Source organism: Vannielia litorea (genome assembly GCF_018424695.1).
Taxonomy (GTDB): Bacteria; Pseudomonadota; Alphaproteobacteria; order Rhodobacterales; family Rhodobacteraceae; genus Vannielia; species Vannielia litorea_A.
The window spans coordinates 1-57671 of sequence record NZ_QTNQ01000011.1 but is presented as its reverse complement, the minus strand read 5'-3'; the positions used below and the strand labels follow the sequence as shown (position 1 = coordinate 57671).

The following is a 57671-nucleotide window of genomic DNA, read 5'->3' as shown; positions in this document are numbered from 1 at the left end:
AAGGAAGGCGGCGGCGCGGGCAATTGCCGGTGATCGGCCGGCCACGTGCTGCAAGCTCGCCAGCGCGCAAAAGAAGGCGATGATGAAGCTCGATCTGTCCAGAGCGGGCCAGAGCACAGCGCCGGGGTCGGGCTGGGTCAGCAGGCACCACACCACGAGCCCCATCGACAGGGCCAGGAACACGTGGCGCGATCCGCGCACCTGCGGGGCCAGCAGCGCGAGCACCAGCACCGCCAGCCCGCCTGCCAGCGCGTGGGTGCCGGTTTCCAGCCCGATGCCAAGCACGAGGTTCGCAGCGATGGTCGCCACGAGCAGCCCGCCGATAATCCGCGCGGCGGGCGGAACGGGCTGTGGCTCTTTCGGTGGGGATGGCGGTGTGGCGGGGCTGTCCGTCATGCTCTTTTCTGTCTCATGGCGGCAGGTCTCGTCGCGAGCCAGATGCTAGCTTGCCCGGCGCGGGGCGCAAGGGCAGGGCGCGCGGGCGATTAAGGATTTGCCGGAAAACAGCCATGCAGCATTTGCATATGCATCGGTTGTGCATCGGATGTGCATGGATTGTGCCCCTGTGCTTTTCGCGGTTAACGCCCCCGAGCCCTTCGCGGCTTGCATGTTTCAGCCGTCTTGCTATGACGCTGCGACCGGAGAAAGTGATGTCTGCACCCATTCCCCAGCCCGGAATTTCAGAGATTGCCCTCTACCAGAGCGGCAAGAGCACCTTCCAAGGTGTTGAAAACCCTCTGAAACTGTCCGCAAACGAAAACCCGTTCGGCTGTTCGCCGCGGGTGGCGGAGGCTATCGCCGCCGAGCTTGCAGGCCTGCACCGCTATCCCGGCACCGATCACAAGATCCTGCGGGATGCGATCGCCAGAACACACGATCTGCCCGCCGACCAGCTGATTTGCGGCGTTGGGAGTGATGAAATCCTGCACCTCGTGGCCCAGGCCTATGCCGGGCCGGGCGATGAGGTCGTCTACACCGAGCACGGATTTTCCGTCTATCCCATCGTCGCCCGCGCCGCCGGCGCCACCCCTGTCGTGGCCCCTGAGCGCGACCGGGTGGCCGATGTCGATGCAATCCTAAGTGCTAGCAACAAAAAGACAAAAATCGTCTATCTCGCAAACCCCAACAACCCCACGGGCACCATGATCGGCGGCAACGAAGTGGCCCGTCTGGCCGATGGATTGCCCGAGGGATGCCTGCTTGTGCTCGACGGGGCATATGCCGAGTTCGTCGAGGGCTTCGACGGCGGGGCGTCGCTGGCCGCATCCCGCGATAACGTGCTGATGACACGCACCTTTTCCAAACTCTACGGCCTCGGCGGGCTGCGCGTCGGCTGGGGGTTCGGCGCCAAAGAGATCATCGATACGCTCACCCGTATCCGCGGCCCGTTTAACCTGAGCAACCTGCAAATCTCCGGTGCCGTCGCCGCCCTGCAAGATACGGAATTTTCAGAGAAATCCCGCTCCGAGAACACCCGCAACCGCGCATTTCTCGCCAGCGGTCTCGCCGCCATCGGCATCCCGTCCGATACCTCCTCGGCCAATTTCATCCTCGCCCGCTTCAAAAGCGCCGAAGAGGCCGATGCCGCGTTTAATCATCTGGGAAAGCAAGGGCTTATCGTGCGCCAGGTTGGCGGATACGGCCTGCCGGAGTGCCTGCGCATCACCGTTGGCACCGAAGACAATTGCCGCGCGGTCATCGCCGCCCTCACCAGCTTCAAGGCCGCCGCATGATCTACCAGCGTATCGCCCTCATCGGCCTTGGCCTCATCGCCGGCTCCATGGCCCACGCTACCCGCCGCGCCGATCTGGCTGGCGAGATCGTCGGCACCGCCCGCTCTTCGGAAACCCTTGAAATCGCACGGGAAATCAACCTCTGCGACCGGATTGTGGACACCGCTGCAGAAGCCGTCAAAGACGCGGATCTCGTCGTGCTCTGCGTGCCGGTCGGAGCCATGGAAGCCGTCACGAAAGAGATCGCCCCGCATCTCGAACCGGGCTGCACCGTCACGGATGTGGGCTCGGTGAAGAAGGCGGTGATCGACGCCGTTGCGCCCCATCTTCCGGATCATGTCCACTTTATCCCGGGCCACCCTCTCGCTGGCACCGAGCATTCCGGCCCCCGCTCGGGCTTCGCGGAGCTCTTCGACAAGCGCTTCACCATCCTGGTTCCGCCGCCGGGAGGCGATGCGCAAGCCGCGGAAAAGCTGAGGAAATACTGGGAGGGCCTCGGGGCCTATGTCGATGAGATGGACCCGGAGCACCACGATTTGGTGCTGGCTGTCACCTCCCATTGCCCCCACCTCATCGCCTACACGATGGTCGGCGTGGCCGATGACTTGCGGAGGGTGACCGACAGCGAAGTGATCAAGTATTCCGCCGCCGGTTTCCGCGATTTCACCCGCATCGCCGCCTCCGATCCGACGATGTGGCGCGATGTCTTCCTGAACAACAAGGACGCCACGCTGGAGATCCTTGGTCGCTTCACCGAAGAACTCTTCGCCCTGCAGCGGGCGATCCGCACTGGTGACGGCGAGCAGCTGTTCGACTACTTCACCCGCACCCGGGCCATCCGCCGCGGGATCATTCAGGCCGGGCAGGATACCGACGCGCCTGACTTCGGGCGGGGGGCCAAGCGATGATCCGTCTTGCGGCCGTTCTGCTGGCAATCGCCACGCCCGCGCTGGCGAATGCGCCGGAAAGCTCGTTGCGGCCGTTGCAACGGCCCGGGGCAGAGGCGGCGGAAGCTGCTGACCCGGATACAAAAACCGTTGTTTCCACGCGTGGTGTAGCGCCCCAGCCGGAGGGCGCGGATACCGGGCACCTGTTTGGCCCGAAGGTGGCCGAGAAGCGCCCGTTGCCCCGTCCGGAAGAGTGGGAGGCCCCGGTGATGGGCACGCCTGCGCTCGCCGGTCACCGGCCCCGTCAGCGCCCTGCGGCTGCGACCGACCAGATGGGGCCGGTGCGTGTTGTCCTCGGTGTTCGCGCCCGCGATGCCTTGCACGCAAAGCCCCGCCCCACGCATATTGACCGGCTTGTTAAGGAACAGGCAACGCTCACCGAGGTAAAGTTCGCTCGCAAGGGCTCGGTCTGCGGGATCAACTCGATCAAGGGGCAGGCAATCAGCAGCTTCGGGCGGCCCGGCAACGGCTGTGGCGTGGCCAACCCAGTGCAGGTGACCTCGGTGCAGGGCATTTCGCTGTCGTCCACGGCCACGATGGACTGCGGCACCGCAAAGGCGCTGGATCGTTGGGTCAAGAAGGGGCTCAAGCCTGCCATCGGCCGGCAGGGCGGCGGTGTAAAACAGATCAAGGTGGTCGCCCACTACGCCTGCCGCAACCGTAACAACGCCAAGTCCGGGCGGCTATCGGAGCATGCCAAGGGCCGGGCGGTGGATATCGCCGGCGTTACGCTGCGAGACGGCACCTATGTTTCGGTGCTCAAGGGCTGGGGCTCGAAGACCTGGTCAAAGGCGCTGCGTGTCATGCACAAGGCCGCCTGTGGGCCCTTCGGCACCGTGCTGGGGCCAAATGCCAACCGCTACCACCGGGACCATTTCCACTTTGATACGGCGCGGTACCGTTCGGGCTCTTACTGCCGCTAACGTACTGCCCTTATTCGAGAATTTCGTCTCGCTTCACGCCCCAAAGAGCCGTCTTTCGGATCCAGCCGCGCTCGCCCCCGGCAGTCACCCAGCACCACTCCAGGCCACATTCACCCAGCCGGGCCACCACGCCCGCTTCAGCCCGCGCGTTGATCGGCGCGCCGTCATCGGGCTTCATCCGGAGCGCGGCCATGTCTTCTTCCACCAGCGCCGTCCGAACGCCGGAAAGCAGCGAGTAGTGCACCCAGCCGCCGGCACCTTCCCGGTCACGAACCCGGCGCCAGTGGCCGAACTCGGCGGTGATTTCCAGCGGCATGTTGCGCCGGGTGTAGACCCAATCGATCCGGTGGCTGAGAGAGGGGCCGCGCCGCACGTTGCCCTCGTCGGCCTTCAGCGAGACAAAGCGGGGCAGGGGCAGGTTGGTCACCGGGCCGCGCTCATCCGCCGCATGGGCGACACTGGCCATCATGCTGCCAACCAAAGCCCCGCAAATGCTGAGAAAAATGCCCCGAGTCCCTCGGGAAGCGCCGCTTTGCCGCCCCATGGATTTCACCACTATCTGCCTCATCCGGCGCTTGTATCCCGCGCCTTTTCTTGCGCACACTCTATCGCAAGGATGGTCCTTGAGAAGCGGGAGGATGAGAGCGATGGGCGCAGAGCGGCTGAGTGTTGTCGTAACGCGACGGTTGCCCGAGGTGGTGGAAACCCGGATGACCGAACTCTTTGACGTAACGCTCCGCGAAAGCGATACGCCGATGTCCCGCGAAGAGCTGGTGGCCGCAATGCAGGACACCGATGTGCTGGTGCCCACCATCACCGACACGATCGACGGCGGTCTGATCGGACAGGCCGGCGACAGGCTGAAGCTGATCGCCAATTATGGCGCGGGGTTTGACCATATCGACGTGGCGACCGCGCGCCAGCGCGGCATCCTCGTGAGCAATACGCCCGGCGTGGTCACGGAAGACACCGCCGATATGGCGATGGCGCTCATCATTGGAGTCACACGGAAAATTCCGCAGGGTGCCGCGGTGATGAGCTCCGGAAAATGGGAGGGCTGGTCGCCCACCGGCCATCTGGGCGGGCGGATCGCGGGGCGGCGTCTCGGCATTCTCGGCATGGGCCGGATCGGCCAGGCGGTGGCGCGCCGGGCTGCGGCCTTCGGCATGCAAGTGCACTACCACAACCGTCGCCGCTTGCGCCCCGAGGTGGAGAGCGAGCTGCAGGCCACCTATTGGGAAAGCCTCGACCAGATGCTCACCCGGATGGATGTGATCTCGGTCAACTGCCCGCACACCCCCTCCACCTTCCACCTGCTGTCCGCGCGGCGCCTGAAGCTGCTCAAGCCCTCCGCGGTGATCGTAAACACCTCACGTGGCGAGGTGATAGACGAGAATGCGCTCACCCGGATGCTGCGGGCAGGCGAGATTGCGGGCGCCGGGCTCGACGTGTTCGACAAGACCCAGAAGCTCAACCCCCGGCTCTACGAGCTGCCCAACGTGCTGCTGACCCCGCATATGGGCTCGGCGACCGAGGAGGGCCGGGTGGAGATGGGCGAGAAGGTGCTCATCAACATCAAGACCTTTGCCGATGGACACCGCCCGCCCGACCAGGTGGTTCCGGCGATGCTGTAACCTGAAGAATTTTCAAGAAAATTCTTCCCGTCGGCAAAAATCTTCCTGAAGATTTTTGAGTCTGCGAACTCCCGGTGGAAAAATCTTGGCCAAGATTTTTCCGGCCTATCTGTAAACGTGATCCTCGCCGGGGAAGGCGCGGGCTTTCACCTCTTCGGCATAATCGGCCACAGCCTTCTCGATGGCCTCGTGCAGGGCGCCGTATTTCTTCACGAACTTCGGCACCCAGGGGTTCAGCCCCAGCATGTCTTCCAGCACGAGGATCTGCCCGTCGCAGGCCGCAGAGGCGCCGATGCCGATGGTGGGGATATCGATGGCGCCGGTGATTTCCCGTGCCAGCGGTTCCACCACACCCTCCACGACGAGCGCGAAGGCGCCAGCCTCGGCCACCGCGACCGCATCCTTGATGTGCTGCGGCCATGTGTCTTCCTCGCGTCCCTGGGTCTTGAAGCCGCCCATCACGTGGCTCGATTGCGGTGTAAGCCCGATATGCGCCATCACCGGAATGCCGCGCTCGGTCAGAAAGCGGATCGTCTCGGCCATGCGCTTGCCGCCCTCCAGCTTCACCGCGCCGCAGCCGGTTTCCTTCATGATCTTCGCGGCATTGCGGAACGCCACCGAGGAGCTCTCCTCGTAGCTGCCGAAGGGCATATCAACCACCACCAGTGCCCGCTTCGTGCCACGCACCACCGCGCGGCCATGCATGATCATCAGGTCCAGCGGCACGCCCACAGTGCTCTCCATCCCGTGCATCACCATGCCAAGGCTGTCGCCCACGAGGATAAAGTCGGCATGGGCATCGACGATGGCTGCGGTGTGGGCGTGGTAGCTGGTGAGCGAGACAATCGGCTCCCCGCCCTTGCGGGCCGCGATCTGTGGAACGGTCATGCGGCGGATCGGGGCCTGGGTGCTCATGCGGGTGCTCCTTTGGGCGTGATTTCTCGCTGGTCGATCAACAGGATACCGCCGAACTCGGCGGAGATCATCACGGCAAGCGTGGTTCGGGGTTGGCCGGAGACCGGGGCAAGGCTGCGGGCCTCGGTAATGTCGAGCCCGCGCAGCGCGGCCCGTGGCTCGGTGGCGATGACCGATCGGATCACCTCCGAGATCTCCTCTACCGTCCCGTCCACGTCCTCCGCCGCGTCGAGCGCCCGGCTCAGCACCACGGCCGCGGCGCGATCTTCGGGCGTAAGGCGGGCGTTGCGGGACGACATGGCCAGCCCATCCGCCTCGCGCACCGTGGGCACGGGCAGGATCTCCAGCGGAAAGTGCAGGTCGCGCACCATCGTTCGGATGATCTGGAGCTGCTGATAGTCCTTCTCGCCGAAACAGGCGAAATCGGGTTGGACGATGTTGAAGAGCTTTGCGACCACGGTGCAGACGCCCCTGTAGTGCCCGGGGCGCACCGCGCCGTGGAGCATGTTCGCCAGTTGCTCGGTTTCCACCACGGTTTCGGCCCCGTCCGGGTAGATGTCGGCCACCTGCGGCATCAGTACCGCGTTAACCCCGGCATCCCGCAACATCTGCAAATCGCGCTCGGTGTTGCGCGGGTAGGTCTCAAGGTCTTTCGGATCGCCGAACTGCGTGGGGTTCACGAAGATCGAAACCACCACCGCCTCGGCCCGCGCCTGTGCCTCTTCGACAAGCCGCATATGGCCCGCGTGCAGGTATCCCATGGTCGGCACGAAGCCCACCTTGTGTCCCCCTGCACGCACTCCCCTGACAACCCGGCGCAAGTCCGGAATGGTGGTGCATACGTCCATGGCGCGCTGGTTAGAGGATGCGGGGCCAAAAGGCAAAAGCCCAAAGGTCGCAATGGCCTGCGAATGTCGCTTTTGGCTCCAACGTGTCGAAACCCCGTGGCACGGGCGGCGCGATTTGGTGACAGTGGCGCCAAGCAACCTGAGCCCGGAGCGCGTGCCCCCAATGAAGACCCATGTGAAAGCCCTAGTCGTCGGCGGTGGTGCCGTCGGAACCTCGATCGCCTATCACCTTGCCAAGGCCGGCTGGGACGATGTCATGCTCATCGAGCGGGACGAGTTGACCTCGGGCTCGACCTGGCACGCCGCCGGGCTTCTGCCGCTGTTCAACATGTCCTATGCCACCACCCATATCCACAAGTATTCCGTCGATTTCTACAAGACGCTCGAGGAAGAAACCGGCCTGAACGCAGGCTTCGCGGTCGTCGGTAACCTGCGCATGGCCCAAACGCAGGAGCGCATGGACGAATACATGCTCTATGCCTCCACCGCCGAAACCTGTGACGTGAAATATGAGTGGCTGACCCCGGATCAGATCAAGGAGCGCTGGCCGCTGATCGAAACCGGCGACCTCAAGGGCGCGATCTACCACACTGAAGACGGCTACATTAACCCCGCCGACGTGACCCAGGCGATGGCCAAGGGTGCACGTCAACACGGTGTCGAGATCGTGCGCAAGCTGCAGGCTGATGCTTTCCATTGGACGGGCACCCATTGGGAAGTCACCTGCACCAAGATGGTGGAAAAGGGCGGCAACCTGATCGAAAGCGACGAGCAAGTTGTAATCACTGCCGAGCACGTCGTCACCGCGTCGGGCAACCACGCGCAGCGCACGGCCAAGCTGCTCGGCATCAAGATGCCCGCCATCCCGGTGGAGCACACCTTCATCGTGATGGACAAGGACCCAGAGTTGGTCAAATGGCGCGAGGCGGGCAACGCCGAGCACCCGGTGGTGCGCGATGCCGACAATGAATCCTACGCCCGCGAAGAGCGGGGCGGCTGGATCCTGGGCATTTACGAGCATGGCGCGCCGGCCCGCTTCGAATATGGCGTGCCCGACAGTTTCCGCGCCGATCTCTTCCCGCTCGATCTGGACCGGATCGCCGATCAATACATGGCCATGGCCGAACGTGTGCCCTCCTGTGCCGAGTCTGGACTGAAAGACGATTTCAACGGCCCGATCTGCTACACCCCCGATGGCAACCCGCTGGTCGGCCCGGCCCCGGGCCTGCGCAACATGTGGCTGGCCGAGGGCTTCTCCTTCGGGATCACCGCCGCGGGCGGCACCGGCTATTACCTTGCCCAGATGATGGTGGACGGTGAGGCCGAGATCGACATGGCGAGCCTTGACCCCAAGCGCTACGGCAACTGGATGACGACCGAATACGCCGCGCGCAAGAACGAGGAATGCTACGAGCACGTCTACATCCTGCACCACCCGGATGAAGAGCGCGAAGCCTGCCGCCCGCTGCGCACCGCCCCCTGCTACGACAGGATGAAAGCGCGCGGCGCACAGTTTGGCTGCGTAAACGGTTTCGAGCGGCCCAACTACTTCGGCCCGCTCGATGCGCCCGAGAACTTCGACCATGAGGCCCGCAGCTTCCGTCGCGGCGGCTGGTGGGAGTACGCCAAGGCCGAGGCAGAGGCAATCCGGGGCGGCGTTGGCCTGATCGACGCGACGGCCTTCGCCAAGCACCGCATCTCCGGCCCCGGCGCAACGGCGTTCCTTGACTGGTTCACCACAAACAAGCTGCCCAAGGTCGGCCGGATCAACCTGACCTACGCCCTGACAGCAACCGGCACCACGCGGACCGAATACACCATCGTCCGCCTCGCCGAGGATGCCTACTACCTCGTCTCCGCCGGTGCCCTGCATGCCTATGACGAGGATTTCCTGGTCAAGGCGATCGAGGACAAGGAGCCCGAATTCGGCCGGATCAACTTCCAGGATGTGACCACGCAATGGGGCGTCTTCGCCATCGCCGGGCCGAAGAGCCGCGACGTGCTGAACGAGATCGTCAAGGATGCCGACCCCTCCACGGTGCTTTCCAACAAGCGCTTCCCCTGGCTGACGATGCGCAACATCGAGCTCGGGATGTGCCCCACGATGGCGATCCGCGTGGCCTATACTGGCGAGCTGGGCTGGGAGCTGCACCACCCGATTGAGATGCAGAACTACCTCTTCGACCAGCTCGAAAAGGCCGGGGAGAAGCACGGCATGAAACTGGTCGGCACCCGGGCGCAAAACTGGCTGCGGCAGGAAAAGTCCTACCGCGCCTTCGGCACCGAACTGGGCCGCGATGCAACGCCGCTCGAGGCCGGGCTCGACCGTTTTGTGGACCTTTCCAAGGACTTCCACGGCAAGGCCGCGATGGAGAACACCGGTATCCGCGCGATGTGCGTCACGCTTCTGGTGGATGGCCCTGCCGATGCCGACCCGTGGGGCCGCGAGGCGCTCTATGACGGCGACACAAAAGTGGGCCGCCTCACCTCGGGCGGCTACTCGGTGGCCTTCGGCAAGAGCATCGGCATGGGCTATGTAAGCCCCGATCTGGCCAAGCCCGGCACCAAGCTGAAGGTGAAAATGCAGGACAAGCTCTGGGACGTGGAGGTGACCGAAGACAGCCCCTACGACCCGAGCAACGCCGTTATCCGTGTAGACGGATAAGGGGCTGACACAGCAGCGGCGGGCATGGCATCAAACCGCCATGACCCGTCACGCTCTCCTCGCTCTGCTTCTGGCCCCGCTTCTCGCCTTCGCGCTTCCGGCCCGTGCGGCGTCCTTCGCGACGCCCTCGGGCAACATCCTGTGCTATGCGCCCGGCAGCCTTGGCCCGAGCGAGGCAGGGCTGGTGTGCCTGATCTTCGAAGCCAATTGGTCGCCGCCCCTGCACGAGCCCTGCGATCTGGATCGCACGGCAGCCATCGTGTTGGAGCCCTCCGGCACGCCGTTTGGCATCACCGCCTGCCAAGGCGATGTATTCTGGCCCTATCCCACGCCCCAGCTTTCCTATGGCTCCGAATGGGTGCTGGAGGGCTTTCGCTGTGAAGTGGCAACCACGGGCGTGCGTTGCACCAACGCGCAAGGCCACGGCTTCGAAATGGCCCGGCGCGGGCGGCGGCTGTTCTGAGTGCGCCCTAGCCGACCCAGCGGAACGCACGCTCAATCTCAGCGGCCACGTTGTCTTCGATGCACTTGCCGTGGGCAATGACAATGCGTTCGGGCGCCCAGTCCCGAAACCGCTGCACCGCCGTCCGCGCCTCTGCCCGGCGGCCCCAGAAGGTCATCTGCACATCGCGTGGCGTGCTGCCCCTTGGCGCAAGTACGCCGCCAGCCCGCATCAGCAGGCGCATCCAGCGGCTGTGCACGCGCTCGGGCTCCACGTTCTCGATCATGTCGGCGAGGATCAGCGTGCCACTCGGGCGGTGGAAGAAATCGACCTCGACCATGACCTTGGAGCCGCGGAATATCACCTGGTCGATCACCTCGGCCCATGCCTCTGGCGGCGCATTGCCCAGATCGTCGGTGAAACGCACTTCCACGCGCTGGCGCTTGGCCCTCTCCCCAACACCGGGCGAGGCCCAGACTCGCGCCTCGGGAAACAGCGCGGACCACGCCGGGATATGGGCGTAGTGGATGAAGTTGGGTGAGACGATGTGCGCAACCGTCCCCAGCGCGCTCACGGCCTCCACCAGCCCGGGCTCTGGCTCGACCGGCGACCAGAGCCACAGGCCGCCGCCCGGCAGGCGCACCACGACCATGCGGGTGGTGAAGGGCAGCGAGGCCGGCCCATAGCTCATGTCGATCACCCCGCCATCGACGAGCCATATCTCGGAGCCGAGGGGCTTCAGCCGATACAGGGGCGCATAGGGCTTCAGCTTGTCCGCCATGTCGCCTCGGCCTCAGTAGTCCCGCTCAAAGAAGATCCCGATGCCGGCGTTGCCATCAGAAGATGTGGAGCCTTTGACGTTCACGTTGGGGCCGATCTGGAGGTTCAGGTTCAGCTCCGTGGTTCCGTCACTTTCCACCACCACGTCAGAATAGACATTATCGCTGATATACTTGCCGGCCCGCACGGCTGTGCCGCCTTCTTCGCTCTGGGTCACGTCGAGATCATCGAGGCCAAACTGGTCGCGCAGCCGCCCCATGATGCCCGCGCCGCCACGGCCCGCCAAAGTGGCAACCGCGCTCGCCAGCTCCAGTGCCTGCAGCGGCGACAGGGTTGTAAGGTCGCGCCCGAAGATGAGCTGTGCCAGGATCTCGTCCTGCGGCAGGGCCGGGGCGGAGGTGAAGGTGATCTGCGGGTCCGAGGGGGAGCCTTCGAGGATCACCGATATCGTGTATCCGTTCTTTTCGGTCGTGGCGACGAACCGCAGGTTGGCGTTGAACGAGCCGCTCAGCCGCGCCGTGCCCTCGGTGAGCTGGAAGCGCTGGCTCAGGATGTCGAGCCGCCCCCGCACCAGTTCGAAGGCCCCGATGGGGATGATGTTTGTCGTCGTGCCGGTGATCCGCAGCGAGCCGCCCAGTTCGGCATCCAGTCCACGGCCCCGGACGAACACCTGGTTGGGGGCCGATAGCGTGATATCCAGTGCCATTCCCGCGTTGCCGCTGCTGCCGCCCGCACCCGTGCCTGCGGTGCCGTCGTTCAGCCCGGCGCGGTCCTGCGTTGCGCGCACGCTGCCGGGCGCGCCGATGTGGGTGATGTTTGGGATGTCGTTGACTCCGCTGATCCCGCTCGAGGGGATGCGGATCTCGGTGCGGCCCAGCTCGAGACGTCCGGAAATCGACGCGCCGCCCGCGAGCGGCCCTGCAAGGGTGATCGCTCCGTTGACGGTGGTGTCGTAGAGTTGCGGGTCGCGCAGGGCAAAGCTCCGGAAGGTCACGGTGAGGTCAGCGCTTTGCGGCGCCGAAAGGCCGACATTGCCGAGCACGGCCAGCCCGCCACCTTGCCCGCCATTCGCCGCCACCTCCACCCGAGCCGAGCCACCCGAGAGGATCACATTGGCGTTGATATCCTCCAGCGAGATGCCCAGCTCCGGCGCCACGGCGCGGGCGCCCGAAGCCCGGACGGTGCCGCTGAGGCTTTCCAGCCCGAGCGGGCCGTTGAGCCGCAGGTCCAGCGTGGCCGGGCCGTTGAGCCGCCGTGGCGCTATGAAGGCATTGGCCAACCCGAGTGGCGCCTGCCCGGTGATCGAGAGATTGCCGGTGTTGCCGGTGATGGTGCCGTTCACCGCAGCCGTCGTGCCACCTGGTCCGGAGGCGTTGATATCAAGCCCGATGGTGCCGCCATCAATGGTGACCGTGCCATTCGCGCTGGCAGGCCCGGAGAAGTCAGGCGCGATCAGGCCGAGGTTTGCCAGCCGCGCGTCCAGCGTGATCCGGCTGGGCGTACCGCTTGCGGTGATGTCGAGGTTCGGCCCGTCAAAGCTGGCCGCCTCGATGTTGATCGGCTCCTCGGTGCTGCCCCGGCTGACCTGAGCGGCATAGCTCGAGCTTCCGGCGGTCAGCGCATCCGCTGTGGCATTGCTGATGCCAAGGCCCTGGGCGGTGCCATCCAGCGCAAGGTCGAGCGCGCCACTGGCCGGGTTGAAGAGGCCCGTTGCCGTTGCCTGCGTGCTGCCGGTGAGCGGCACGCCCGCAAGGCTGGAAAAGCGGGAAAGTGTGGGGGCGTTCAGCGCGAGGTCATAGGTGATGGCCGCGCCGCCGAGCGGCTGCGCGAGCGTCGCGCGCCCGGTCACCTCTGTGTCGTCGAGCGCGAGGGCGAGGTTTGTCACCCGCAGAGGCTCCTCCGCCGCATAGGCAAGGTCGGCGCCGATGCGGCCCGCCCCACCCAGCACCGGATCAACCCGGTCATTGCCGATGCCAAGGCCCTGTGTCGTGCCATCGAGGCGCAGATCTGCGCTGCCGGCCTCGGGCCGAAAGGTGCCATTGGCCCTGAGCGTGGCGGCCCCGGTGAGCGGCAGGCCTGCGAGGTCGGCGAAGCGCGCGAGAGCAGGGGTGTCCAGGGTGGCCTCAAAGGTGATCGGGCCAGTGCCGGTGGGGGCGTTGAGCGTGGCAGAGCCATTCAGCGTGGTTTCACCGGAAACGAAGCGGAGATCATCAAGGATCAGCGGGCCGCTGGCTGTGTAGTCGAAGTTGGTCTCCAGCTTGGCTTCGTCACCGATAGCCCGCGCCATAGCGGCGTCGGTGGCTGTGATCCCTCTTCCGGACAGCGCGAGTTGCCCGTCGGCGCGGGCAAGCCCGCCGGCCTCCGTCTGTGCGAGGGTGCCCGCACCCTCAAGCGTGAACGCCTCCGCGCCATAGCCCTCAGTCTCGAAGTCGCGGAACACCGCGTTCAGCTGCCAGCGCCCGTCTTCGGCCCCATAGCCAAGGTCGAGCGTGCCACCAGAAAGGCTGAGGCCTCCGCCCACCGGCAGGCGCACGTCCTCCGCGTCGCCCGTGAGCAGGGCGGCAACGGAGGCCGATTGCAACTCGGTGCCTGCCAGGGCCACCCGTCCGCTGAGCCGCGCTGCGCCACGGGCCGTGTCGTCGGGAAAGATCGGCGAGAGCGAGGGCAGGGCAGCAGAAAACTCCAGTGCCGAAGCTTGGCTGGCAACGGTGCCCTCGGCGCTGATCTGCGCCACCTCCGTGCGGGCTTCGGCACGGCGTAGGGTGATGCCGGTCTCGTCACGCCGCACGCTCACATCAATCCGCCCGTCGCCCGCAAGCATTCGGTCCACCACGTCCTGCCCGATTGCGAGATTCGTGGTGGTGCCGTTCAGGCCAAGATCGAAGGCACCCGACAGCAAAGCCATGTTGCCCGAAATCCCGAGCGCCGCCGCGCCGCTGAGGTCGGCGCCCGCGAGGGGGCCGAAGCGGGCGAGATCTTCTGCCTCCAACCGCACATCAAGGCCAGTGACAAGGTTTGTGTCCACACCATCCACGGTGACATCGCCGGTCAGGCCAAAGTCTGCACCGGAAATGTCGAGCCCGGAGATACGCAGGGGCTGGCCCTCGTCATAGGCCAGCGTGAACTGTCCGCTGATTGCCTCTCCAATGGCGCGGGCGAGCGCCTCGCCTTCGGGGGCGAGCCCGCGTGCATCGAGCGTGACATTGGCCGCCACGGCGCCAATTTCCTCGGCCTCGCCTGAGGTGATGTTGCCCTCCGCGCCGATCTCCACGGCCTCCGCCACAAAGCCCGTGGTGCGCAGGCCGACGGCCTCGGCTGCCGCGGTAAAGCCACGGCCATTTGCCTCGTCATAGTCCAGTTGCACCGTGGCGCGCGCCACCGAGGTATCGCCGCCGCCGAAGGGCAGAACCACCGGTGCTCCGCCCGGGTCTTGCAGAGCCATCTGCAGATCCATCCGCCGTGGCCAGCCGGAAGGCGCGAACAGGAAGTCGCCCTCTACCGTCGCAGTGCGGGCTCCCAGGGAGAGGCCGGACAGGCGCAACTCACCCTCGGCATCCCGGGCCACCGTGGCCTGCAGGGTGACATCGGGGCCGAAGAAATCGCGCAGATCGGGGGCGAAGAGCGGCGTCACGTCGCCCGACAGGTCCACTGTAACGGTGAAGGGCGCGCCCGCCTCTTCGCTGGCTGTGAGCTCGATGGTGCCGCCGAGCCGTTCTTCCTCGTCCGAGGCCACGGCGAGCCGGAGTGTCAGATCGCTCGCCGGACCCTCGCCCTGCAAGGTCACATCGAGAGCCGGCGCGCCGGGGATGTTCAATTTGCCGGCCGCGATCCCCTGTGGCCCCTCGCGCATGGCAAGGTTCACGGCCGCCTCTTCGGCCTCCGGGTCATAACGGGCAATGAGGGTGATCTCGCCCTCTTTTCCATCCAGCCGGTCAAGCTGCACGTCCACGTCAATCGCTTCACCATCCAGTTGCGCCGCCCCGGCCAGCCGCATCACGGCGTCCTGCCCCAGAAGGGCCGCGCCGATTTCGGCCCGCTCCACAGCGAGCTTGGAGATATCGACGGAGACGGGCAGTTCGGGGATGGAGAAGGGTGTAGCCTCGGGCGAGGGCGTGTCATCGGTGAGCGGCCCGCGTGGCATAACGATACGCTCGGCGGAGAACTCCGCAACTTCGAGCCGCCCGCGTAGCAGTGCTGCTCTGTTCCAGTCCAGCACCACGCCCTCAACGGTGAGCCACGTGCCCTGGTCATCGGCAATGGTGATCTGCTCGATGGTGGCGCGCGACGAAAGTGCGCCTTGGAACCCGTCGATCACCACCTGTCGGCCCGCGCTCGAGAGCACGTCTTGCAGCAGGTTGGTCAGGTAGCCCTTGTCGGCCTCTTCTGAGGCAGTTTCCTGCGCGGTGGCGGCAAGCGGGGTGAGAAGGAGGAGAAGGGTAAGGACAAACTTGCGCATTTCAGAAGGCCTGCCCGATGCCGATGTAAAGCTCCACCCCATCGCCGGTATCACCACCCACCGGGGTGGCCACGTCTAGGCGGATCGGGCCGAGGCCGGTCTGGTAGCGAATGCCAAGGCCGGCGCCCGCGTGGCTCTCGCCCTCTTCCCCCGGCCAGCTTTCGGCGCTGATGAGGCCGAAGTCATAGAAGCCAACCACTTGGATTTTCTCGCTTACCGCCCCGCGCACCTCGACGGAGGCACCAAGAAAGCTGCGCCCGCCTATCTCTTCGCCGCCCGGAAGGGTCACGCCCAGCGACTGATAGGGCTGCCCCCGCACCGTGCCGCCACCGCCGGAGTAGAACAGGAAGTCTGGCACGGTATTCGTCACGTCGGTGCCCATGACCGAGCCAAGTTGAAGCCGTCCGGCCAGCGTGATGCGTTCCTCGGCGCCAAAGCTGCGATAGCCCCGTGCATCGGCATAGAGCCGCGCGCCGTTGCCCGAGCCGGACAGCCCGACGAAAGGGGTGAAATCGACGTTGAAGAAGTAGCCGTTCTTCGGATCCAGATCGTTGTCACGCCGGTCCAGAGTGCCGCTGAAGGGCAGGGTGAGCAGGGTGAAGTCCCGGATGCCGATATCGTCTTCGGTGTGGGAGTAAAGCAGCCCGAGCCCGGCCTGAAACTTGTACTCCTCGTTCACGATCCGGGTCACACCCGCCTCGATCTCGAAGCTCTGCGAAAGATAGAGCGGCTCGTCCTCGTGCTCCAGCGCGGCGCGGATGTAGAGATCCGTATCCGCGTTGAAGGTGCCGGGTCGGCCAAAGAGCACCGAGAGGCGGTAATCCACTCCGTTGTCGCCACCGAGCCCGATATTGCTGATCTCGCCGTCAAAACGCAGTCGCTCGGCGCCGCCCAGAAGGTTGCGGTGGAGCCAGAAGGCCGACAGCGTGGCACCCTCCAGTGTGGTCACCTCGGCGCCAAATCCGAGCCGGCGGCGCTTGGCCTCCACGAGGCTGGCCTCGATATCAAGCGTGCCATCCGGGTTGGCCCGCTCCGCCTCGCTGAGGGTCACAGAGCGGAAGGCACCGCTGCGCTGAAGCCGTGTCGAGGCCTTGGCAACCTCGTCGGGATGGAAGGTTTCGCCGCGTGGCAGGCCCGCGATCTCGACGATCCGGTCGGTGCGCACCCGCTCATTGCCCGACACGACGAGGTTTCCGAAGCGCAGCTTGCGCCCCGGGTTGAGGCCCACCGACACGTCGAGCCGCCGCGCCGGGTGTGTAGCGGTAATGCGCTGGCTCGTGGCTTCGGTCTTGGCGAAGCCGAGCTCGCGCCAACGGTCGATGGCCGCCACACCCGCCTCCTCGATCACCGGCACCCGCGCTGGCTCACCGGTCCGGAAGCCCGGCGGCAGTGCGGTGCGCGGGGCGAGCGGCGCAACCTCGGCACGGCCAAAGCGGAACAGCGGGCCCGGATTCACGATCACGTTGATCTGGTCAACCCGGGGCGGTACGGCGAAGGGCGACATCTGCGCAGCCTCCCGCCCGTCGAGCCGGATCGAGACGGTTGGGCCGTAGTAGCCTTCGCCGTAGAGCGCGGCCACGATATGGCGGTAATCCGCCTGAGCGGCAGCCACGAGACCCTGCGGATCGGTCTCGCCTTCAAGAAGCAGTGAACGGGTCGAGAGGACGGCGATGATCTCGTCGCGCAAATCACCATCGCCACCGCTTACCGAAAGCCCGATACGAGTGTCGGCCCCGACTGAAAAGCTGCTGAAAAGAAAGATGAAAGCCGCAGAGAACGCATCGCGGATACGGGGATAGATCACTGGTTTGCGCGCTCCTTTAACCTTTCTCCGAGTCTATGCGAAACCTGCCTGACTGCAACAGCATGCGACATGAGACCTATCGCTGAGAAGCCGGGCCGAGGCGCTCCAGAATTGGGCCAACATCCCCCTCGGGCACAGCCCCCGCAACCCGACCGCGCGGGCCGCTTAGCCGGGTTGTGGCGAAGGCTTCCGCCACGGGCGTGGGCGCATGCCGCAACAGGATCGAGGCTGCCAGAAGAAGTGCCGTCCGTTCGGCAAACCACCGCGCCTCGGCCTCGGGTGGAAGGGCGGGCCAGCGGGCGAAATGTTCGGCAAGAGCGCCGTCATAGGCAGCACAGCCGCCGCGGGCGGCGGTCATCTCGGAGCGCAGCACCTCTCCGGCCAGCGGCTCGCGGGCCAGCGTGCGCAGGATGTCGAGGCAGATCACATTGCCAGACCCTTCCCAGATGCCGTTCAGCGGAGCTTCCCGGTAAAGGAGCGGCAGCCCCGTGTCCTCGACGTAGCCCATGCCGCCCAGCATCTCCATCGCCTCCACGCAGACCACGGGGCAGAGCTTGTTGGCGATGAACTTGGCCAGCGCCACGCCAATGCGGGCAAAGGCGCGGCTCTCCGGATCGTCCCGGTCAAAGCGTTCGGCCACATGCAGGCCCAAGGCCGTGCAGCCCTGCCAATCGAGCGCAAGGTCTGCCAGCACCGCGCGCATCAGCGGCGCGTCGATCAGCCTGCGCTGAAAGGCGGTCCGATGCGCCACCCAGTGATGCGCCTCCGCCAGTGCCGCCCGCATGAGGCCCGCCGGGGCCATTGCCGTGTCGAGCCGGGTGTGATGGACCATCTCGATGATCGTCCGCACCCCGGCACCCTCTTCGCCCAGCATCAGCGCAAAGGCACCCTCGTATTCGATCTCCGACGAGGCATTGGAGCGGTTGCCCAGCTTGTCCTTCAGTCGCATCAGCCGGATCCCGTTGCGCTCTCCCTCAAGCCAGCGCGGCGCGAGAAAGCAGGTGAGTCCGCCGGGCGCCTGCGCCAGCGTCAGGAACCCGTCCGACATCGGCGCCGAGCAAAACCACTTGTGCCCGTAAAGCCGCCAGCCCGCGCCATCCTGCACTGCCCGGGTGGCATTGGCGCGCACGTCTGAGCCGCCCTGCTTCTCGGTCATCGCCATTCCGAGGGTTGCGCTGCGCTTCCCGGCAACCGGCGCGATCGACGGGTCATATTCCCGCGATACCAGCTTCGGCCTCCAGAGCTCTGCCACCTCGGGGGCGGCGGCCAGCGCGGGCGTGGCGGCATAGGTCATCGTCAGCGGGCAACAGTGCCCCGGCTCCACCTGGCTCGCGAGGTAGACCATTGCCGCGTGGGTCGCATGCCCGCCCGGAGCGGCTTCCCAGGCGACTGCGGCATAGCCCGCACCCGTGCTGACCCGCATCACCTGATGGTAAGCCGGATGAAAGCGCACCTCGTCGAGCCGCCGCCCTCCCGCATCGAAGAGCACCAGCTCCGGCGGGTGCCGGTTGGCCTCGCGTCCGGCTTCCCGCATCTCTGTCCGGCCCATCTCAGCGCCATAGCCCGCCAAGCGTTCAGCCTGCCCTCCCGCCGCTGCAACCGCCTCGCGCAGAACCGGGTCCGCGGCCCAAAGGTCCGCGTCGCCCCGGGCTGGGGGCTGGTTGGTGACCTCATGTGTCGGCAGATCGGAGCGGGGCGGCAACATGGGGCCAGTCTACGCCCCGCCGCGCGGCCCGGCTAGCGCTGTGCTGTCTGCCACTCCGGATGCACCCAGGGCTGCATGTTGACCGGGGGCAGGGGCGTGCGACCGAGGATATGATCGGCGGCTTTTTCGCCCACCATGATCGAGGGCGCGTTGAGGTTGCCGTTGGTGATGCGCGGAAAGATCGAACTGTCAGCCAGCCGCAGCCCCTCCACCCCGATCACCCGGCACTCCGGGTCCACCACTGAGCGCGGATCATCTCTGCGGCCCATGCGGGCTGTGCCGCAGGGGTGATAGGCGCTTTCGGCATGGTCGCGGATCACAGCGTCGAGCGCCTCATCGCTCTGCACATCTTCGCCCGGCTGGATCTCGTGCTTGAGGTAGGGCTTGAAGGCGTCCTGCCGCATGATCTCGCGCGTCAGGCGGATGCAGCGGCGGAAATCGACCCAATCCTGCTCTTCGCTCATGTAGTTGAAGAAGATTCGCGGTGCCTCCGCCGGGTCGGCGGATTTCAGCGTGATCTCCCCGCGCGAGGGCGAGCGCATCGGGCCGACATGGGCCTGAAAGCCGTGGCCTTCGGGCGCAACCTGCCCGTCATATCGCACGGCGATGGGCAGAAAGTGAAACTGGATATCCGGGTACTCGACCCCTGCATCCGAGCGGATGAAGCCCGCGCTCTCGAACTGGTTGGAGGCGCCGGGGCCGCTGCGGGTGAAGAGCCAGCGGGCGCCGACATAGGCTTTGCCGAGCAGGTTCCAATACTTGTAGAGGCTCACCGGCTGGGCCGAGGCGTATTGCACGTAGAGCTCAAGGTGATCCTGAAGGTTCTGCCCCACGCCCGCCCGGTCGGCCACCACTTCGATGCCATGCTCGGCCAGATGAGCCGCCGGGCCGACGCCCGAGAGCATCAGCAGCTTGGGCGAATTGATGGAGCTGGCTGCCAGAACCACCTCAGCCTCTGCCCGGATCACCTCGATGCGCCCGCCACGCTCCACTTCCACGCCCACGGCGCGACCGTCCTCGATTACCACGCGCCGGGCGAGGGCCTGGACCAGCTGACAATTCGGCACCTTCAGGGCGGGCTTCAGGTAGGCCTTCGCCGCTGACCACCGCTCGCCGCGCCAAACGGTCATGTCGTAGGGGCCAAAGCCCTCCTGCTGTTCTCCGTTGTAGTCGCCTGTGCGTTGGTAGCCCGCTTGCACGCCCGCCTCCACGAAGGCCTTCACCAGCGGGTTCATCCGCGCGCCGCGGGTCACATGCAGCGGGCCGCTGTCTCCACGCCATGCCGGATCGCCGCCATGGCCGCCGTCGTGCCAGTGCTCCATCCGCTTGAAGTAGGGCAGCACGTCGGCATAGCCCCAGCCCTCCGCCCCCTCGTCTCGCCAATGGTCGAAGTCGCGGGCATGGCCGCGCACGTAGATCATTCCGTTGATCGAGGAGGAGCCGCCGATCACCTTGCCGCGCGGGGTGGCCATGCGCCGCCCGCCAAGATGCGGCTCGGGCTCTGACTGGAAGCCCCAGTCGTAGCGCTTCATGTTCATCGGGTAGCTGAGCGCGCCGGGCATGTTGATGAACGGCCCCCAGTCGGAGCCGCCATGCTCGATCACCAGCACCCTGCGCCCGGCCTCCGAGAGCCGCGCCGCCATGGCGCAGCCCGCGCTGCCCGCGCCGACAATGACGTAATCTGCCTGCATCAGAAGGCCGCTTCCACGTCGCCCATGCGCACGTAAACGGATTTCAGTTGGCTGTAGTGTTCGATCGCCGCCTTGGAGTTCTCGCGCCCTACGCCCGAGGCCTTCACCCCGCCGAACGGCGCTTCAACCGGCGCGTCGTTGTAGGAGTTGATGAAGCAGCTCCCCGCGCGGAGCTGCCCGATCACGCGGTGCGCACGGCTGATGTCGCGGGTGAAGACACCCGCCGAGAGGCCATAGGGCGTGGCATTGGCCCGGGCGATGGCCTCGGCCTCGCTCTTGAAGTCGAGCACTGCCATCACCGGCCCGAAGATCTCTTCGCGGGCGATGGTCATGTCGTCGGTCACATCGGCAAACACGGTGGGCTGAAGGTAAAAACCGTCTCGCTCCACCCGCTTGCCACCCGCTACCAGCCGCGCGCCTTCTTCGACGCCCTTGGCAATGAAGCCCTGCACGATCTCCATCTGCCGCGCGCTCACCATCGGCCCGAAACTGGTGGCCTCATCCATCGGATCGCCGATCACCGCGTCCTTCAGACGCTCGGCAAGGCGGGCGAGGAAGGCGCCCTTGATCCCGCGCTGCACGAACACCCGGGTGCCGTTGGAGCAGACCTGCCCGGAGGAGTAGAAGTTGCCGTTGATCGCCCCGCTTACCGCGTTGTCGAGGTCGGCGTCGTCGAAGACGAGCAGCGGCGACTTGCCGCCAAGCTCCATCGTCACGTGCTTCATCTCGCCCGCCGCCGCAGCATAAACCTTGCGGCCTGTCGCTGCCGAGCCGGTGAGGGAGACCTTGGCAACGCGCGGATCACTCACCAGTCGGCCGCCCACTTCGCCCATGCCCTGCACTACGTTGAACAGGCCCGGCGGGGCTCCGGCCTCGGTGAGGATCTCGGCCACCTTCAGGGCGCAGAGCGGTGTGGTTTCGGAGGGTTTGAACACCATCGCATTGCCGCAGGCCAGCGCCGGGGCGCCCTTCCAGCAGGCGATCTGGGTGGGGTAGTTCCACGCGCCGATCCCGACGCAAACACCGAGCGGCTCGCGCACGGTATAAACCCAATCTTCGCCCAACTGGATGTGCTCACCCGTCAGGCTCCCGGCCAGCCCGCCGAAATATTCGAGCGCGTCCGCGCCGGAGGTGGCATCTGCCACCAGCGTTTCCTGAAGCGGTTTGCCGGTGTCGTAAGTTTCCAGAACCGAGAGGTCGCGGTTGCGCTCGCGCATCAGCCGCGCGGCATCCGTCATCACCCGGCCGCGCTCCCGGCCCGTCATCGCGGCCCAGACCTTCTGCGCTTGGGTCGCGGCATCGAGCGCTGCGTCAATTACCGCAGGCGTCGCGGCATGGACGCGGCCGATCACCTCGCCGGTGGCAGGGTAGATCACCTCGATCACCTCGCCTGCCTCGTCCTCAAGATAGGCGCCGTTCACATAGTGGCTGGCGGTCGGCTGGGTTGCATAAGTCATTGATATCTCACTCGCCACGCGGAAAGCGTGCGTCTTCTTCGACGGTGTTGAGGTCCATGTGGTTGCGCATGAAGCGCTCGCTGGCCTTTTGCAGCGGCTGGTAATCCCACGGGTAATATTCGCCGTTGCGCAGCGCTTCGTAGACGACCCAGCGCTTCGCCTGAGAGCGGCGTACCTCCTCGTCGAAGCGCGCCAGATCCCAGCGCGTCGCCGCCTCGGCCTTCAGCGCCTCATAAGCTTCAGCATGGGCCGGATCGGTTGCCAGATTTTCCAGCTCGTGCGGGTCGGCCTGCAGATCAAAGAGCTGATCCGGGTCAAGCGCGCAGAGGTTCAGCTTGTAGCGGCCCTTACGGAGCGAAACCAAAGGCGCATAGCTAGCCTCGGCCGCATATTCCATCGCCACGGCGCTCTCGCGCTGCTGCCCCTGACCGAGCGGCTTCAGGCTCTCGCCCGCCGTCCAGGGCATGACCTCTTCCATGCTCACCCCGGCGAGGTCGCAGAGTGTGGGGCAGATATCGATGTTGCTCACCGGGCTCTCCACCAGTCCGGGCGCCATCTCGGGCGAGGCGATCATCACCGGCACCCGCGCCGAGCCTTCGTAGAAGGTCATCTTGAACCAGAGGCCGCGTGCGCCGAGCATGTCACCATGGTCGGAGACGAAGAGGATGGTCGCCTCCTGCCGTGTTGCCTCCAGCACGTCGAGCAGCTCGCCCACCTTTTCGTCAAGGTAAGAGATATTGGCAAAATAGGCGCGGCGCGAGCGGCGGATATCCTCTTCGGTGATGTCGAAGCTGCGCCAGTCGTTCGCGTCGAAAATCCGCTTCGAATGGGCGTCCTGATCTTCGTAATCAAAGGCCCCGACCTCGGGCAGCAGATGCTCGCAGTCCTCGTACAAATCCCAGAACCGCTTGCGGGCCACGTAGGGATCATGCGGGTGGGTGAAGCTCACCGTCAGGCACCACGGGCGCTCATCATGCCCGCGCGCAAGATCATAGAGCTTGCGCACGGCGTGGTATTGCACCTCGTCGTCATATTCCATCTGGTTGGAAATTTCGGCCACGCCTGCGCCGGTGACCGAACCCATGTTGTGATACCACCAGTCGATCCGCTCGCCGGGTTTGCGGTAGTCCGGGGTCCAGCCGAAATCGGCGGGGTAGATATCGGTCGTCAGCCGCTCTTCGAAGCCGTGCATCTGGTCGGGACCGACGAAATGCATCTTGCCCGAAAGGCAGGTCTGGTAACCCGCGCGGCGCAGGTGGTGGGCGTAGGTCGGCAGCCCTGCGGGAAATTCGGCGGCATTGTCATAGACGCCGGTCACCGAGGGCAGTTGCCCAGACATGAAGCTGGCCCGCCCGGGGGCGCAGAGCGGGGAGGCGGTGTAGCCATTGCGGAACCGCGTCGACCGCGCCGCCAACCGCTTGAGGTTGGGGGCATGGAGCCAGTCCGCAGGCCCGTCGGGAAAGAGCGTGCCGTTCAGCTGATCGACCATGATGATGAGAAAATTGGGGCGGCTCATGCCAGGGCTCCGAGTTCATTGGCCAGGGTAGCTAGGGCATGGTCGGTCGCGGTGCGGCCCGTCATGTCATCTGGGTTGGAGGCGTAGCGGAGGTAGAGGCCGTCGATCACCGCGCCGATTCGCTCTGCAATGGCCTGCGAGGCCTCTGCGGCGAGCGGGCGCAGCCCGTGCATGAGGTTCGAGCGCAACCGGCGATGGTAGACCGACAGAAGTCGCCGCGCCTCTTCGTTGCGGCGGGCCAGAACGTAAAAGTTGAGCCAGGCCGAGATCACCTCGGGGCGGAAATTGGTGCTTGAGAAGCTGGCCCTCAAGATGCCCTCCACGCGCTCTCGCGGGCCCGGCGCGGCCACCAGCGCCCCCCGCACTTCGGCGCCGTAGACCGTAAGCACATGGCGCATCGCGGCGAGGAAGAGCTGCTCTTTGTCCCCGAAGTAGTGGAAGGCCAGCGCGGCCGAAACGCCGGCGCGTTTGGCAATCTTGCCAACGGTGACATCGAGCGAGCCATTGGCGCCGATCTCATGTATCGTCGCCTCCACCAACTGGGCTCTGCGTTTGGGTTCCACACTCATCGCCGACTCCAAAAGGGCTTGCAATACGGGGATAAACGTTCATTGTTTGATTGGTCAATCAACAAAATGAACCTACCACTCCGACGAACAGGGAGACCAACATGAAAACCACCGCAGCCATCTCCGCAATTGCCCTCTGTGCCGCCTCTGCGGCCTGGGCCGAGTGCGACACCGTCGTCATGTCCGACGTGGGCTGGACCGACATCACCACCACCACGGCCACCGCCAAGCACGTGCTCGAAGCGCTGGGCTACGAGGTGGACGTCAAGATTCTTTCGGTGCCCGTCACCTTTGCCTCGCTGGAAAGCGATGATGTCGATGTGTTCCTGGGCAACTGGATGCCGGCCCAATCTGCTGCCATCGGCCCCTACATCGAGAGCGGCGAGATCGAGGCCATCAACGTCAACCTCGAGGGCACCAAATACACCCTCGCCGTGCCCGCCTATACCTACGAGAAGGGTCTACAGAGCTATGGCGATATCGCCAAGTTCGCCGAAGAGCTGGAAGGCAAGATCTATGGCATCGAGCCGGGCAACGAAGGCAACGCCTATCTCGTCTCGCTGATCGAAGAGAACAAGATGGGCCTCGGCGATGCCGACTTCGAGGTGGTCGAAAGCTCCGAACAGGGGATGCTGGCCCAGGTCGCCCGCGCCTATGACGATCAGGAGGACGTGGTCTTTCTCGGCTGGGAACCCCACCCGATGAATGCCAATTTCGAGCTCAAGTATCTGCCCGGCGGTGAAGACTTCTTCGGCGGCGAGGGTGTGGTGCACACCGTCACCCGCCAGGGTTACTCCGAGGAGTGCCCGAATGTCGGAAAGCTCTTTGCCAACATGGATTTCACGCTGGAGATGGAAAACGGCATCATGGGCCAGATCCTCGATGACGGCGCCGATCCGGCGGACGCCACCGAAGAGTGGCTGAAGGCCAACGCCGATGTGCTCGACACCTGGCTCGACGGCGTGACAGCCAAGGACGGCAGCGATGCCAAGGCCGCCGTCAGCGCCGCGCTGGGGCTCTGATCGCAGACTGAAGACCGAACCGCCCGCCTCTCGCGGGCGGTTCTCTTTTGGCCTGGATGAAAGGCGCCGCGCGAGCGCAGGCCAAGCAGGGACAATGGGGAGAACCGGGCCGTGGAAGACTGGCTTGAAGACTACAAGATACCCGTGGGCAAGGGCGCCAAGGTGGTGTTCGACTGGATCCGCGACCACGGCGAAGTGCTGCTCGATGGCTTTGCCGCCGTGATGGAGGCGATGATCGACGCCATTCTGTGGGTCATGCAAGAACCGCCGGCGATCATCGTCATCGCAGCCTTCGTTGCCGCTACGTGGTTCCTTCAGAAGAGCTGGAAAACCTGCCTCTTCGTCTTCCTCGGCTTCCTCTTCATCCTCAATCAGGGCTACTGGGAGGAAACAACCGAAAGCCTCACGCTCGTGCTCTCGGCCTGCCTTGTCTGCATGGCCATCGGCGTGCCCATCGGCATCGCCGCCGCGCACCGGCCCAAGCTCTATACCTACCTGCGCCCGGTGCTCGACCTGATGCAGACCCTCCCCACCTTCGTCTACCTGATCCCCGCGATTGTCTTTTTCGGCATCGGCATGGTGCCCGGCCTCATCGCCACGGTTATCTTCGTGCTGCCCGCGCCGATCCGGCTGACATACCTTGGCGTCGCCTCAACCCCGCAAACGCTGCTGGAGGCGGCCCGGGCCTTCGGCGCGACGCCGCGCCAGACGCTCTGGAAAGTCGAACTGCCCTATGCCTTCCCGCAAATCATGGCGGGCCTGAACCAGACCATCATGCTCTCGCTTTCCATGGTCGTCATCGCCGCGCTGGTGGGCGCCAACGGCCTCGGCGTGCCGGTGATGCGCGCGCTAGGGCAGGTGAACACGGCACTGGGCTTCGAGAGCGGCTTCGTCATCGTCGTGGTCGCCATCATGCTCGACCGGATGCTCAACGTGGGGGCCCGCAAATGACAACAGCCGTTAAAATCGATAACGTTTCCATCGTCTTTGGCGAAAAGCCGGAAGTTGCCCTGCCGCTGATGGACGAAGGCCGGGAGCGCGGCGAAATCCAGCAGGAAACCGACCAGGTGCTCGGCGTGCACAACTGCTCGCTCGACGTGCAGGAAGGCGAAATCCTCGTGCTCATGGGCCTCTCCGGCTCGGGCAAATCCACCCTGCTGCGCGCCGTGAATGGGCTCAACCCGGTGGTGCGCGGCGCGGTTCATGTGAACGACGGTCAGGGCATGGTCGATGTCACCAACGCCGACAAACCCACGCTCCGCCGCATCCGGATGCATCACGTGGCCATGGTCTTTCAGCAGTTCGGCCTGCTGCCCTGGCGCTCTGTCCGCGAGAATGTCGGGCTCGGGCTGGAGCTGGCCGGGATGCCGAAAGCCGAAGCCAACGCCAAGATCGACGAACAACTGGCCCTTGTCGGCCTCACCGACTGGGCCGAGCGCAAGGTGGGCGAGCTTTCGGGCGGGATGCAGCAGCGCGTCGGCCTCGCCCGCGCCTTTGTCACCGACGCCCCGATCCTGCTCATGGACGAGCCCTTTTCGGCGCTCGACCCGCTGATCCGCTCCAAGCTGCAGGACGAGCTTCTGGAGCTGCAACAGCGCCTCAAGCGCACCATCATCTTCGTCAGCCATGACCTCGACGAGGCCTTCAAGCTGGGCAACAACATCTCGATCATGGAGGGCGGGCGCATTGTGCAAACCGGCGCGCCGCAAGACATCTTCCGCGATCCGAAGAACGACTACGTCGCCGAATTCGTCCAGCACATGAATCCCCTCGGTGTGCTTCGCGCGCGCGATCTCATGCAGCCTGTCGCTGGCACGCCCTCCGTCACCATCGACGCCGACAGCCTCGTGCGGGACGGGCTGGAGACGGTCACTGCCCAGGCCGAGCCGGTGGGCGTCACGGAGAACGGCGCGCTCGTCGGCCAGCTGTCCAGGGATGACATTCTGGCGGGCCTCACCGAGCGGGAGATCACCCCGACAGGCTGACGCGGCACTCCGCCCGCTGGACCTTGCCGCGCCCTTGGGTATTTTCGCGCCAAAGGCGGCCCCCTTACGGGCCGTCTCAGCGCCACTCACAGGGAAAGCCGCCATGACTGCCAGCAAACGTATCGTCCTATCCAGCGACCACGCCGCAATTGCGTTGCGGCAGGCCATCGCCGCCCATGTTGCGGAGAAGGGGTGGGAGGTGGTCGACATTGGCCCCACGACGCCCGAAAGCACCCACTATCCGCTCCACGGCCACGCGGCGGCCGAGAAGGTGGCCTCGGGCGATTGCGCTCTGGGGATCATCCTCTGCGGCACGGGGCAGGGCATCATGATGGCGGCCAATAAGGTGCCGGGAATTCGTTGCGGTGTGTGCTCCGATACCTTCTCGGCCCGGATGATCCGCCAGCACAACGATGCCAACATTCTCTCCATCGGCGCCCGCGTGGTGGGCGAGGGGCTGGCGCTGGATATTGTGGATGCCTACCTCGACGCCGAGTTCGAAGGCGGCCGCCATGCGACCCGGGTAGAGATGATCGAACCCACCGACTGACAAGAAGCACCAGACCGTCAACCGGCATCTCGGGGTGGCGGATCAGGCAAGCCCGCTTCGGCTGACCTTCGTTCCGGGCTATCGGGCTGCCGACGCGACCTCTCGATGCGCGCTCAATAACTCGATCTGTGGGAGGGTGCCCGGTCACATGCTGACGGGTATCACGGTTGCCAAGCAGCCGGGTGACTTGCTCTTTCCTGCCGCAGGGTCAAGCGCTGCTGTGAATTTCCTCTGAACTTCGCGGGTGCCTGCAATTGCGCGAGGTGCAGAAACGTGCACGACCCCCTTGGCATGTCACGATGTTTCCGCAATGATCGCCGGGCCGCTTTCGTCCATTCAACTGAAAGTTGACATGCCGCAGACCGCCTCGCCCTATGCCGCGCACCTGCCTGAAGCCGCTTCGCGGCGCGGTGCGAAATGGCGGTCACCATGATGGACGGCACGCCTCCGCCCGTCGCCATTGGCGGGCTCGGCGGCAGCGGCACCCGGGTTTTTGCCGAGATGTTGCGCTACGCCGGCGTCGATATCGGCACACGGCTGAATCGCTCGCTCGACAACCTGTGGTTCACCGTGTTGTTCAAGCGCGCGGCCTGGGTCGGGCGACGGCCAGAGGACGAAGAGCTGTCAACAGCCGCCCGGCTGTTCTGCCTTGCGACGACGCGCGGGCTGGCCCAGCGCCTGGAGCCGGAAGATGCCACTTTGATCGCCGACTTGGCCGCCGATCTGCCGCCAAACGGGGGTTGGCAATGCGGCGCCCGGGCCGAGCACGCCGCCGATCTCCTGGCCAGCCGCCGTGATCGGCCGCCCCTGTCCTGGGGCTGGAAGGAGCCCAACACTCATGTCTTCCTGCCCGCGCTCGACCGGGCGCTGCCGGGGCTGCGCTACATCCATGTGGTGCGCGACGGGCGCGACATGGCGTTCAGCGCCAACACCTGGCAAACGCGGCACTGGGCACATCTCTACGGCCTGCCCATGACCGAGGACATCCCCCTGCCGGTGCGCCAGCTGCGCTACTGGCTCCGCGCCAACCGTGCCGCGCTGGACTATGGCGCGCAGGCCATGCCGGGCCGCTTCATTGTGATGCCTTACGAGGCATTCTGTGCCGATCCCGAACCGCATTGGCACCGGCTCCTGAGCCTGCTCGGCAAGCCCGCTTCGCCGCTGCCCTCCGATCTTGCGATCCAGCCGACGACGATCGGGCGGGCCGGGACCCACGACATGAGCCTGTTCGATCCCGCCGATATCGCCGCCGTGCAAATGCTGAGCGAAACGGTCGCTCACTGCGGCGAAACGGAGGCCGTGCCATGACCACAAGGCCGTTCTGCTCGCCGCATAGGGAGACATGCGGCGGCGGAAGGGCTCCCGACACCCCCGACCGCAGGTGTGATGTGCGGTCTTGTTAGTGAGTTCGGCGGCCGGGCATTGGCCGCACGACGACAAAATCTTTTCAAGGAGGAGTTCGAGATGAACCGTATTACCAGACAGGCAAAATATCTTGCCTTTGGCGCCGCCGCAGCAGCGGCGCTGACCACAGTGCCAGAGGCCTCCCATGCCGGAACCCAGCCGTTCCTTGGGGACATCATTGCCGTGGGCGAAACGTTCTGCCCGCGCGGCTGGGCTGCAACCGACGGCCAACTGCTTTCGATCTCGCAATACACGGCCCTGTTTTCGCTCTTGGGCACAACCTATGGCGGCAACGGCACCACGACTTTCGGCCTGCCAGACCTTCAGGGCCGGATCGCCATGGGCCCGGGCAATGGCCCCGGCCTGACCCCGCGCACGTCCGGTGAGAAATTCGGCACCGAAACCAAGACGGCCCAGGCAAGCCAGATGCCCAGCCACAGCCACGCGGTGAACGCCAACAATCTGGATGGCGACAGGCCTGGCCCCGGCGGCAAACTTCTGGCTGCGGCGCCGCCCTCGGGCACAGGGTCCGAGACCATCTACTCCGATCAGCCACCCACCCGGACGATGAACCCAGCGATGATTGGCAACGTCGGCGGCGGTCAGTCAATCGACACCCAGAGCCCCTATCTGGTGATGCGCTACTGCATTGCCCTTGAGGGCGTCTTTCCGAGCCGGAACTAGGCCAGAAGCCATTTTCAAACCGCGCGTCACCCCGCCTGTCGCGGAAAGGTCGCGCCTCTCATCAGATTACCGGAGACCTCAATGTCTTATACCCCGAAACCAGTCACCTCGGCCCTGGCCATACTGGCCACGACCGTCGCGCTAATCACCCCCTCCGCCCCGGCCCGCGCCGGTGCCGACCCCTCTCTCGGCGATGTCATGATCGTCGGCTTCAACTTCTGTCCGCGCGGTTGGGCCAAGGCCGAGGGCCAGCTGCTGCCGATCAACCAGAACCAGTCGCTCTATTCGCTGCTTGGCACCCAGTTCGGCGGCGACGGGCGCACCAGCTTCGCCCTTCCCGACCTGCGCGGCCGCTTCACCATGGGCCAGGGCAGCGGCGCCGGGCTGACGCCCCGCACCGCCGGCCAGAAGGGCGGGGCTGAAACCCGGACCATGACCGTGGCCCAGATGCCGGCACACAGCCACTCGGTCAATGCCAACAACCTCGACGGCGACAGGCCCGGCCCCGGCGGCAAGCTGCTGGCCGCGGCGCCGACGGGCGGCACCGGCAACGAGACGATCTACTCTCAGGACGCGCCCAATGTGACAATGAACCCGACGATGATCGCCCATAGCGGCGGTAGCCAGGCCTTTCCGGTGGTCGATCCCTTTCTCGCCCTGACGCATTGCATTGCCATCCAAGGCATCTTCCCGTCGCGGAACTGACCCGGACTGCCCCAAGATCAAACGGAGTTTTCAGATGACATATTCGAACAAGAACGCCCTTCATGCCCTGTCCGCATCGGCACTGGCCTTGGCGTGCCTCCTGTCGCCGGGCCAGGCTGCGGCGGATTCAAACCCCTTCGTCGGCGAGATCATGGCCACCGGCATTGGTTTCTGCCCGCGCGGATGGGCCGACGCCAATGGCCAACTGCTGCCGGTCAGTGGCAACGATGCACTGTTCTCGCTCTACGGCACAACCTTTGGCGGAGACGGGCGCACCACCTTCGGCCTGCCCGATCTGCGCGGCCGCACGCCCATGGGTGACGGCACCGGACCGGGGCTTTCGCCGCGCCGCCTGGGGGCGAAGGGTGGCCAGGAACAAACCACGCTGACGGTAAATCAGCTGCCCAGCCACAACCACCCGGTCAACGCCACCAATTCCGACGGCACCTTTCCGGGGCCGGGCGACAAGATCCTCGCCGCGGCGCATGACACCGGATCGGGGGCCGAGACGATCTATTCCGATCAGGCCGCCAACGTGCAGATGTCTCCGCAGATGATTGCGCCCACCGGCGGCAACCAGCCCCTCGGAACGCTCGACCCGACCGAGGTGGTCCGCTATTGCGTGGCGCTTTTCGGTATCTATCCGTCGCGCAATTGACGAGGCCTCACTGGCCCCCTGGCCCAATGAATGCCCCCCGTAGCGGCACTCCGACGCTACGGGGGGCGTGTCGGCTTTCCGGCACGCTCGACGGCCAGGCAGGGGCGGCCCAATGTGAGACAGTGAGACGACAGGACACATGATGACCGAGCCGAAGGGCCACACCGCGATCTGCATCCTCGGAATGCATCGCAGCGGCACCAGCTGCCTCGCTGGCAGCCTTGAGGCGCGCGGGCTGTTCCTCGGCGAAGTGAACAAATTCGCAACCTTCAACCGACGTGGGAACAAGGAAAATTCAACCTGCATGCAGATCAACAACGATCTTCTGGCTTTGAATGGCGGGGCCTGGGACAAGCCGCCGGAGCAGATGCTCTGGAACGCGGATCTGCGCAAGCGCCGGGACGCGCATATTGCCGGTTTCGCGGCGTGCGGGCGCTGGGGCTTCAAGGATCCACGCACAGTCTTCACCTTTCCGTTCTGGCGCGAGGCGCTCCCCGAAATGCGCCTGGTCGGAACCTTCCGCCACCCCCACGCTGTTGCGAGGTCGCTGCTGCGGCGCGGGCCAAAGCTGGCTCCAGCCACGCCGCCGCTGGACCTGTGGCGCCGCTACAACCTGCGCTTGCTGGACATAGTGGAGCGCCACGGCGTCCCTCTGCTCTGCTTCGATTGGCCGCCCGCCACGTATGCCCGCGCTGTTGATGCAATCGCCGCAGACCTGGGTTTGGACGGCCACAGCGGCGATGCGCCGGAGTTCTACGACCACAGCCTGCGCCAGAGCGATCAGGACGATGGGACGCTTGGCGAGGTCAGCCCGGAGGACACCCGCATTTACGAGTGGCTGATGACGCATGCCATTCACCTGGTCGCATGACAGGGCTGGGCCTGTGCTTGCCAACTGCGCGCGCCAGACAGTGACCGCCGCAGGCCACGCCACAGCCGCGATCAGCCCCGGCGCGACCGCCTCGAGTCTCTTGCTGCCAGCGGCAACTTCTGCGCAGCCTTCGTGACGAGACCAGATGCCTAGCCCAAACGGACTCCAGTGACCCAGCCAACCCGGACCATCGTCAGCAAGCCCCGGCTCCTGTTCCGGCCCAATCCGGTTCTCGGGTGGTCGCTGACGCCCGGTCACGGGGTCAAGGTGGCCTTCCGTCCCGAAGTGATCCAGACAATCGGCGCCGACGGGTGGCGCCACGTGCCGGGCCGGACGGAAGGCACAGGGCCCAAACTGGCCGTCTATGGCTGTTCCTTCACCTACGGCACCGGCCTCGCTGATGGCGAAACCTACGTGGCGCGCCTTCAGGCGGCATTGCCGCAGGTGCAGTTGCGCAACCGTGGCATCGGCGGCCAGAGCACGGTGCAAAGCTACCTTCAGTTCCGGCGCGACATCCGAGATGGCAAGGTCGACGCGGCCATCTTTGGCGTGTTCAGCGATCACCGCTTCCGCAATGTGCCGCACCCCCACCGGATGCAGCAGTTCCTGAGCCCCGAGTGGTACAGGCTGGGCGTCGAACATGTGCCGGTGCTGCGCCAGCGGCGCAAAGGGCGGCATGCGATCATCTACGTGCCGATCTGGCAGCCAGCGCTGCAAACCGGCGGGTTCAACGCCTTCCTGCCCGACCCCGTCATGCTCGATGGTGCCACGCTGACCATGCTGGAGGAGATTGAAGCTCTGGCCGCTTCCCGAAACATCCCGATCCGCGTTGCGCTTCTGGATAAGCAGGACCCGGCATTCAACGCCCTCGTGCTGGAGCGTTTCTCCGTCGCCATCGACATATCGGTGCCGCTGGACCGTGAGCACACCTTCCGCCCGCTGGATCCGCATCCCAATGTCCGGGCGAACGAGATCTTTGCCGAGCGCCTGCTGCCCGCGGCGCAGCAGTTGATCGCAACGGCGACAGGCGGCAGCGAATGAGAGGTGGCGGTCCGATCCTTGGCATCTCGTCGCATTTTCACGATGCCGCCGCCGCCCTCGTGCAGGACGGACGCATTCTGGCGGCGGCACAGGAAGAGCGGTTCACCCGTAAGAAAGCCGACAAGAGCTTTCCGGACCACGCCATCCGCTATTGCCTGTCGCAGCTGCCGACGCCCCATGCGGAGCTCACCGTTGCCTATTACGAGAACCCGGCGCTGAAGCTCGGGCGGGTGATGCAGAACGCCCGCAAGACCGCGCCGCGCGGTGCAGCTCTTTGGCCGCAGACCCTGCGGATGATGCGCGACTACGGCCACGGCCTGCCCGCCCGGCTGCTTTCGGTCTGCGCAGACCCGGGCCGCATCCTCTGCGTGCCACACCACCGCTCGCATGCCGCCTCCGCCTTCTACCCGTCGCACTTCTCCAAGGCCGCTGTCCTTGTCGTCGATGGGGTCGGGGAGTGGTCGACGACAAGCCTGTGGCGCGGGGAGGGCGACACGCTCACGCCGCTGGCCGAGATCCGGTTTCCGCATTCACTCGGCCTCTTTTACAGCGCCTTCACGCAGTATTGCGGGTTCCGGGTGAACTCGGGCGAATACAAGCTCATGGGACTGGCGCCCTTCGGGCAGCCACGGTTTGCCGGCCGGATCAAGGACACCCTGATCGACCTCAAGGACGATGGCGGCTTCGCGCTCGACATGTCCTATTTCCGCTTCGACACCGATGTCACAACCATCAGCCCGCTGTTCGAGCAACTCTTCGGCCGCCCGGCCTGTGCGCCTGATGGCACGCCTGAGCAACACTTCATGGACGTGGCCGCTTCTGCCCAGGTGGTGCTTGAGGAGGCGCTGACCCGGCTTGCCGCCACCGCGCTGCGCCTGAGCGGAGAGGCCAGCCTGTGCATGGCCGGTGGCGTTGCGCTGAACTGTGTGGCCAACAGCCGCTTGCTCACCGAGGTGCCGGGCCTCGACGCCCTCTGGATCCAGCCTGCCGCAGGCGATGCCGGGGGCGCTCTTGGCGCGGCGCTCGAGGTTGCGGCGCAGCGCCGAGCCGAACGCCCCGCCGTCCGCCCCGCGAGGCCGGTGCAGAACGCGATGGCGGGCGGCTATCTCGGCCCGGCCTATGACCGGGCCGAGATCCTCGCTGAGCTGACCCGGTCGAAACTCAATTGCGAAGAGCCGGAAGATGTGGCGGGCGAGGCCGCCGCCGCCCTCGCCGAGGGCCATGTCGTCGGCCATTTCGACGGGCGGATGGAATTTGGCCCGCGCGCACTCGGCAACCGCTCGATCCTGGGAGACCCGCGCCCGCCCGACATGCTCGACAGGGTTAACCGCAAGATCAAGTTTCGTGAAGGCTGGCGACCCTTCGCGCCAATGGTGCTTAAGGACGCGGCCGCGGCAGTGTTCGACGGGCCAACCGACAGCCCCTACATGCTGTACGTCGCCACGCTAAAGGAGCGCCACCGGCACAGGGCGACCCTCGCGACTGCTCGCGCCGAGGGGCATTACCAGCCGCTCGACCTGATGCGCGCCGTGCGCAGTGCTTTCTCTGCCGTCACCCATGTCGATTTCAGCGCCCGGCTGCAAACGGTCGACCCGGAGGCCGGCCAGACCCGGGCTGCCGAGGTGCTGGCGAAGTTCCATGCGCTCACAGGCTGCCCGATGCTGCTCAATACCTCCTTCAACGTGCGCGGCGAGCCGATCATCTGTTCCCCCGCCGACGCCATCAACGGCTTCCTGAACACCGGGATGGACATGCTGGCCATCGGCCCCTTCCTGGTGCGCCGCGCCGACCAGCCCGACTGGGTGAACCGCTTCATCGGAAAGACGACCTATGCTAGAGACTGACACCGCAGATTTCATGGATCTGTTCGCGCGGTTGTTCGACACCGAAGCGCATACCCTGGCCTGCGGGACGGCGGGCGAGAGCACGCTGCAAGCGCCCGCGCCGGAGCTGTCCGCGCCGCCCGTCGCCCTGTCCGAACTGCTGTGCGAGGACGGCTCGGTGCTGACTGGTTTCCTAGAAGCCTACGCCGCCCGTTACGCGCCAGAGCTGGCGGGAGATTTCCGCGAACTGGCGCGGATGGTCCGGGAAGGGGAAGGCCAACACATCCTGCGCGGTCAACCCAAGCGAAACACTCTGGACTTCGTGTATCCGGTGGTATGAACGCTGGCACCGTTTCATCGGAGCGCTGCGTGCTGGCAGGATTTGCCCGTCCTACGGTTCCGCTCTGCAAAGACGTGCCATTGAAAGTCGCCGGGAGAGAGGTGCTGCGTGCAGAGCAAGGCGGAGACCGCGCGCCATCCTTGCGGCTGGTTAACGAGCGCCGACCATGCGGTGTGCGATGGCCTGTAGTATGATCGCATTGGTGTTGACGTCGGAGTAGTTCTCGGTGATCGCGTCGGACTTGAAGAAGGCTCCGGAGGCATAGCCCATGTCCGGGATGCGGGCATGGCGGCGCATGTGCCGCACCAAGGTGCTGGAATAGGCGTGAGGGTGCACGGCGTTCCAGAGGAAGGCCGACTTGGTGCTCAGGATGAGACCGTAGCGTTCACGCAGGCTGGACGCGTTGTATGTCCGATCGGACATCGTGGTTTCCAGAACCCATTTTCGTGTTTCGCTGTTCATGTCCAGGCCGAGGTAGAGAAACCATGGAGCCTCGTTGATCGGCACTTCCGAGACGCAGTAAAGCCCGCCATCGGCCTTGTGGGCACTGTATTGTTCGTTGAACAGAACCTCTGCGAGCCATTCGGACTCGGGTGATGCGCCGAGCTCGATGATCTCGAGAAGCAATGGCTCGGCACCAAGGCTCCCGATGCGGCCTGCCTCATACAGCAGAGACATCCGCCGGTCGGCCAGATGCGCCCCTGTGTAGGCCCGCCGATAGGGAGAGGTCGTCTCGAAGCCGAAGCGGCCAAGTGCTCGGGCGAGGTAATGCGAGCAATGTGACGGATCCTCAAAGGTGAGGGCTTCTGGCGAGAAGGGCTTGAGCGGCCCTTCGGCGAGGGCGGCGGCAATATCCCAGGCGGCCACCTTGGCAGTGACCTGCGCCGACAGCTCGGGGTGCTTGCCCAAACGGGACAGTGCGGCCAGCAGGCGCCCGAAGTCGCATCGGTTGAATTGTTTGCTTTCCGGTTCGCCGGTTTTCGAAGAGATCATGCTACAGGGCAGCCTCAGCCCGTCGATCCGGGTTTCCGGCAGGGCCGTTATGACCTTGGCCGCGCGTGACAGGAAGGCGGGTTGGTCGATCATGTCGAGCGCACGCACGGCCTCGAGCGCCAGCAGGTAGGAGCCGATGTCCCACATCGTCAGCGTCTCGTAGGTGTTCGTGACGCGCGTGTTCACCCGGCCAACCGTTGCCGGCACGAGGCCGCTCTGCTCGTGGGCATGGACCTCAAAGTAGCGCCAGGCCACGGCTGCGTCGGTCAGGAGGTGAAGCTGCTCCGCCTCGTCGAGGGGCGCGTTCGATGGTGCCGTTTCCGCTGCCATGCGCCGGTGACGGCGGAACTTGGCAAACGCCTCGTCGCTCGGTATCGCGCGGCTGATCCAGCTGGGCAGGTCGGCGTAGGCGGTGGCATTGGCCTCGTGCATCTCGGAAAGGAGGTTCACCAACTTGTCGAGAAACTCCGGGTCATCCACGACTTCCGGTCCGATGACAACGACGACGTCCCGATACGCGCCGAGCCTGTGCCTTAGCGCGTGCAAGTCGGCACGATCACGCAGGTGCAGCACCGGCCCGAGCCTGAGCCGGGCGGAACCGTCAAGGCCAGCAAGCGTGAAGTTGCTGTCGGCGAGGTAAGCCGGCAGAAGGCCTGTGCCGGAGGCTGCGCCCGAGACTGAATCCAATATCAGATCTTCGCAATCCCGGGTTGAAGCGGCCATGGCGCGGCCTGTCTCTGTTTCGTCGCCCGCGGGCTCTTCTTCGGAGGCCGCGACGAGGTTGCAGCCTGTCGCCTCACTGCTGTCCGTGCCCGGAGGCAGGACTAGGGCCAGCGGAACACCCGCCGCTTCAAAGCGCCCGATAAGCTGCTTGCGGTGTGCAGGGCTTGTCTCCCGCACATCGGCCAGCACCAGGACACTCCGCTCGAAGGCGACCCTGGAGGCAGCATGGAGCGGCGCGATTCGGGTTGGCGCGATTCTTTCGTCGTCGGCGAAGCCGGACAGTTTCTCGAGAATTTCCAATCCGCCCTGATCGGCAGAAATGTCGCCCATGTGCAACAAACGTGACGCATCGATGTAAAGACAAAGGACCGGGTCGCGCTCCAATTGGCGGTCGATGTTCTGGCCCAGATCGGCAATCGGGGCACCAATGTCATGTCGAATTCCGCCGAATATGCGGAGGGTACCGTTCTCATAGGTTTCAAACCGAAGGTCACTCGTTTTTGCAGGCAGCACCAGCAGGTTGCGGAAACCGGCCGCAGTGAGGCCCTCGGGAATGCGCTCGGTCACCGATGCGCCCGAGACGATGGTGGTCAATTGGCGATGGAGCTGGTCTCCGGGATCGGAGGTGTCAAACAGGCTTGCCATGGCCCGTCTGGCCTCGTAGGCGGCCCGTTCCTGGCTGTAGCCGGGAAGATCGTTAAGCGCTTCGACGTAAGGAAATAAGCCAGCGTGGTTGGGATATTGGCGAATGAGGGCCTCTATCGTGAAAAGCAGCGCAGCCCGCTCTGTCTGGGGCGTTTCCAGCCAAAGCTGCGGATCGATCGTCATCGCAACGGGGTGGCCCCAGTTGATAAGCGGCGACAAAAAGGCCATCAGCGCCGAGACCGGCGTGCGTGGATCCAGGCCGTGTATGATGATGAGCGACGCGAGAGTTCGCGGGGCTGCCGACGCCGCAGACATGGTCTGCCGCCCTGCAAACAGGGCCGCAAGGGAAGACTGTAGAAAATGCCTGCGTCCGAAACTCATTGCCCGCGTTTCAACCTGTTCCACGGTATTGCCGGATCGTAGCGAACCCCGGGTGTCATGAATACAGCGGGTGCACGGACAGCTTGTTTTTTGCACCGGTCGGCGTAGGCTATTCGCATTGGGGCCATTGAGATCGAGCATCCCGTGCTGGGGGGCGCTTCAATGGTTAGGGGAAAAGGGGCCGCAACAAGCGGCTCTCGTGGTGGCGGTGCTGGCGCTACCACGGTACAACAGATATTCAGCGCATCATCGCGTCGGCGCATGCGACTTGTCGTTGTTGCCGCCGGTCTGGTGTGCTTGCTCGCAACGATCTGGGGCATGACCTTCGCCGTCAGCGTCGCGTCTACCGATTCGCCCGGTGGCGATGTGATCGTAGAACAACTTACGGGCGAATCTGCCGATTGGCGACCCATTTTTGCCGAGATATCGAAATCCCGGAATCTGGTGCACGATCACGAGCAAGCGGCAGACACCGCGCGCAGCACGTTCGGGCTGCGCCAAGGCCCGGAGCTGGACTGCGCATCCGAAGGGGCCACCGCCATGGGGCGCGGGGGGTTCACGCATATCAGCGGTTTCTTTGACATTCGCGACGACTACCGGGAAGCGGCCCTTGGGCGGGCCTGCGGCCACTTCGATGCCGCGATGCCGGACTGGTTCGTTCTGACCCCGGACGGCACCGGTTGGGCGATGCCCGAACAATACCCCGAGCAGCTTGCCGACAGCCCCCTGATGCAATCGCGCGAAAGATACGCGCTGACGCCTCTTGTGCGTCTCGAAGAGTTCGACCCCACCGGTTCCGACGTTCTCGCGGACCCGCGGTTCATTCAGTCGGTTGCCTTCGATCTGGCGGCGCACGTCGAAGCGCAAGCCTTCGAAGGTCTGTGCTTGGATGTCGGTGATCTTGAATGGGGCGGGATGATGCAGGTTGGAGGGCTGCTGACCGCGCTGCGTCAGCATGTTGCGCCGGCCCGTTTCGAAACCTGCGTCGTGACTTACAGCGATGCGGTCGAGTCGATCCCGCCGGACACGTTGGACATGCTGGACAGGGTTATCGTGCGCATGTTCCGCCCGCACTTCGCAGATATGATCGAAACCCCGCGCGCGCCCCGAGAGTGGTTCGACTATGAGATGCGGCGAGTCGCCGAGGTTGTGCCGGCTCCCAAGCTCGTGGTTGCCATCGGGGCCGGCGGGCTGAGCTGGATCGCCGGAGAGAGCGGGCCGCAGCCTGTCGATCATGCGGAAATCATGCGGCGGTTGCACCATTTCGGCGGATACGCCCTGTTTCCCGACCGCCCGCGCAACCCGATGGTCACCTTTGTCAACGCCGCGGGCCAGAACGAGCGCATCTGGTATCTCGACGCCGCGACGGCCTACAACCAGCTGCGGCTGGCGCGGGAGCTTGGGGTGAGCCGGGTGGCGATCTGGGGTGTTGGCCGTGAAGACCCGTCGCTGTGGCCCATGTTGCAAGCCACCGCGCTCGAGCCGGAGACGGCGGGCAAGGCGCTGGAAGTGGTGAACCTCTCCGACAGCGTGCGCTACACTGGCAGCGGCCCCTTCCACGACTTCGAAACCGATCCGGTGCCGGGCGATCGCGCGGTGCAGTTCGATCCGGACAGCGGCGAGATCGCGAGTGAGAGCTTCCGCACCGCACCGGTGCCCTACATCGTGCGGCGGTGGGGGCGGCCCGAGAGCAAGATGGTGGCCATCACCTTCGATGACGGCCCGGACGAGAAGTACACCAGCCAGGTGCTCGACGTTCTGCGCGACGCAGAGGTGCAGGCAACCTTCTTCCCGATCGGGGTTAACATGCTGAGCAACCGTGGCCTGATCCGCCGGATGGTGGATGAGGGGCATATCGTTGGGCTGCACACCTTCACCCACCCGCACATCGAGGACGCCACCGACTTCCGGCTAAAGCAGGAGTTGCAGATGCAGGGTCGCCTGACGGCCACGTTGACCGGCAAACGCCCGCTGCTGTTCAGGCCGCCCTACGTGGACGGGCCGGGGCCGGACACCGGGCGCCTTGCCGAGAAGATGAGCAAACTCGACGACCTTGGCTACATCACCATCGGAAGCGATATCGTGCCGCACGACTGGGTCTGGAAGGATCCGCAGAGGATCGCCGACTTCGTGATCGACGAGGTCCGGGCCAGCCCGGAGCAGGGGCAGGTGCTGCTGATTCACGATGCGGGCGGGAACCGCGAGGCAACCGTGCAGGCCCTGTCCATCATAATTGCCACGCTGCAGGCCGAAGGTGTGAGCTTCGTGAACGCCGCAGACTTCATGGGGGTGACGTCGGAGCAGCTGATGCCCGATGTCCGGGGCGCCCGCACCACCTTCGAGACGATCTCGCTCTTCACTCTGATCTACATTTGGCAGTTCGCACGGATGATGTTCTGGCTGGTCATCGCCTTTGCGATCTTCCGGGTGTCTCTGGTGCTGTTTCTTTGCCTGCGTCGCGGGCGGCATGCCGTGGTTCACGAGGGATATGCCCCGAGTGTGACCGTGATCGTGCCAGCCTATAACGAAGAGAACGTGATCGTCAGTTCGGTGAACAACATTCTCCAGAGCACCTATGGCAACTTCGACGTGATCGTGGTGAATGACGGCTCCACCGACAATACGCTGAAGATCGCCAGGTCGAAGTTTCGCCGGAACCCTCGGGTGAAGGTCTATACCCAAAGGAACCAGGGAAAGTGGGCTGCCGCCAACAAGGGCTTCGCGCGCTCCGATAGCGAGATCGTAGTGGCAATTGATGCCGACACGATCCTTGCCCCGGATGCGATCGGGCATCTGGTGCAGAAGATGAAGGACCCGCGTGTGGGGGCCGTGGCCGGCAAGGTCATCGTGGGCAACCAGCGCAACCTGCTGACGCGATTCCAGGCGATCGAGTATCTCGTCGGCCAGAACGTGGACCGCCGCGCCTATGAGGCGCTGAACGCCATCATGGTGGTGCCGGGCGCGATTGGGGCGTGGCGGCGCGACGCGGTGATCGAGGCGGGGCTCTACTCGCCGGAGACGATGACCGAGGATGCCGACCTCACGGTATCGCTCATTCGGGCGGGTTACCGGGTGGAATATGACGAGCGCGCGCTCTGCTACACCGAGGCGCCGGAAACGGTGAAGGCCTTCTTGGCGCAGCGCCTTCGCTGGACGCTGGGCAAGTTGCAGACGGCATGGAAACACCGGGGTGCAGTGCGGGAGCGCAGGTCCGTCGGGCTGGCAGCAATCCCCGACCAGATCGTGTCAGGCATGCTCTTGCCGCTCTTTGCGCCGATCGTGGATCTGGTTGCGATCATCGCGGTGCTGAACCTGACGACGACGCTGTTCTACGGGCTGCCCTACGCCACCGACAGTTCGCCGGGTCTGATGTTGCTTGGCTATGCCGTCATGCCTCTGACCGAGCTGCTGGTTGCGGTTCTGGCGATGCGATACGAGGCGAAGCGAGACTGGAAACTGCTGCTCTATTGGCCATTGCAGCGTGTGGCCTATCGCATCCTCATGATGTGGACGGTCTATCGGGCGCTGTCTCGGGCGGTGACCGGAAAGCTGGCCTCCTGGCAGAAGGCACGGCGAACGGCGAATGTGACAACTTCCTTCGCCGCCGCCAAACCTGCGTCCTAGAGCGTTTCGCCTTAAACCTCAGACATCGCGCATCGCCAACTGCCTTTCAACCGACGGCGAAAGGCAGCGTTTGGCGGTTCAGGTGGAAGGCGAAGTGCCAGGGTCAGGAGGGGTAGACCCCACAGCCGGACTCGGAGATCGGGCCACGGTCAACCGGGTATCCGGGGCGCGGGTTGATGAACACGGGCTGAAGCCCCGTGATGCGGTAGGCGCAACGTTGCGATGCCGCGTCGCCGACGCGGCGACCATCCAGATAGATGTCGAGCCAGGGGTGGCCCCGGTGACCGGTGTGGCACGGGCCGTTCTGCGGGCGAGGACCATCTCCGCAGACATCCTCGACAATCGCATAGCGACGAAGATTGGGGATGTAGAAGCGGGTTCCGGCAGGGTAATCGAGCGTCTGGCGGCCGCCAACGATCTTGTGGCCCACGGCGAGGGTGACAGGATCGTCGTAGGTGCCGATGCCGCCGGCGCGGCGGTGGATGACCGGGCGGGCGATGGCGGCGGAGCCGGGAGGTGTGTTGTCCCAGTAGGTGTAGCCGGTGAGGTAGGCAGTAAAGCGGCGTTCCGACCCGGCGCCGGAGGGGGCCTTGCCACTCACCCGCACCTCGTTCGGAGCCGCTTGACTGCCACGGGAAACAATCTCTTCTTCACTCGCAGGGACACATGCGGCAAGTGCAAGAATGCCGATGGCGCAGATGCGCCAAGCCATCAGTTTCTTCATGGTAGTAGCCCGTATGCTGCTTTGTTTTTTGATATGCTCGCAAGTCTTACCATATTCCTAACAGCTCAGAGAAAGATGGCAATCTGATGCTCAAAAACTGGCGGGATATCGTCAGCTCCGGTGCGTGCGTCCTCTAAGTGTCGGAAATGCAACTAGAGACCTTGAGCAGGAAATTGCCAATCATCGCGGAGCGGCGTTCAGACCGGCCGGGTGTCACCGCTGATCCGGGCCGCGCCGCGAGCTGCGATATCCAGGACGCCGACAGGCACGGCTTCCGGAGCTGAGACGCCGCGGAGCTTGGCGACGTTCGGTCCCGCAGCGAGGCGGTGACCCAAGCGGGCGCATTTGGTCTTGGCGCGGGGACAGCGGCGCGCGACGGGAATGTGCAGATCTCGTGGCGGGCCACTACGCCGAATTCGCGACGTTCGAGCACCGCCGTCGGCGGGCGCAAGAGATGAGAACACAAAATGTTGCGCAGCTGACACGCTCTCCCCCGGGTTGTGCGCACCTAGGCCATGCGGCCGAAACGGGGCCTTCGATGGCTGGTTTGCGACGGCTTTCTGCCTGTTGACGACGCCGCCCGGGCGCGTTTTCGCACCGGCGCGGCGGCTGATCTGCTAGCCGGTTGTTGGCGGGGATCGAAGGTTAAGGTTTTTTGCATTTCGGTGGTTGACTGACTCAGGCGCAAAGCCTAGGTGCGGCTTCAGAGGCACGGCGATATTGCCCTGCACAAAAGGTTTGGACCACGGCCACCTCAAGACGGCAAGACGAAGGAGAGCGACATGATCACACGTGATGACCTGATCCGTGAGTACCGTTCCCGCAGCGCGACATTTCCCGCGTTCGCCGTCGTGTATCTTATGATCGTCGGTACCCTCGGCCTGACCGCCTACGCCATCGTCTGAGTAGGCGGCGCGCAGCCCCCATCTGATCACACCGGAATGAAAAACGGGCAAGCCTTGATCTGAAGGCTTGCCCGTTCGCGTGATTTTGCTCGTCGCCAGCGTCAGACGTCGGCGGCCTCGCCAACGTTGTCGACACCGCGCTCTTCGAGCAGTGTGGTCAGCCAGTTCGGGTCCATCTCCGGCACCGAGCTGAGCAGCAGGTCGGTGTAGGGGTGGTGCGGGGGCGTGAACATCTCCAGTTTCGGCCCCTGTTCCACCACCTTGCCGTGCTGCATCACCACCACCTCGTCGGCGATGGCGCGCACGGTGGCGAGATCGTGGGTGATGAACATATAGGCGAGGTTCAACTCCTTCTGGAGGCGGTCCAGAAGCTTGAGGATGCCCTCGGCCACCAACTGGTCGAGCGCCGATGTGACCTCGTCGCAGATGATGAAGCTGGGCTCCGCCGCCAGCGCCCGAGCGATGCCGATCCGCTGTTTCTGGCCGCCAGAGAGCTCGGGCGGGAAGCGGTCGTAATACTTCGACGGCTCCAGCTCGATCAGGTCCAGCAATTCGTCGACCCGGCTCTTGAGCGCGGTGCCGCTGAGGCCCGAGTAGAACTTGGCAGGCCGCCCGATGATCTCCGAGATGCGCACCTTCGGATTCAGCGCCGTGTCTGCCATCTGGTAGATCATCTGCGCCTGGCGCAGTTGGTCCTTGGTGCGGTCGGTGTACTTGGGCGGCAGCGGCTCCCCCTTGAACAGCACTTGGCCGCTGGTGGGCGGCAATAGGCCAGTGATGCAGCGCGCGGTGGTCGATTTGCCCGAGCCGGACTCGCCCACCACCGCCACCGTCATGCCCTCGTAGATATCGAAGGAGACATCATCGAGCACCTTCACCCCGCCGGTATAGGCGGCATCGACATTCTGCACCGAGATCAGCGGCGTTGCATTCTCGGGCCGGGCCTTCTGGTCACGCTCGAAGCTGCGGACGGCCCAGAGAGACTTGGTGTAGTCTTCCTTGGGCGCGGCCAGCATCTTCTCGGTCGATTGCTGCTCAACCTCTTCGCCCTTCAAAAGCACCTTGATGGTGTCGGCCATCTGCGCAACCACCGCGAGGTCGTGGGTGATGTAGATCGCGGCAGTGTTGAACTGGTCGACGATATCGCGGATCGCGGCGAGCACCTCAATCTGGGTAGTCACGTCGAGCGCGGTTGTCGGCTCATCGAAGATGATCAGATCGGGACGGCACGACATGGCCATGGCCGTCATCGCCCGCTGCAACTGCCCGCCCGAAACCTGGTGCGGGTAGCGGAAGCCGATCTCGCCGGGGTTGGGCAGACGCAGCCGCTCGTAGAGCTGGATCGCGTCTTCCTGCGCCTCCATCCGCTTCTGGATGCGGTAATGCACCGGCGCCTCGGTGTGCTGGTCGATCAGCTTGTGCGCCGGGTTGAAGGAGGCCGCCGCCGATTGCGCGACATAGGCGATGCGCGATCCGCGCAGCGCCCGCTTGTCGGCCTCGGTGGAGGTGGTCAGCTCGATCCCGTCGAACTCGATCGACGAGCCCTCGACGATCCGCGTGCCATCACGGGCATAGCCCATGGCGGCGGCGCCGATGGTGGATTTGCCGGCCCCGGATTCTCCGATCAGGCCCATCACCTCGCCGCGGTGCAGCTTGAGGTCGACGCCCTTGATGATCGGCACCCACTCTTCGCCGGTGTAGCCGTCGATCTTGAGATCCTTGATGTCGAGCAGAACCTCTTTCCTGAGGCCGGGCGCGATTGGGGAAGTGTCTGTCATGAATTACATCTCCTTCAGACCGGAGGAACGCCACAGCATCCAGTCGACAACGAAATTGACGGCCACTGTGAGCAGTGCGATGGCGGCGGCGGGGATGAGCGGAGTGATATCGCCGAATGAGATCAGCGTGGCGTTTTCACGCACCATCGAACCCCAATCCGCGGTGGGCGGCTGGATGCCGAGGCCGAGGAACGACAGACCCGCGACGAGCAGGAACACGAAGCAGAACTCCAGCCCGAACTCGGCCACAAGCGGTGCGGTGGAGTTGGGCAGGATCTCCTTGCGGATCAGATACCAGTCCCCCTCGCCGCGCAGCTTGGCGGCCTCGATATAGTCCATCACCACCACGTTGCCCGCGACCGCCCGCGTGAGGCGGAAGACGCGGGGCGCGTAGATGATCGCCACGGCGACGATAATCACCCCGATCTGCGGCCCGAAGATGGACAGCATCAGCAGGGCGAAGATCAGCGAGGGGATCGACATGATGACATCTGCGAAGCGCCCCATGAACTGGTCGAACCAGCCGCCCTTGACGGCGGCGAGAAGGCCGGCCAGTGCCCCCATCACGAAGGCCGCGATGGTGGCCAGCAGGGCGAGGCCCACGGTGTTGCGCGCGCCGTAGATGATGCGGCTGAACATGTCGCGCCCGAGCTGGTCGGCCCCAAGCAGCATGTTGGCATCCGCAGGCGCAAAGGCCGAGGAGATCACCTCGCTCTCGCCGTGCGGCGCGATCCATGGCGCGAAGATGCCTGCGATGGCGTAGGTGAAGATCACGAACATCCCGAAGGCTGCCGTCAGCGGAGCGGTCTTCAGCTCCTTGGCGGTGTTCTTCGGCGCGATGATGATGAGGAACTCCTTGAACGCGTAAGAGATGCCAGCCGCGAAGGCCAGAACGGCCGCCGAAATGGCCACGAACCTCAGCGCGCCCGCCCCGCCGACGATGCCCAGAACGAAGGACACCAACGTCAGCGAGAACAGCAGGATGAAAGGCCCGCGCTTCTCGAAATAGGCCGCGAGACACGAGGCGATGATCAGGAAGGCGAAGTAGAGAATGACGAAAAGTCCCATGGTCCCGCCTCCTTATTTGGGGTGCCGCAGACGCGGGTTGGTGAGGATCGCACCAACGTCGGCTGCAAGGTTGAGCAGGATGAAGGTCGCCGCGAAGATCAGGCAGCAGGCCTGAACCACCGGGAAATCCCTCTTCGACACCGCGTCCACCAGCGACTGGCCGATACCCGGGTAGACGAAGACCACCTCGACCAGCACAACGCCGGTGATCAGGTAGGCCAGGTTCAGCGCGACCACGTTGATGATCGGCGCCCAGGCGTTGGGCAGGGCGTGCTTCACGATGACCTTCCAGGGCGGCGTGCCCTTGAGCCGCGCCATCTCGATGTAGGGCGAGGCCAGAAGATTGATGATCGCCGCCCGCGTCATCCGCATCATGTGCGCGGTCACCACGAGCACCAGCGTGAGCGCCGGCAGGAAGGTGCGGTGCAGAAGTTCGCCGAAGCTGAGATCGCCGCTGAGGCTGGCGATGGCGGGGAACATGCTTGTCTTCACCGCGAGGTAGAGGATCAGGATGTAGCCGAGGAAGAACTCGGGGCTGGAGATCGAGGTGAGCGTCAGAACGTTGGCCACCCGGTCGAACAGGGTGTTGCGCAGCAGGGCCACGATGATGCCCAGCAGGATCGCGAAGGGCACGGCGATGACGGCGGCGTAGGCCGCGAGGAACAGCGTGTTCACGAAGCGCTCGGTGATGATCGAGCTCACCCGCTCGCCGGTAACGATGGATTCGCCGAAGTTGCCCACGACGGCGCCGCTCAGCCAGTCGAAGTAGCGCACGATGGCCGGGTCGTTCAGGCCCATGCGCTCGCGAAGTGCGGCGAGGTTTTCCTCGGTCGCGCCCTGGCCGAGCACCGCCTGGGCGATGTCGCCGGGCAGCAGTTCGACCATGAAGAAGATGATGACAGAGATGACGAGAAGCGTCAGCAGCCCGAAGCCGAGACGCTTAGCCACCAATGGAAGGATGTCACCCATGATGTCCCCCTTGTTGATCCGGTTCTTGTTGTTGTGGCGGGCGGGGCCCGCGGGCCGGATGCGATGTTTGCCGCGACCTGGTGCGTGGCGGCGAAAAGGCCCCGGGTTTCCCCGGGGCCTGTCGAAAGGCGCTTGGCCTTAGCTGTTGAACCACCAGCGGCTGGCGGCACGGGCCCCGTCGCATTCCCAGCTCGCGGCCAGGTTCTCGGGGGTGCCCACGTTGGCGCGGTTGGCGTAGACGAAGTTGTTGAAGAACGGGATGATCGTGCCGCCGTCGTCCTTCGCAAGCATCGCCATCTCGCGATACATCTCCGAGCGCAGGCCCTCGTCGAGTTCGGCCTTGGCCTGAAGGAGCAGCTCGTTGAAGCGCTCGTTCTGCCAGTGGCTCTCGTTCCAGGCCGCGTCGTCCTTGTAGGCCAACGTGTACATCACGTCCGGCGTGGGGCGGGCGCCCCAGGAGACGAGGCAGAAGGGCTTCTTCAGCCAGACGTCCGAGTAGTAGCCATCGTTCGGCTCGCGTACGACATTGATGTTGATGCCCGCGGCCTTCGCCTGTTCGGCGTAGAGCACGGCCATGTCCACCGCGCCGGCATAGACGCTGTCGGCGGTCGAGAGGCTCACGGTAAGGCCCTCGGCCCCGGCTTTCGCCAGCAGGCTCTTGGCCTGGTCCGGGTCATACTCGCGCTGCGGAATGTCCTCGGGCCAGAACGGCTGGGCGGGCGAATGGTGGAAGTCGTTGCCCTTGGTGGCCGCGCCGAAGGCGATCTTCTCGATGATCTCGTCGCGGTTCATCGCCAGTTTCAGCGCGTTGCGCACGTCCGGGTTGTCGAACGGTGCGGTGTCGCAGAACATCGGCAGGGTGATCGCGCCCGCCGAAGGGATGTTGTGGATCGTGATGTTGGGATCGCGCTGGAGCAGCGCCATCGTTTTCAGCTCGATCAGCGAAACCGCATCCACATCGCCGGTGACAAGCGCGGTCTGGCGCGCGTTGGGGTCGTTCAGCGTGATGATTTCGACGGAGTCGAAATAGGCGCCTTCGCGGTGCCAGCCATCATGGCGCGAAAGGGTGAAGCCCACGCCCATTTCGCCATCGTCGATCTTGTAGGGCCCCGAGCCGTCGCCAGACTGCCAGTCAATCGTGCCGTCGTCGTTGGCCGGGCAGATCGCGAGGTGATAGTCGGTCATCAGCCAGGGGAAGTCCGCGTTGCCACCCGACAGGGTCACCTTCACAGTGGTGTCGCTCTCGGCGGTGATGTCGGTGACATCCGACAGCAGGGCCTTGGCGGCCGAGGTCGAGTCGTCGCCGCGGTGGTGGTTGAGCGAGGCCACAACGTCATTGGCCGTCACTGCGCGCCCGGCAAAGTGGAAGCCCGCGTTGGGCGTGATCTCGAAGGTCCACTCCGAGGCGTCCTCGCTTGCGCTCCACTCATCGGCCAGGTCCGGGCCAAGAGAGCCGTCGCCGTTGATCATCGTCAGGTAGGAGCGATGGGTGTGGGCGAGGAAGATCATCGTCCGGGTCAGGTAGGTGCCCGGATCGTGCGTGTCGCCCGTGTTGCCGTCATGCAGGCCCCAGCGGAAGTGACCGCCGCTCTTGGGCTGGGCCTGGGCCTTGGAGGTCCATAGCCCGGTGGCGGTGGTGGCCGTGAGGCCGGCGGCGATCGCCGTGTTCATGAAACCGCGACGGGAGATGCGCCCGTGGCGCGCCTCATCCGCAAGGCGGTCAATCAGCTGTTGGTTCTTTTTGGTCATGATTTCTCCCCGTTGGCAGCGGCCCCTCACTCGCGGGGGCTTTACTGCATCTTCGATGTTGTACCCGTTCTTGACCAGACTTTGGACAAAACCGACATTTCATCATCAAAGCACGAACTTGCGCGCGCTTAAACCCCGCTGGATGGGCAACTTGCGGCTCATCTGCCCCCGGTGCCAATCGATTTGCATTGATTTCACAGGGTTTCACGAAGGCTTCAGGCCTTGGTCGCGAATCGGTGGGCAGGGGCGTGCACCCTAATAGGCGCCCCACACAAGGGGGCGCCGGGCGCTGGTGGCGTAGTCAGAAAACGACACGCGCGGACGCATTTCCCGCAATCGCGACCGGCGTGGGATCGGTCCGTTGCCGCGGCGGTTGAGGGTGGCGCGGATGGGGTGAATGCCATAGGCGTCGGTGCGGTGCAGGGCCATGTCGCTGGCCTGCGCGCCGAGAGCGGCGCGCCGTGCGACGCGCTTGGCGACGAGACCGGGGAGACGACCGATGGCAACTTTCGATTGGCACGCCGAGCGCACCGACCTCTCGGACATCGCCCTGCTGGACCGCGCACCCGAGAGCGAGGGGATCGACCTGAAGGCGGTGCGGCTCTATCGCCTTGGGCGCGTGCGCGCGGAAATGGCGGCGCGCGGCATCGGCGCGGTGATCCTGACCGACCCGGTGAACATCCGCTACGCCACGGGCACCCGGAACATGCAGGTATTTTCCCAGCGCAACGCCCCCGCGCGCTACCTGCTGCTGACAGCCGAGCGCTCGATCCTCTTCGAGTTCACAGGGGCCGAGCACCTTGGCGCGGGCTATGAAACGGTGGACGAGGTGCGCCCCTCCCGCACCGCAAGCTTCGTGGCGGCGGGCCTGCAGATTGCTGCGCGCGAGCGGGCCTGGGCCGCCGAGATGGCCGACCTCATCGGCAGCCTGCTGGGGCCGGGCGCAACCCTCGGGCTGGAGCGGCTGAACGCGGGCGTTGCGATTGCGCTGGCCGAGCAGGGGCTGCACATCGTCGATGCGCAGGAACCGGTGGAAATGGCGCGCGCGGTTAAGTCGGACGAAGAGATGAAATGCGTGCGCGCCAGCCTGCGGGCGACGGAGGTGGGCGTGGGCAAGCTGCGCGAGGCGATCCGCCCGGGCCTGACCGAGGCCGAGCTTTGGAGCGTGCTGCATCAATCCGTCATCGCCCAGAACGGGGACTATTGCGAAACCCGCCTGCTGAACGCAGGCGCGCGCACCAACCCCTGGTTTCAGGAAACCTCCTCCAACGTGATCGGAGAGAACGAGCTGATCGCGCTCGACACCGATGTGGTGGGCTGCCACGGCTATTACTCGGACTTTTCCCGCACCTTCTTTTCCGGCCCTGGAACCCCCTCGGCTACCCAGCGCGAGTTGTATCGCGTGGCGCATGAGCAGGTGCATCACAACATGGGCATCCTGCGCCCCGGCATGTCGTTTCGCGACTACGCCGAGGGCGCATGGGACATTCCCGAGAAGTACCACGCGCACCGCTACTATCTCTCGGCCCATGGGTGCGGAATGACGGGGGAGTATCCGTATCTCTACCACCGCGGCGATTTTCCCGATGCGGGCTACGACGGCGAGATCGTTCCGGGCATGACACTCTGCGTCGAGAGCTTCATCGGCCAGGAAGGCGGCAAGGAGGGGGTGAAGCTGGAGCAGCAGGTGCTTGTAACCGAGACCGGCATCGAGCTTCTGTCGCAGTTTCCCTTCGAAGAGGCCCTGCTGCGCTAGGGTTGGTGCGCCAGCCACAACGGGCCGGCGCACCGATTTGCATCAGGCGAAGGACCAACGCTCCATCCAGCGCTCGCCGTCGACATCGTAGTTGGAGGCCATGTCGCCGTGCACGATCTCTTCGCTGTTGGCGAAGACGAAGTTGGCGAACATCGGCAGGACCGAGCCGCCATCGGTCGCCACGAGCTCCTGCATCTCGTAGTACATCGCCCGCCGCTTGTCTTCGTCCAGCTCGGCGCGGGCCTGCCCCAGAAGCTCGTTGAAGCGCGCGTTCGACCACTTGGTCTCGTTCCAGGCCGCACCCTCTGCATAGGCGGTCGAGAAGATCTGGTCTTCGGTCGGGCGCCCGCCCCAGTAGACGGCGCAGAACGGGTTCTTGAGCCAGATGTCGGCCCAGTAGCCATCATTGGGCACGCGGTTGACCGTTAGGTCGATGCCCGCGGCCTGTGCCGAGTTCTGGTAGAGCTGGGCCGCGTCGATGGCGCCGGGAAAGGCGGCGTCGGCGGCGGCCAGCGTCACGTTCAGCCCGTCCAGGCCGGCCTCCTTGAGGTAGAACTTCGCCTTGTCCGGGTCGTAGGGCGTTTGCGGCAGATCGGCATTGTGGAAGCGGTAGCTCGGGCCGATGGGCTGGTCATTGCCCACGGTGCCATGGCCGAAGAGCACCTTCTCGATCAGCTCTTCGCGGTTGATCGCGTGCTTCAGCGCCATCCGCACGTTCACGTCGTCATAGGGCGCGGTGTTGGTGTGGGCAGCAAAGGTGTAATACTGCGGCCCGGCGATGGAGTTGATCTCGATGCCCGGGCGGCGGCCCAGCAGCCCCACCGTCTTGAGGTCGAGCTTGTCGATCGAGTGCACATCGCCCGAAATCAGCGCCGTGGTCCGCGCGTTCAGGTCCACCACCGAAAGCATCTCGACCCCGTCGAAGAAGCCGCGATCCTGGTTCCAGTCGTTCTGGTGCCGCTCGAAGCGGGCGATGACACCGGGGTTGAACTCCACCAGCTTGTAGGGGCCGCAGCCGTCGCCCGATTGCCAGTCCGGCGCGCCGTCCTTCGTGGGCAGGATGGCGAGGTGATAATCGGTGAAGACGAAGGGGAAGTCGGCGTTGCCGGACTCGAGCTCGAACACCACCACATCCTCACCCTCGGTGCGAATATCGGTGATCCCGGCGACGATGGGCTTGGCGGCAGAGGTCGAATCCTCACCCCGGTGGTGGTTGATCGAGTTCACCACGTCTTCCACCGTCAGCGGCTTGCCGGAGTGGAACTCCACGCCGGAACGGATCTTGAAGCGCCAGACGGTGGCGGTGTCGTCGGCCTCCCAGCTTTCGGCCACACCGGCCTCAACCGACCCGTCGGTGGCGACACCGGTGAGAAAGCCGTGGATGCCGTAGGAGAGGGCCACGGTGAAGCCGTTGATGAACGTGCCCGGATCGAGCGTGTCGTTGGTTTGGCCATGGCCTTTGGCCACCCGGATCGTGCCGCCGCGGGATTGCGCGCGGGCCGGGCGCGTGCCGATCCCGGTTGCGGCCAACCCGGTGAGGGCGGCACCAGCGGCCAGGAAGGCCCGGCGCGATGTGCCGGACCGGGGTGTTACGAATTTGCGTTGCATGTCGAATTCCCTGTTGTCTCTTCTTTTGACATTGTCACTCTGCGGCGCCCGTCTTTGCGGGCGCTGGCAGGTGGTGTCAGCTGTCAATCTAGACTGCAGGGCGCGGTTTTGGAAACACCCGCGCGCGAGGCGGCGGGTGCCGCAGCGCGGCGGAGCGGCCCTTCGAGGGCCGATGGCGAGGCCGCGCCCGGGGCGTGCGGAGCGATGCGCCCGGCCGGGAGGGACCGGGCGCGCGCCTCTGCGGTTCAGCTCAGGTGGTGCACCTCCTGCAAGCCATAGACAGGCGTGGAGATGCCCTCCATCCGCGCCTTTATCTGCAGAGAAAGGAACTGCGAGTAGTGCCGCGACTGGTGCAGGTTCCCGCCGTGCATCCACAGGTTGGGCACCTGCGTCGGCTTCCACATGTTGCGCTGCTCGCCCTCCCACGGGCCAGGATCCTTGGTGGTGTCGGAGCCGAGGCCCCAGCACTTGCCGAGGCGGTCGGCCATCTCCTGGCCCATCAGGTCGGCGACCCAGCCGTTCATCGAGTTGTATCCCGTGGCATAGACCACCAGGTCGGCGTCGAGGTGGGTGCCGTCATCAAGGATGACGCCGGTTTCATCCAGCCGTTCCACCTGCCCGCGCTTCAGCTTCACCTTGCCGTCGATGATGAGCTGGCTCGCGCCCACGTCGATGTAATAGCCCGAGCCGCGGCGCAGGTACTTCATGAACAGGCCAGAGCCGTCATCGCCCCAGTCGAGCCAGAAGCCCGCTTTCTCCAACCCTTCGTAGAAGTCCTTGTCGCGTTCCTTCATCGCCTCATAGGCCGGGATCTGGAACTCGTGCAGGATTCGGTAGGGCAGGGAGGCGAAGATCAGGTCGGCCTTTTCGGTGGTTACCCCGTTCTGCACGGCCTCCTCCGAGTAGAGCGCACCGAGGCCGATCTCCATCAGCGAGTCCGAGCGCACGATATGGGTGGAGGAGCGCTGCACCATCGTCACATCGGCGTCATGCTCCCAGAGCGCGGCGCAAATATCGTGGGCCGAGTTGTTGGAGCCGACCACAACAACCTTCTTGCCCGCCCATCTGTCGGGGCCTTCATGCTCGGAGGAGTGCTGCTGCACGCCCTTGAACACGTCCATGCCCGGAAACTCCGGCATCCGCTTCTTGCCCGACATGCCGGTGGCCATCACCAGTTGCTTGGGTTTCAACACCACCTCTTCGCCGTCGCGGTCCACCACCACCGTCCACTCGCCCGCCTCCTCGTCAAAGCTGGCCGATTTGGCGGTGGTCTTCGTCCAGTAGTTCAGCTCCATGACCTTGGTGTACATCTCCAGCCAGTCGCCGATCTTGTCCTTGGGGGCGAAGACGGGCCAGTTCTCGGGGAACTTGATGTAGGGCAGGTGGTCGTACCAGACCGGATCATGCAGGCAGAGCGACTTGTAGCGCTTGCGCCAGCTGTCGCCGGGGCGCTCGTTCCGCTCGACGATGATGGTGGGCACACCGAGCTGGCGCAGCCGCGCGCCCATGGCGATGCCGCCCTGTCCGCCGCCGATGATCAGGCAATAGGGCTGTTCGGTGTAGCCCAGTTCGGCGGCCTCGCGGGCGCGCTCTTCCTTCCAGGTTTCCTGGTTCTTCGCCGCGCCATGCTTCGCGCCAAGCGGGCGGTTGAAGCCCTTGGGCTCTTCGTGGCCCTTAAGTTCGACCATGGTGGTGAGCAGCGTCCAGATCCTGCCGTCCTTGAGCCGAAGCAGGCCGTAGCCGCGCGCAACGGCGGTTTCGAAGGTGATCCAGGCGGTCGTCACCCCGCCTTCCTCGGTGGGCACCTCGCCCTCCGCCAGTTTCCAGCCGCTGGGCTTCGTGGTGGTAAGCTGGTGCTTCAGCATGTCTTCCACCTGGTCCTTCCCTTCCACGGTCTTGAGGTTCCATGTGAAGCTCACGAGGTCACGCCAGTAACAGTCGTCCTGAAACATGTCGCGCGCGCGGGCAATGTCGCCCTGCTCCAGCGCGGCGCCGAACTCGTCCAGAAAGGCCTGGGTCTGGTCGGCAATGGTTGAATCGAGCATCTGCTCCTCCCTTTGGTTTGATGTCCTCTCTCCGACCGGAAGGCTGGCAAGCGGGCGGGCGTGGCGCAAAGGGAAACCGGCCTCAACGGGCTTCAGCGAGGGCAGGGCGGCCTGCGGCGTTGCGCGCGCAACATCCGCGCAACAGGCGCGCAGCGGTTATTGCGGCGCGGCGAGCCCGGCCTTGCGCATCCGCCGCAGCACGGTGGAGCGGTTGACCCCGAGGCGTCGCGCCGCCTGCGCCATGTTCCAGCCACAGGCCGCCAGCAGCACCTCGAGGTCTTCTTCCGGAGCGCCTGAAGGGGCGACGGGGGGAAGCGCGGGAAGGTCCGGCAGGTCGATCACCTTGCCCTCGCATAGCGCAACGGCCACCTCCAGCACCTGCTCCAACTCGCGGATGTTGCCCGGCCAGGGGCGCGCCTTCAGCTCCGCCCGCGCTGCGGGTGAAAGGTGGATGTCATCGGTGCAGCGGCGGCGCAGCAGCCGGTCGATCAGCCAATCCATATCGGCGCGGTGCCGCAGAGCGGGCAGGGCCAGCCGCGCGCCCGCCAGTCGGTGGAACAGATCGGGGCGCAGCAACTGCGCCAGGTCGGCGGGCGCGCAGCGGCAGGAGGCGATGGCGCGCAGGTCGGTCCGCGCGTCGAGCAGGGCGATCAGCTCCGCCTGTGCTTCGCGCGCAAGGTCTTCCACCCCGCGCAAGAACAGCGTGCCCGCCGCCGCCTCTCGCAACGCGCCAAGGTCAGGCTGCCCGGCGCAGCGCAGCAGGTAAAAGCCGCGTTGGCCTGCACCCGCCATATGGATTGCGCGCACGAGCTTTTCCTTGCCGGTGCCCGTCTCGCCCGTAATCAGCAGCGGCACCTGTGTTCTTGCCAGCCGCTGGGCCTGCGACAGCATCCGCTCCAGTGCCGGATCCTTGCCGGAAAAGCTGCCCAACGGGCCGGGCAGGGCGGCATCGCGGCGGCGCACAGCGGCCCCGCCCAGCGGGGCCTGCGGTGCGATGGCATGGCCGAAAATGCCGCGCCCGTCTTTCAGGCGCAGCACCCGCTCCTCGCTCGGGCGGCCGCGCATCAGGTCGGGCAGGTCGTCCACCGTGAGCTCCATGAGAGCGTCAATCCGGGTGCCGATGAGGCGGCCCTCGCCCTCCGGGTCCAGCGCCCGCCGCGCGCCCGAGGTCATGCCCACGATCCGCCCTGATCCATCCAGCGCCACCGCCGCCTCCGGGTCCACTTCCAGAAACTCGGGGCTGGTGGACACGCGCAGCACCCAGTCCCGCCGGGTGGTTGCCATCAGGTTGGCCATCTCGACCCGCCGCGTCGAGGCGGTGACGAGGTTCATCGCGAGGTTCTGCGAGGATTTCGGCGAGGGCGAGCGCAGCAGCGAAATGTCGAGCACCGCCACCAGCTCGCCCATTGTGTCATGGATGGGGGCCGAGGTGCAGGAGAGCGGCGTGTGCGCCAGCCCGAAATGGTCGCTCTGGTGGATCGTCACTGCCTCGCCGGTCACGATGCAGGAGCCCACGCCACAAGTGCCCGCCAGATCCTCGGTCCAGTTCGAGCCAAGGTAGAGCCCGGCCTGGCGCAACTGGTCCTCGAAGCGCGGGTCGCCGAAGAAATCCACGCAGACACCCTTGGCATCAGCCAGCAGCAGCACGTAGTTCTGCCCCGCCACCTGCCGGAACAGCGCCTGTAGGCCCGAGCGCGCGGTGGCGATGAGCCGCTCGGACTGCTCACGGTGTTCGCGAAACTCCGCCTCGGTGACGATATGGGCCGGGTCGGGGCGCGACGGGTCCAGCCCGTAGCTTTCGACGCAGCGCTGCCAGCTGTCGGCCACCAGCCTGTCACGCCCGGTGTCGAGCCCGCGCAGCACGCGGTCGATTTCATCCACGTGGTTCAGGTCGAGCATCGCGTCCTCCCAGCGCTTGCCTGCCTGCTGGATACCACACTTGCCCCGGGGCAGCCATTTGACCTTAGTCTGCCCTCTGCCCTCTGCCCTCTGCCCTCTGCCCTCTGCCCTCGATCCCGGACCGCCCGGCTTGGCGGAGCTACAGCGCTCCACGCGGTGGTGCGCGGTGCGCCTTGCGTGGGTCAGGTCCGGCGCCTGCCAACCAGCGGACGGCCAGGAAATCTGGCGCTTGGGGATGTGCTCTAATCGGGTGAAAGCCCTTGCCGCTCCGTTGGTGCGGTTACAACCAAGAGTCGCGAAGGGCCATGGCGCGACGGGGCGTTGAGCGAAACGATAGACGCGCGCGGAGTGTTACGTAAAGTGCCATAAACCTGCCCTTGAAGCGCCTCAAGCTGTTGTTTACCTAGAAGCTAATGAATTTACGGGATTAGATTTGCATCAGTGCGCATCCGACTAAGTGTGCGAACGGTTAAGGATTGGGGATCTCTGCAATGGATGGCGTGTACACCCAGGACAACAACCTGGGGTGGATAGAGACCGCTCTTGGAAAGGACCATCTCCTCCTTGAGCGCTTTGAAGGCACGGACCGCGTCAATGGTCTGTTCGAATACAAGGCGCAGGTGCTTGGCCGCAACGGGCTGGATTATGACGCGCTGCTTGGCACCCATGCCACCGTTCAGCTCGGCACGGCAGCACAGGACACCGCGCCCTTCGACGGGATCGTTACTGAGGTCGAGTGGCTGCGCGGCGATTTCGAGGGCGATCACTTCCTGCTCACGCTGCGCCCGTGGCTCTGGCTCGCAGGCCGCCGCCGTCAGCAGCGGATCTTCCACGAGAAGAAGGTGAACGAGATCCTCGATGAGGTTCTTAAAGACTGGTCCTCGGCAGGGCCGTCCACCTTCCGGATGGATCTCTCGCAGGCCTATCCCGAGCTGGAATACACCGTGCAATACGGCGAGAGCGATTTTGCCTTCGCCTGCCGGATGATGGAGCGCTTCGGCATTTCCTATCACTTCGAGCACGAGGCCGGAAACCACTGCATGGTGCTGACCGACGCGCATGAGAGCATGGGCGAGCTCCCCGGCCTTTCCCGCGAATACCGGCCCATCGGCGAGTTCTACCGCAAGGATGAAGAGCACTTCTGGGAGTGGCGTGAGGCCCGGGGCGTGACCACCGGCAAGGTCAAGCTCGCCGATTACAACTTCAAGAAGCCGGGCGCCAAGCAGGTGGTCGAACAATTGGGCGACGCCGAGTTCGCCTTCGGGGATATCGAAAGCTACGACTACCCGACCGGCATCGAAGACACCGGCACCCCCGGTGCTGCGCGTGAGCCCAGCCGCACAGCCTCGGAAGGAGAGGACGACGCGGCCCGCAAGGCGCTGGTGCAGTTGCGCACGACACAAGAGCGCAGCGCCGATTTTCGCACCCATGCCGCGGGCGATGTCATCAGCCTGAAATCCGGCATGCGCTGCGTCGCCCGCGGCCCCGATGCCGAATTCCTCGGCGGGGCACAGCACCTCTGCCTCGAGGCGCATCACGACTTCACCGCCAAGGCCTACCACTCCGGCGGCGAGGAGGAAGACCGCGCCTACAAGGGCCGCTACGTGATGACGCCGGTCAGCGCCCCCTTCGCCCC

General features: G+C 65.1%; 43 protein-coding genes (1 of these 43 running past the window's edge). 22 read left to right on the top strand and 21 right to left on the bottom strand.

The features are described 5' to 3' along the window. On the bottom strand, positions 1-396 hold the 5' end (the start) of the coding sequence (locus tag DYI42_RS06130) for a hypothetical protein (protein ID WP_213545045.1). The gene continues 1044 nt to the left of window position 1, outside the view; only the first 396 of its 1440 coding nucleotides appear in the window; it begins with the start codon at positions 394-396; the stop codon falls past the left edge of the window. Positions 397-650: 254 nt separating this feature from the next. Here DYI42_RS06130 and hisC point away from each other — a divergent pair, with 254 nt between their 5' ends. The 3 genes from hisC to DYI42_RS06115 are packed head-to-tail and all read left to right on the top strand — an operon-like array spanning position 651 to position 3603. Beyond that, positions 651-1733 (top strand): histidinol-phosphate transaminase, encoded by a 1083-nt coding sequence (gene hisC / locus DYI42_RS06125; protein ID WP_213545079.1) that lies wholly within the window; start codon positions 651-653, stop codon positions 1731-1733. Next, on the top strand, positions 1730-2641 hold the full coding sequence (locus DYI42_RS06120; RefSeq protein ID WP_213545044.1) for a prephenate/arogenate dehydrogenase family protein: 912 nt from the start codon (positions 1730-1732) through the stop codon (positions 2639-2641). The genes hisC and DYI42_RS06120 overlap by 4 nt, the downstream gene beginning before the upstream one ends. Beyond that, positions 2638-3603 carry an extensin-like domain-containing protein gene (locus DYI42_RS06115; protein ID WP_213545043.1) on the top strand — a complete coding sequence of 322 codons (966 nt, stop codon included), beginning with the start codon at positions 2638-2640 and terminating at the stop codon, positions 3601-3603. The genes DYI42_RS06120 and DYI42_RS06115 overlap by 4 nt, the downstream gene beginning before the upstream one ends. 10 nt (positions 3604-3613) lie before the next feature. Here DYI42_RS06115 and DYI42_RS06110 read toward each other — a convergent pair whose 3' ends face one another. Beyond that, on the bottom strand, positions 3614-4072 hold the full coding sequence (locus tag DYI42_RS06110) for an SH3 domain-containing protein (RefSeq protein ID WP_244867616.1): 459 nt from the start codon (positions 4070-4072) through the stop codon (positions 3614-3616). 178 nt (positions 4073-4250) lie between these two features. Between DYI42_RS06110 and DYI42_RS06105 the strand changes: the two genes are divergently transcribed. Further along, positions 4251-5237: a 2-hydroxyacid dehydrogenase gene (locus DYI42_RS06105; RefSeq protein ID WP_213545077.1), complete on the top strand. Its 987-nt coding sequence runs from the start codon at positions 4251-4253 to the stop codon at positions 5235-5237. A gap of 105 nt (positions 5238-5342) precedes the next feature. Here DYI42_RS06105 and panB read toward each other — a convergent pair whose 3' ends face one another. Then, positions 5343-6152: a 3-methyl-2-oxobutanoate hydroxymethyltransferase gene (gene panB / locus DYI42_RS06100; protein ID WP_213545042.1), complete on the bottom strand. Its 810-nt coding sequence runs from the start codon at positions 6150-6152 to the stop codon at positions 5343-5345. Then, a complete protein-coding gene (gene panC / locus DYI42_RS06095; protein ID WP_213545041.1) occupies positions 6149-7000 on the bottom strand; it encodes a pantoate--beta-alanine ligase in 852 nt (283 codons plus the stop codon). The genes panB and panC overlap by 4 nt, the downstream gene beginning before the upstream one ends. A 163-nt stretch (positions 7001-7163) precedes the next feature. On the opposite strand from panC, the gene DYI42_RS06090 reads away from it, so the two are divergent. Together DYI42_RS06090 and DYI42_RS06085 are read left to right on the top strand one after the other, a co-directional pair. Continuing rightward, positions 7164-9665, top strand: a complete 2502-nt coding sequence (locus tag DYI42_RS06090; protein WP_213545040.1) for a GcvT family protein — start codon at positions 7164-7166, stop codon at positions 9663-9665. Positions 9666-9705: 40 nt separating this feature from the next. Next, positions 9706-10128, top strand: coding sequence for a DUF6636 domain-containing protein (locus tag DYI42_RS06085; RefSeq protein WP_213545039.1), 423 nt, complete (start codon positions 9706-9708; stop codon positions 10126-10128). Between the two features lie 7 nt (positions 10129-10135). Here DYI42_RS06085 and DYI42_RS06080 read toward each other — a convergent pair whose 3' ends face one another. The 8 genes from DYI42_RS06080 to betI all read right to left on the bottom strand — a co-directional run bounded on the left by DYI42_RS06080 (position 10136) and on the right by betI (position 24085). Next, positions 10136-10888, bottom strand: coding sequence for a DUF4336 domain-containing protein (locus tag DYI42_RS06080; RefSeq protein ID WP_213545038.1), 753 nt, complete (start codon positions 10886-10888; stop codon positions 10136-10138). Between the two features lie 12 nt (positions 10889-10900). Beyond that, complete coding sequence (locus DYI42_RS06075) at positions 10901-15343, bottom strand: translocation/assembly module TamB domain-containing protein (RefSeq protein WP_213545037.1); 4443 nt, start codon at positions 15341-15343, stop codon at positions 10901-10903. A 1-nt stretch (position 15344) separates the two neighbouring features. Beyond that, positions 15345-17147, bottom strand: a complete 1803-nt coding sequence (locus DYI42_RS06070; RefSeq protein ID WP_213545036.1) for an autotransporter assembly complex protein TamA — start codon at positions 17145-17147, stop codon at positions 15345-15347. 76 nt (positions 17148-17223) lie between these two features. After that, complete coding sequence (locus DYI42_RS06065; RefSeq protein ID WP_213545035.1) at positions 17224-18852, bottom strand: acyl-CoA dehydrogenase family protein; 1629 nt, start codon at positions 18850-18852, stop codon at positions 17224-17226. A gap of 32 nt (positions 18853-18884) precedes the next feature. After that, positions 18885-20543, bottom strand: coding sequence for a choline dehydrogenase (betA, locus tag DYI42_RS06060; RefSeq protein WP_213545034.1), 1659 nt, complete (start codon positions 20541-20543; stop codon positions 18885-18887). Then, positions 20543-22000 (bottom strand): betaine-aldehyde dehydrogenase, encoded by a 1458-nt coding sequence (betB, locus tag DYI42_RS06055; RefSeq protein ID WP_213545033.1) that lies wholly within the window; start codon positions 21998-22000, stop codon positions 20543-20545. Before betB ends, betA begins: the two co-directional genes overlap by 1 nt. 7 nt (positions 22001-22007) lie before the next feature. Beyond that, on the bottom strand, positions 22008-23516 hold the full coding sequence (betC, locus tag DYI42_RS06050) for a choline-sulfatase (protein ID WP_213545032.1): 1509 nt from the start codon (positions 23514-23516) through the stop codon (positions 22008-22010). Continuing rightward, a complete protein-coding gene (betI, locus tag DYI42_RS06045) occupies positions 23513-24085 on the bottom strand; it encodes a choline-binding transcriptional repressor BetI (RefSeq protein WP_213545031.1) in 573 nt (190 codons plus the stop codon). The genes betC and betI overlap by 4 nt, the downstream gene beginning before the upstream one ends. 101 nt (positions 24086-24186) lie before the next feature. Here betI and choX point away from each other — a divergent pair, with 101 nt between their 5' ends. The 12 genes from choX to DYI42_RS05985 all read left to right on the top strand — a co-directional run bounded on the left by choX (position 24187) and on the right by DYI42_RS05985 (position 35168). Beyond that, positions 24187-25107, top strand: coding sequence for a choline ABC transporter substrate-binding protein (gene choX, locus DYI42_RS06040; RefSeq protein WP_213545030.1), 921 nt, complete (start codon positions 24187-24189; stop codon positions 25105-25107). Positions 25108-25218: 111 nt separating this feature from the next. Further along, positions 25219-26058 (top strand): choline ABC transporter permease subunit, encoded by an 840-nt coding sequence (gene choW / locus DYI42_RS06035; RefSeq protein ID WP_213545029.1) that lies wholly within the window; start codon positions 25219-25221, stop codon positions 26056-26058. Next, positions 26055-27092 (top strand): choline ABC transporter ATP-binding protein, encoded by a 1038-nt coding sequence (choV, locus tag DYI42_RS06030; RefSeq protein WP_213545028.1) that lies wholly within the window; start codon positions 26055-26057, stop codon positions 27090-27092. Before choW ends, choV begins: the two co-directional genes overlap by 4 nt. Positions 27093-27195: 103 nt before the next feature. Next, a complete protein-coding gene (gene rpiB, locus DYI42_RS06025; protein ID WP_213545027.1) occupies positions 27196-27642 on the top strand; it encodes a ribose 5-phosphate isomerase B in 447 nt (148 codons plus the stop codon). 417 nt (positions 27643-28059) lie between these two features. Beyond that, positions 28060-28950 (top strand): sulfotransferase family protein, encoded by an 891-nt coding sequence (locus tag DYI42_RS06020; protein ID WP_213545026.1) that lies wholly within the window; start codon positions 28060-28062, stop codon positions 28948-28950. Between the two features lie 156 nt (positions 28951-29106). After that, complete coding sequence (locus tag DYI42_RS06015; protein WP_244867607.1) at positions 29107-29730, top strand: phage tail protein; 624 nt, start codon at positions 29107-29109, stop codon at positions 29728-29730. A gap of 81 nt (positions 29731-29811) precedes the next feature. Beyond that, positions 29812-30435 (top strand): phage tail protein, encoded by a 624-nt coding sequence (locus tag DYI42_RS06010; protein ID WP_213545025.1) that lies wholly within the window; start codon positions 29812-29814, stop codon positions 30433-30435. A 34-nt stretch (positions 30436-30469) separates the two neighbouring features. Next, positions 30470-31093, top strand: coding sequence for a phage tail protein (locus DYI42_RS06005; protein ID WP_213545024.1), 624 nt, complete (start codon positions 30470-30472; stop codon positions 31091-31093). A 142-nt stretch (positions 31094-31235) separates the two neighbouring features. Beyond that, positions 31236-31964, top strand: coding sequence for a hypothetical protein (locus DYI42_RS06000; protein WP_213545023.1), 729 nt, complete (start codon positions 31236-31238; stop codon positions 31962-31964). A 168-nt stretch (positions 31965-32132) separates the two neighbouring features. Beyond that, positions 32133-33005 carry an SGNH/GDSL hydrolase family protein gene (locus DYI42_RS05995; protein ID WP_213545022.1) on the top strand — a complete coding sequence of 291 codons (873 nt, stop codon included), beginning with the start codon at positions 32133-32135 and terminating at the stop codon, positions 33003-33005. Then, entirely contained in the window at positions 33002-34849 is a 1848-nt protein-coding gene (locus DYI42_RS05990) for a carbamoyltransferase family protein (protein WP_213545021.1), read from the top strand. Before DYI42_RS05995 ends, DYI42_RS05990 begins: the two co-directional genes overlap by 4 nt. A gap of 13 nt (positions 34850-34862) precedes the next feature. Continuing rightward, positions 34863-35168: a hypothetical protein gene (locus DYI42_RS05985; RefSeq protein ID WP_213545020.1), complete on the top strand. Its 306-nt coding sequence runs from the start codon at positions 34863-34865 to the stop codon at positions 35166-35168. 150 nt (positions 35169-35318) lie between these two features. Here the strand turns inward: DYI42_RS05985 and DYI42_RS05980 are convergent, their stop codons facing one another. Further along, a complete protein-coding gene (locus DYI42_RS05980) occupies positions 35319-38051 on the bottom strand; it encodes a DUF3131 domain-containing protein (protein WP_213545019.1) in 2733 nt (910 codons plus the stop codon). Between the two features lie 120 nt (positions 38052-38171). Between DYI42_RS05980 and DYI42_RS05975 the strand changes: the two genes are divergently transcribed. Continuing rightward, on the top strand, positions 38172-41534 hold the full coding sequence (locus tag DYI42_RS05975; protein WP_213545018.1) for a glycosyltransferase: 3363 nt from the start codon (positions 38172-38174) through the stop codon (positions 41532-41534). Between the two features lie 103 nt (positions 41535-41637). Here the strand turns inward: DYI42_RS05975 and DYI42_RS05970 are convergent, their stop codons facing one another. Further along, the gene (locus DYI42_RS05970) at positions 41638-42258 is read right to left on the bottom strand and encodes a hypothetical protein (RefSeq protein ID WP_244867605.1); all 621 of its coding nucleotides are present in this window, start codon (positions 42256-42258) and stop codon (positions 41638-41640) included. Between the two features lie 782 nt (positions 42259-43040). Here DYI42_RS05970 and DYI42_RS24450 point away from each other — a divergent pair. Beyond that, complete coding sequence (locus tag DYI42_RS24450) at positions 43041-43163, top strand: hypothetical protein (protein ID WP_274608797.1); 123 nt, start codon at positions 43041-43043, stop codon at positions 43161-43163. Between the two features lie 101 nt (positions 43164-43264). Here DYI42_RS24450 and DYI42_RS05965 read toward each other — a convergent pair whose 3' ends face one another. From DYI42_RS05965 to DYI42_RS05950, 4 genes are all read right to left on the bottom strand, one after another. Next, on the bottom strand, positions 43265-44941 hold the full coding sequence (locus tag DYI42_RS05965) for an ABC transporter ATP-binding protein (protein WP_213545017.1): 1677 nt from the start codon (positions 44939-44941) through the stop codon (positions 43265-43267). Between the two features lie 3 nt (positions 44942-44944). Further along, positions 44945-46009, bottom strand: coding sequence for an ABC transporter permease (locus DYI42_RS05960; RefSeq protein WP_213545016.1), 1065 nt, complete (start codon positions 46007-46009; stop codon positions 44945-44947). Positions 46010-46021: 12 nt separating this feature from the next. After that, on the bottom strand, positions 46022-46978 hold the full coding sequence (locus DYI42_RS05955) for an ABC transporter permease (protein ID WP_213545015.1): 957 nt from the start codon (positions 46976-46978) through the stop codon (positions 46022-46024). A gap of 138 nt (positions 46979-47116) precedes the next feature. Further along, entirely contained in the window at positions 47117-48727 is a 1611-nt protein-coding gene (locus DYI42_RS05950) for an ABC transporter substrate-binding protein (protein ID WP_213545014.1), read from the bottom strand. Between the two features lie 499 nt (positions 48728-49226). Here DYI42_RS05950 and DYI42_RS05945 point away from each other — a divergent pair, with 499 nt between their 5' ends. Further along, on the top strand, positions 49227-50483 hold the full coding sequence (locus DYI42_RS05945; RefSeq protein ID WP_213545013.1) for a M24 family metallopeptidase: 1257 nt from the start codon (positions 49227-49229) through the stop codon (positions 50481-50483). Positions 50484-50525: 42 nt separating this feature from the next. Here DYI42_RS05945 and DYI42_RS05940 read toward each other — a convergent pair whose 3' ends face one another. From DYI42_RS05940 to DYI42_RS05930, 3 genes are all read right to left on the bottom strand, one after another. Further along, positions 50526-52091: an ABC transporter substrate-binding protein gene (locus tag DYI42_RS05940; protein WP_213545012.1), complete on the bottom strand. Its 1566-nt coding sequence runs from the start codon at positions 52089-52091 to the stop codon at positions 50526-50528. Between the two features lie 245 nt (positions 52092-52336). Further along, entirely contained in the window at positions 52337-54136 is a 1800-nt protein-coding gene (locus tag DYI42_RS05935) for an NAD(P)/FAD-dependent oxidoreductase (protein WP_213545011.1), read from the bottom strand. A 156-nt stretch (positions 54137-54292) separates the two neighbouring features. Beyond that, positions 54293-56035 carry a sigma-54-dependent Fis family transcriptional regulator gene (locus tag DYI42_RS05930; RefSeq protein WP_213545010.1) on the bottom strand — a complete coding sequence of 581 codons (1743 nt, stop codon included), beginning with the start codon at positions 56033-56035 and terminating at the stop codon, positions 54293-54295. A 491-nt stretch (positions 56036-56526) separates the two neighbouring features. Here DYI42_RS05930 and DYI42_RS05925 point away from each other — a divergent pair. Further along, positions 56527-57671 (top strand): type VI secretion system Vgr family protein (locus DYI42_RS05925; protein WP_213545009.1); only part of this gene is annotated, 1145 nt, incomplete at its 3' end.

Bases quoted from the DNA above. Each gene is read 5' to 3' on its own strand.
- hisC (WP_213545079.1), top strand. From the start codon at position 651: ATGTCTGCACCCATTCCCCAGCCCGGAATTTCAGAGATTGCCCTCTAC.
- DYI42_RS06120 (WP_213545044.1), top strand. From the start codon at position 1,730: ATGATCTACCAGCGTATCGCCCTCATCGGCCTTGGCCTCATCGCCGGC.
- DYI42_RS06115 (WP_213545043.1), top strand. From the start codon at position 2,638: ATGATCCGTCTTGCGGCCGTTCTGCTGGCAATCGCCACGCCCGCGCTG.
- DYI42_RS06110 (WP_244867616.1), bottom strand. From the start codon at position 4,072: ATGATGGCCAGTGTCGCCCATGCGGCGGATGAGCGCGGCCCGGTGACC.
- DYI42_RS06105 (WP_213545077.1), top strand. From the start codon at position 4,251: ATGGGCGCAGAGCGGCTGAGTGTTGTCGTAACGCGACGGTTGCCCGAG.
- panB (WP_213545042.1), bottom strand. From the start codon at position 6,152: ATGAGCACCCAGGCCCCGATCCGCCGCATGACCGTTCCACAGATCGCG.
- panC (WP_213545041.1), bottom strand. From the start codon at position 7,000: ATGGACGTATGCACCACCATTCCGGACTTGCGCCGGGTTGTCAGGGGA.
- DYI42_RS06090 (WP_213545040.1), top strand. From the start codon at position 7,164: ATGAAGACCCATGTGAAAGCCCTAGTCGTCGGCGGTGGTGCCGTCGGA.
- DYI42_RS06085 (WP_213545039.1), top strand. From the start codon at position 9,706: ATGACCCGTCACGCTCTCCTCGCTCTGCTTCTGGCCCCGCTTCTCGCC.
- DYI42_RS06080 (WP_213545038.1), bottom strand. From the start codon at position 10,888: ATGGCGGACAAGCTGAAGCCCTATGCGCCCCTGTATCGGCTGAAGCCC.
- DYI42_RS06075 (WP_213545037.1), bottom strand. From the start codon at position 15,343: ATGCGCAAGTTTGTCCTTACCCTTCTCCTCCTTCTCACCCCGCTTGCC.
- DYI42_RS06065 (WP_213545035.1), bottom strand. From the start codon at position 18,852: ATGTTGCCGCCCCGCTCCGATCTGCCGACACATGAGGTCACCAACCAG.
- betA (WP_213545034.1), bottom strand. From the start codon at position 20,543: ATGCAGGCAGATTACGTCATTGTCGGCGCGGGCAGCGCGGGCTGCGCC.
- betB (WP_213545033.1), bottom strand. From the start codon at position 22,000: ATGACTTATGCAACCCAGCCGACCGCCAGCCACTATGTGAACGGCGCC.
- betC (WP_213545032.1), bottom strand. From the start codon at position 23,516: ATGAGCCGCCCCAATTTTCTCATCATCATGGTCGATCAGCTGAACGGC.
- betI (WP_213545031.1), bottom strand. From the start codon at position 24,085: ATGAGTGTGGAACCCAAACGCAGAGCCCAGTTGGTGGAGGCGACGATA.
- choX (WP_213545030.1), top strand. From the start codon at position 24,187: ATGAAAACCACCGCAGCCATCTCCGCAATTGCCCTCTGTGCCGCCTCT.
- choV (WP_213545028.1), top strand. From the start codon at position 26,055: ATGACAACAGCCGTTAAAATCGATAACGTTTCCATCGTCTTTGGCGAA.
- rpiB (WP_213545027.1), top strand. From the start codon at position 27,196: ATGACTGCCAGCAAACGTATCGTCCTATCCAGCGACCACGCCGCAATT.
- DYI42_RS06020 (WP_213545026.1), top strand. From the start codon at position 28,060: ATGGCGGTCACCATGATGGACGGCACGCCTCCGCCCGTCGCCATTGGC.
- DYI42_RS06015 (WP_244867607.1), top strand. From the start codon at position 29,107: ATGAACCGTATTACCAGACAGGCAAAATATCTTGCCTTTGGCGCCGCC.
- DYI42_RS06010 (WP_213545025.1), top strand. From the start codon at position 29,812: ATGTCTTATACCCCGAAACCAGTCACCTCGGCCCTGGCCATACTGGCC.
- DYI42_RS06005 (WP_213545024.1), top strand. From the start codon at position 30,470: ATGACATATTCGAACAAGAACGCCCTTCATGCCCTGTCCGCATCGGCA.
- DYI42_RS06000 (WP_213545023.1), top strand. From the start codon at position 31,236: ATGACCGAGCCGAAGGGCCACACCGCGATCTGCATCCTCGGAATGCAT.
- DYI42_RS05990 (WP_213545021.1), top strand. From the start codon at position 33,002: ATGAGAGGTGGCGGTCCGATCCTTGGCATCTCGTCGCATTTTCACGAT.
- DYI42_RS05985 (WP_213545020.1), top strand. From the start codon at position 34,863: ATGGATCTGTTCGCGCGGTTGTTCGACACCGAAGCGCATACCCTGGCC.
- DYI42_RS05980 (WP_213545019.1), bottom strand. From the start codon at position 38,051: ATGCTCGATCTCAATGGCCCCAATGCGAATAGCCTACGCCGACCGGTG.
- DYI42_RS05975 (WP_213545018.1), top strand. From the start codon at position 38,172: ATGCGACTTGTCGTTGTTGCCGCCGGTCTGGTGTGCTTGCTCGCAACG.
- DYI42_RS05970 (WP_244867605.1), bottom strand. From the start codon at position 42,258: ATGAAGAAACTGATGGCTTGGCGCATCTGCGCCATCGGCATTCTTGCA.
- DYI42_RS24450 (WP_274608797.1), top strand. From the start codon at position 43,041: ATGATCACACGTGATGACCTGATCCGTGAGTACCGTTCCCGCAGCGCG.
- DYI42_RS05965 (WP_213545017.1), bottom strand. From the start codon at position 44,941: ATGACAGACACTTCCCCAATCGCGCCCGGCCTCAGGAAAGAGGTTCTG.
- DYI42_RS05960 (WP_213545016.1), bottom strand. From the start codon at position 46,009: ATGGGACTTTTCGTCATTCTCTACTTCGCCTTCCTGATCATCGCCTCG.
- DYI42_RS05955 (WP_213545015.1), bottom strand. From the start codon at position 46,978: ATGGGTGACATCCTTCCATTGGTGGCTAAGCGTCTCGGCTTCGGGCTG.
- DYI42_RS05950 (WP_213545014.1), bottom strand. From the start codon at position 48,727: ATGACCAAAAAGAACCAACAGCTGATTGACCGCCTTGCGGATGAGGCG.
- DYI42_RS05945 (WP_213545013.1), top strand. From the start codon at position 49,227: ATGGCAACTTTCGATTGGCACGCCGAGCGCACCGACCTCTCGGACATC.
- DYI42_RS05940 (WP_213545012.1), bottom strand. From the start codon at position 52,091: ATGCAACGCAAATTCGTAACACCCCGGTCCGGCACATCGCGCCGGGCC.
- DYI42_RS05935 (WP_213545011.1), bottom strand. From the start codon at position 54,136: ATGCTCGATTCAACCATTGCCGACCAGACCCAGGCCTTTCTGGACGAG.
- DYI42_RS05930 (WP_213545010.1), bottom strand. From the start codon at position 56,035: ATGCTCGACCTGAACCACGTGGATGAAATCGACCGCGTGCTGCGCGGG.